This is a genomic window from Pseudoalteromonas sp. SWYJZ12, assembly GCF_015864395.1.
GTDB lineage: Bacteria > Pseudomonadota > Gammaproteobacteria > Enterobacterales > Alteromonadaceae > Pseudoalteromonas > Pseudoalteromonas arctica.
Genome location: NZ_JADYXH010000002.1, coordinates 230,686 through 288,356 on the forward strand (window position 1 = coordinate 230,686; position 57,671 = coordinate 288,356).

Sequence of the window (57,671 nt, forward strand, 5' to 3'; positions counted from 1 at the left end):
GACACCCGGCACAATAGCAAAATTAATATTATGCTTGGTAAGCGCATCGGCTTCTTCGTTAATACGTGCAAATATACTCGGATCGCCGCCTTTTAAACGCACTACGTTTAAGCCTTGTTGCGCGTATTTAACCAGTAGTTCGCAAATGTTAGCTTGGGTCATTGAGTGCTTACCCGCACGTTTACCTACAAATACTCGCTGTGCTTTTTTAGGAAGCGTTTTTAATAAATCATCGCTTACTAACCAATCGTATAAAACAACATCGGCGGTATTAATTAAACGCTGCGCTTTTACCGTAATTAGCTCAGCGTCTCCTGGGCCCGCACCAATTATATAAACGTTGCCGCTTTTAGCACTGCGATCATTTGAGCTTGTTAGCTTAGTAACAAGCTTATTTAGCCACACGTTTTCAATACCCGAAAAATAAGACAGTACACTCATAATATTCCCCTAAGCCACAGCTGTTGTAACTTTTGGTTCAGAGCTTATAAATACACTGCCGTCTTCAATTTTTGCATTAAAAACCGGTAAGTGTATTGCTTCTGCTTCTAAACATTCGCCTGTTTCTAGGCAAAAATGTTGCTTATATAAAGGCGATGCGACAACTAATTTATTGTCAATTGAGCCAATAATGCCACGCGATAATACATTGGCTTTGCCAATCGGGTCGTAGTTGCTAATGGCAAACACAGCCGTTGGATTTTGTGGAATGTAAAAAATAGCCACTTGCTGATTATTAACTAATGCGCATACGCCGCTATTAGCCACTAGGTTGTCGATTGTTCCAATATTATGCCAAGACATCAGCTTGCTCCTCTTCAACTTCCATTACTGGAATACGGTTTTGTGTATTACGTTGCTCACGTTTTTCGGCTTCTGTAGCAGGGCGAATTTGGTTACGCTCTTGCACAAACAAAATGTTGTCGTCGGTTTCGGGGCTATTAACAAACTGGCGGAATCGTTTGGCAGCATCTGGGCTTTCAATCGCTTTTTTCCACTCACACGCATAGGTTTGCGTAATTAATTCCATTTGCGCTTCTAGTTCGTCGCAAATGCCTAAGCTGTCGTCAATGACTACGCTTTTAAGGTAGTCTAAACCGCCTTCAAGGTTTTCCATCCATACCGACGTACGCTGTAATTTGTCAGCTGTTTTAATGTAAAACATAATCACGCGGTCAATGTATTTAATCAGTGTTGGCGTGTCTAAATCGGTCGCAAATAAATCAGCATGGCGAGGGCGCATACCGCCATTACCACACACGTATAAGTTCCAGCCGTTTTCGGTAGCTATAATGCCAATATCTTTACTTTGTGCTTCGGCGCATTCGCGGGTACAACCCGATACCGCCATTTTAAATTTATGCGGTGCACGTAACCCTTTGTAGCGGTTTTCTATTTCTATTGCGTGTCCAACGCTGTCTTGCACACCATAACGACACCACGTACTACCCACGCATGATTTAACGGTTCTAAGAGACTTACCATAAGCATGACCGGTCTCAAATCCAGCTTCTATAAGTCGCTCCCAAATAACAGGAAGCTCTTCTAAGCGTGCACCAAATAAATCAATACGCTGACCGCCAGTGACTTTGCAGTACAGGTTAAAGTCTTTTGCTACTTGTCCAATTACAATGAGTTTGTCGGGGGTTATTTCGCCGCCAGCAATACGCGGTACCACAGAGTACGAACCATCTTTTTGCATGTTTGCTAGGTACGTATCGTTAGTGTCTTGTAAGCCAACATGGGCGGGTTCTAAAATAAAGTCGTTCCATGTTGAGGCTAAAATAGAGCCAATGGCAGGTTTACATATTTCACAGCCATGACCGCTGCCGTGTTTAGTTAGTAAGTCATCAAAGCTTTTAATGCTTTCTACTTTTACCATGTGCAGTAGTTCTTGGCGTGAATACGCAAAGTGCTCACATACATGGTTGTTAACTTCAACTCCGCGACTTGCTAATTCGTTATCAACAACTGATTTTAGTAACGCAGCACAACCACCACAGCCGCTTGCTGCTTTAGTGCATGATTTTACCGATGCTAAATCGCATGAGCCGCCATCAATCGCGCCTACAATGTCGCCTTTACTCACATTGTGACACGAACAAATAGTGGCGGTGTCGGGTAGGGCACTGCCAGATAACGACGGCGCGCCGCTGCTGTCTGGTAAAATTAAACACTCAGGGTTTTCTGGTAAGTCCATGTCGTTAAGCATGTACTGTAATAAAGTATCGTAATCGCTGGTATCGCCAACAAGTACAGCGCCCAGTAATTTATCGCCTTTTTCACTTAGTATTATTTTTTTATAACAGCCGCGAATAGCGTCTTGATATATAAGCTCTTTACAGTCTGGCGTTTTTGCATGAGCGTCGCCAATTGAGCCTACTTCCACGCCTAATAGCTTAAGTTTGGTGCTCATATCGGCACCTAAAAACTCAAGCTCGCCACCACTTAATTGACTCGCTGCAACGCGCGCCATGTTGTAACCCGGTGCTACTAAACCAAATAGTTTTTTGTCCCACAGGGCACATTCACCAATGGCTAAAATATCAGGATCTGACGTTTGGCATTGATTATTAATAATAATACCGCCGCGTTCACCCAGTTCTAAATCAGCAATTTTACCTAGCTGATCATACGGGCGAATACCGGCAGAGAACAAAATTAGGTCTGTTTCTAAAAATGTCTCATCCGAAAAATTCAATCTAAAGCGACTGGTTTCGCCTTTTACTATTTCGCTGGTCGCTTTTGATGTATGCACCGTTACGCCGAGTTTTTCTATTTTATTTTTTAGTAGCGTACCGCCTTGTCCATCAAGTTGAACAGCCATAAGTTGTGGCGCAAATTCAACTACGTGGGTATCAAGCCCTAGTTGCTTAATGGCGTTTGCGGCTTCAAGCCCCAACAAACCACCACCAATAACAACACCGCTTTTACTTACAGCGGCACTGGCTTTTATTTCTTCTAAATCTTCTAATGTGCGATACACCAAACAATGGGGTTGGTCGTTACCTTTTATAGGTGGCACAAACGGAAATGACCCTGTCGCGAGTATCAGTTTGTCGTACGGGTATTGTTCACCGGTTAATGTGGTCACTATTTTTTCTGATCTATCAATGCCTTCAACCCACTGGCTGGTATGCACATTAATATTAAGCTGTTTATAGTTGTCGTGAGTTGTAAGTGCTAAATCGGCGGCTGTTTTGCCATCAAATACACTTGATAAGTACACGCGATCGTATGCAAGATTTGCTTCTCCGCAAAGTACAGTAATGTCTGCGTTGGCATCGCTTTGGCGCATTTGCTCAACAAAGTGGTGTCCGACCATACCATTACCAATAATGAGTATTTTTTGCGAGGTTTGCATAGGGCATTCCTTAAAGTGACGGTTTAAATACAATTAACAAAAAAGCCCGCCACATATACGCATTATGCATAACTGTGTGCGGGCTTCTTTGCCGGTGGTTGCTAATAGCTATTGTGCTCACAACCTAAATTTTTGCCGTAAGTAAAACGGGCTTGTTAATAGAATGTTTGCAAAAATACAGCCAGTTTTTTAAGTTATTGTTTAAATAGTATTTAATGTATTTTTAGAGTGAGGATAAAACCTATTTTGTTATATGTTGGTGCGCGCCTGGCACTAAGAGGGTGCAAGTATTGTCATTGTTTTGTGCATTATCAGTCAATAAAACACCCATTATCATTGAGTGTGTATTGAGTTAAATTTAACCCATAAAATATGCACACGAATTACGAGCAAAATGATAAACACAAACTCAATAGATGCTTCACCTTTTCACGAAGGCGAGCTGGCAATACAAGACAAACTCGGTAAACGAGAAATAATGGCAACATTTGGCAAACGTGCCGTGCGCTCATTTATGCCAGAGCAGCATCAAGCCTTTTTTGAGCAGTTACCATTTGTGGTTGCAGGCAGTGTTGATGAAAACGCTAATCCGTGGGTATCTATTGTTTCAGGGCAGCCAGGTTTTTTAAACTCCCCCACACCCACGTCGTTACTAATGACCCACGAGGTTGATAAAAACGATCCCTTACATGGCACGTTAAATATTGCCGGCTCGCCAATTGGTTTATTAGGCATTGAGCTAAGCACGCGTAGACGTAACCGTTTAAATGTGCGCGTAGGTGAGGCAATTGACGATAATCAGGTGAGTTTTAATGTTGATCAATCCTTTGGAAATTGCCCGCAGTATATTCAAACGCGCGACTTAACGCTTAATAGAGATCCTTTACTTAAAAGTAATGCGGTACAAAAAGTTGAATTTAATACACTTGATAACGCAGCTAGTGCGTTAATTGACACAACCGATACATTTTTTGTTTCAAGCTTTATAACCGCTAAAAACAATCCAAAAATTGAAGGTGTTGATGTTTCTCACCGTGGTGGGTTGCCGGGTTTTGTAAAGCGAGAAGGCAACACATTAACGATTCCTGATTACGCAGGTAATAATTTTTTTAATACCTTGGGTAACTTTTTATTAAACCCAAAAGCAGGTTTGTTATTTCCTGATTTTGACACGGGTAATGTATTAATGCTTACCGGCAGTGTTGAAATTTTATGGGACGGGCACCCAGAGCTTGAAGGCTTTATTGGCGCAGACCGAGGCTGGAAATTCACCCTCACTAAAGGAATGTGGCTTAAAAACTTACTCCCGTTTAGTGCTAAATTTGATGCTTATTCCCCTAATACTAAAATGACGGGCACGTGGCTTGAGGCTGATAAAAACAAACAAGCCGAAAAACTAAAACATACTTGGCAGCCTTTAAAAGTAACCAAAATAATTAAAGAAAGTAATGTAATTACCTCCTTTTATTTAGAAGGGCATAACAATACAACCTTGTTACCGTTTAAAGCTGGGCAGCATTTAACCGTACAAATACCAAGTAAAAATAGCGACAATAACAACAGTAATAGCAAACCTGTTATTAGAACCTACACCGTGTCATCGAGCCCTCATGAACTATTTTATCGGTTATCGATTAAAAAAGAGCTCAGTGGTGAGGTGTCTAACTACTTTCATAATAACGTAAAAGTAGGCGACGTTATTTTAGCTAAATACCCACAAGGGCAGTTTTTTATTGACCCAGCAAGCGCTAAACCTGCGGTATTAATTGGTGGCGGAATAGGTATTACACCTATGATCTCAATGGCTAAACACATTACCCATGAAGGGCTAAGAACACGCTATACACGCCCTTTGCATATTTTCCACAGTGCTAAAAACACCCAGCAGCGTGCTTTTTACAACGAGCTAAAAACACTTGCAGATACGAGTGGCGGGGCAATTGATTACTACTCACTTTTATCTCAGCCTGAGCTTGATGAAAAGCAAGACAATGGCTTTAATTTAAAAGACGAGGGCTTTGATTTAAAAGGGCGCATAAATGCGGATGTGTTTAGGTATTATTTACCACTTGATGATTACGAGTTCTTTTTATGCGGACCGCAAGCGTTTATGCAGCACGTATATAACGAGCTGTTATTACTCGGTGTGCAGGATAAAAATATATTTGCTGAAGCATTTGGACCCTCCGCTATTAACCGCAAAGTGCTTAACACAAGCGAAGCGCCTAATAAAAACAAAGAGATGAGCACTGAGGAAGCAGATAACACTGTAATTAAATTCAGTAAATCGGGCTTTGAGCAGCGCTGGAATAAAGGCGATAACACTATACTTAATGTAGCCGAATCCCATGGTTTAGAACCTGAATTTGGCTGTCGAAATGGCAGCTGCGGCAGTTGCGCCGTAAAAATAAACGCAGGCGCTGTAGTGTATCGCAATAACGTAAGCTACCCAGTAGAGGCAGGGCAGGCGCTAATTTGCTGCGCCGTACCGGCTAAAGGCGTTGAGGAGCTTGATTTAGAGCTATAGTTATCAATATAGAGCTTGAACTTTAAAAGCATATGGTGGGTGCTGGAGGTTAGAGACCTCCATTTTACCCTTTTATATGTATAGTTCGCGTTTAACGCAGCTACGAAATAGTTTATATTTTTCTAACAGGTCATCAGTTAAATTTATGATTTCAAGTGCATGCTTATTATACTTCCCAATATTATCCTCTTCCCCACCACGATCAGGATTAAGCTCGGGATAAAGGCAATATATTTGATTTTCCATAGCGACATGTGAGGGGTGATGGAAAAAATGGAGTGCCGTCCAGTTCATGATTTTTGATAAGGATTGACCAAATTCAGTAAATTTTACATTTAATTCTGCATTGAGAAAATCGTACTCAGTTTCTTGTGAATAATAGATAAAGTCTTGCAATCTTACTTTATCACTCCTGCTATATGAATGATCGCTCGTTAGCGAGGATATATATTCTGTTAGATAGAATTCTTCGAAGCCTTTAGTTATTTTTTGATAAAGCTTAACATCATGTTCTCGTGATAATGTTTTCTTCTCTATTTCATTATCAAATATTCCATTTACTTCTATTTTTGTTTTTTCTCTTTGTAAAAGTATATTATGAATTAATCCCAAAGTGATAAGTGCTAACCCTACTAGAGAATCATAATTTCCAATAATTCTAATATTAAATTCTTTTGTGAAAATTTCATTTAAAATATTTTGTAGAATTGAAGATGAGGTTAAACCAAGTCCTGCAATAATGACAGCCCAAGTAACCTTGTTGGAAAATTCGGGGAAAAACAACCGAAATACTTTTTCTATTTTGACCCAGTTGATAGATTGAACTCCTTGTAGATGTACGTATATTCGTATTTACTTAATCGACTAACAATTACACGATTCACTTAAAGCTGATATAAGAATTATACTTCCATTGCCTACTAAAATAATACTAAACCAAGGTTGTCCTGAAAAGTATTTCCTAAGTTTTATTAGGCTTATTTTGAATATAGCGTACCAAAATACATTTGCAGCTGGCTCTACACATTATTAATGTAAGTTATTGGCAATCATAAATATCATTAAAGAAAGAGTTAACCTATACAAAAAAAGAGGCTAAATAGCCTCTTTCCAAACAGTATTAAAAACTTAAAACTAAGCGAGTAAACCCGCTTTTGTTTCAGGCATTGCTATAAAGCCGTCAAGTTTACGAACGTTGTTTAACCATCTTAAAATATTTGGGTATTGCTCAAGCGATACGCCACCCTCCGGTGCGTGTGCTATGTACGAAAAGTTGGCAATGTCGGCAATAGTTGGTTGAGTGCCTACTAAGTACTCGCGATTTTGTAAGTATGCATCCATTGTTTTAAATAATGTGTGGGCAATGTTTATCGCGTTTTGATGATCAAGCTCTGCGCCAAATACAGTAACTAAACGCGCCGAGCACGGACCTGAAGCCACAAGCCCTGCAGCAACGCTCAACCAGCGCTGAATGTGCGCTTGAACAGTTACATCTTCAGGGTACCAGGTTCTGTTAGCATCAAATTTTTGTGCCAAATACAGCAAAATAGCGTTTGAATCATTAATAACGTCATCGTTATGTTTAAGTACGGGTACTTGCCCAAAAATATTCATTTTTAGAAAGTCAGCTTGCTTTTGTGCGCCGTTTTGCAATGCAACATCAACCATATTTACATCAAGATTTAAAAGCGATGTAAATAGCTCTGCACGATGTGAATGACCAGATAAAGTAAAACGGTATAGCGTTAGGTTGCTCATGGGTTGTCCTGTTTTTTAATTTTGAATAGTGATTTTTAATAAGGCTATTCTTTCACTATTATCAGTTTTGAAAAACCGAGCTAGTAAGGAATTAATGTCAATGCTATATTGACAATCATGGATACTATTATTGGCATTAAAACAATCATAGCGGTTGTTGAAACAGGCTCTTTTACAGCCGCAGGCGACAGGCTAGGGCTCTCAAAGGCACTGGTTAGTAAGTACGTGGGCATTGTAGAGCAAGACTTAGGGGTTAGGTTATTTAACCGCTCCACGCGCAGAATTTCGATTACCGAAGCGGGGCAAAGTTATTACGCAAGCGTAGTGCCTGTAATTGAAAGCTACAGCGAAATGCTCGATAACTTATCGGGTCAAACAGCGCTTGCTAGCGGCAAACTTCGGGTGAGTGCGCCGGTGTCGTTTGGTGAATCAAACCTTGCGCCGTTAATGCCTGAGTTACTGAGCCGCTATCCCGATTTAAGTATTGATTTAGTGCTTTCAGACAAAACAATTGATTTGCTAGAAGAGGGGGTTGATTTAGCAATAAGAATTGGCAGTGTGTCTGACTCTAATTTAATTGCGAGGCAAATTACCAGTTACCCTTTAATTTTATGTGCATCAGCAGATTATATTCAACGTTTTGGCGCACCTATAAGTGTTGGCGAGCTTGAACAACACGCTACGGTGATTGATAGCAACTTTAAAATAGGTCGCCATTGGCCTCTAGTTTCACCTAGTGGTGAGGCATTAACGGCAAGCGTAAACTCGCGTGTTTCGGTTAATAATCCACAAGCTGTAAAAGAGGTGGTTGTAGCGGGTGGCGGTATTGGCTTAATCCCTGAAATAGTGGTGAGAGACGATATTGCATCAGGTAAGCTTGTACAGGTTATGCGGGACTATAAAACCTTTGAGTTTGGCTTATTTGCTATTTATCCGCATAGAAAGTTTGTGGCTCAAAAGGTTACGTCGTTTATTCAGTTTTTATTTGAAAAGTTTGAAGCTAAGCCAAAAACAAAAAAGCCTAAAATCAGTTAAGTGATTTTAGGCTTTTTAAAGTGGGTCATTAAAATATAATTTAAAACAGTTGCTTACTTAAAAGTGGTGCTTACTTAAAACAACCACTTACTTTAATATAATAACTGGCACATCGTTGTTTTCGAGCATTTTAATGGTATTACTGCCCACAAAAAACTGCCTTAACTTAGAGTGCCCAAAAGCCCCCATAACAATCAAATCAATATTATTTTGTTCTTTGTATTGCATTAACGAGTCAAAAATATTGCCCTCTAAAAAGCTTGCAGACACTTCAAAACCCATACTACTGAGTTTAAATTGAGCGTTAAGAAACTTCTCTTCTAAGTTTTTCTCATTATTATTAATACTCACTAAATGACAATGAAGCCCATGTAATAAACCGCCATCAATGACTTGTTGCAGTGCTTTGTCGGCTGTTTCGCGACCATCGTACGCAATCATAAATGATTTAGGCTGCTTAAACTTTCCAGAAATAAGCAATATTGGTTGCGAGGCGCTACGCACGAGCGTTTCGATGTGTGAACCAAGTGCATTTAAATCAACACGATGATCAACACCATTTCGACCAATAACGATTAAGCGAGTATCATCTTTAAAATCAATAATAGCGTCGATTACATCACCGTGACGTTTAATTAATTCATAGTTTTGAATATGAGCAATTTTTGCTTGTACAGCAACCGAGTCGAGTAATTCATCTGCTAGTTTTAAAGAAACTTTACTACGGTGTTCATCGAGTTTTGTCATTTCTTCAAGCAAAGCCGATTGGGCACCTAAACCAATTGTACCGGTGTAGTTACCTACATTAGTTTGTTGTATTTTTTCAAGCATATGTATAAAGCTAATTGATTTATCTAGCTTTTTTGAAGCCCAAATAGCAGCTTCGGTTACAGCGTGTGTAATGACAGAGCCATCGATACAGGTAATTATTTTTTCCATTACATTCTCCTTAATGACCGCCAAGTAGTTTATCGACTTCTTTGGGGTCGTTATGTACGCCAAACTTATCAACAACTGTTTCGGTTGCGCTATTCATACCAACAATATTAACTGTTGCGCCTTCGCGTCTAAACTTAATAACCACCTTATCGAGTGACGATACACCGGTTATATCCCAAAAGTGGGCATGGGTTAAATCAATTACTACGTTAGAAACCGCATTTTTAAAATCGAACGACGCTATAAACTGCTCAGCTGAAGCAAAAAATACCTGGCCTACAACTTCATAAGTTACTAGGTTTTTAGTTTCATCGTGCTTAGTTGTAACAACCATAAAGCGACCAATTTTGTTTGCAAAAAACAACGTAGCTAACAACATGCCAACTAAAACGCCAATGGCTAGATTATGCGTGGCAACTACTACAATAACGGTGGAAATCATCACTACGTTTGACGAAAGCGGGTTCTTTTTTAAATCTTTAACTGATGCCCACGAAAACGTACCAATCGATACCATAATCATTACTGCAACTAATGCCGCCATAGGAATTAAACGCAGCCACTCATCTAAAAACACCACCATGATGATTAAAAATAAACCAGCAATAAAGGTTGAAAGTCGTCCACGACCGCCCGATTTAACGTTAATAATTGATTGCCCAATCATGGCGCAACCCGCCATACCACCAAATAAACCTGCGCCAATATTTGCAATACCTTGACCTTTACACTCTTTATTGCGATCGCTCGTTGTATCGGTTAAGTCATCAACAATAGTGGCGGTCATCATGGATTCAAGTAAGCCCACAACAGCAAGACCAATCGAATACGGTAATACAATTTGCAGCGTTTCGAGTGTTAGCGGTACATCAGGCCATAAAAATATAGGTAGGGTGTCTGGCAGTTCGCCCATGTCGCCAACTGTTCTTATATCAAGCCCTAAAAACAGTGCAAGTAAGGTAATAACAACAATACACACTAAAGGGGAGGGAAGGATTTTGCCAATTGTTGGAATATACGGAAATAAGTAAATAATACCCAAACCCGCTGCAGTCATCGCATAAACATGCCAAGTAACATTAGTCAGCTCAGGTAACTGCGCCATAAATATTAAAATCGCCAGTGCGTTTACAAACCCTGTTACAACAGAGCGCGATACAAACCGCATTAACTCACCGAGCTTTAAAAAGCCTGCAAATATTTGTAGTACACCAGTGAGTAAGGTAGCAACCAGTAAGTATTCCAGACCATGATCTTTAACCAGCGTCACCATTAACAGTGCCATTGCACCGGTAGCAGCCGATATCATGCCAGGGCGTCCGCCTACAAAGGCAATAATAACCGCAATACAAAATGAGGCATATAAACCTACTTTTGGATCAACACCCGCAATAATAGAAAAGGCAATAGCTTCAGGTATTAGGGCAAGCGCCACAACAATACCAGCAAGCACATCACCACGAACATTAGAGAGCCAATCTCTTTTTACGTGATCAAACATGTAATAAACCTAATTAGTTAGTTTCCCAAAGTATAGGGGAGTATTTTATTTAAATAACAATGATTCTCGCGCAGATGGCGATTAAGGTTGCACGCAACGTGCTGATGAAAAAGGGAGTGGTTGCCTAGGGCGGCGTAAGTTTCAAGTAAAAAGCTCCTTTTTGATTAGTGTGTATTGATAATGGGAATAAATTATAAGTAACGCATACACTTTAGCAATATAGAGTTAGTTCATAAAGAGTAAACCTCAATCCAATAAGGTTTTTAAGCAATTAAAACTCAAACGTAAAACCAAACTCTCTTAATTTTTCGTACACGTTTATATCAAAACGATAAAGCGTTGCGGCTCTGTGAGCTACGTTGGTTTGTTTTTCTTTGCAGTTTATTAATAAGTTCATTTTTTGAAACTTACGTCTAAAGTTAGGTTTATCGAGTGATTTATTTAAAATCGACTCGTAAATTCCTTGTAGCTCAAGCAGGGTGAATTTTTCAGGGAGTAAGCTAAAACCAATAGGCTCGTGTCTTACTTTGTAGCGTAAGTAGTCTAAGCCACTTTTTAAAATATCGGCATGGTCAAACATTAAAGCGGGTACACTATTTACATCAAACCATTCACACTCTAAAGCATTATCGCCGCTCACAAGGTTGGTTTCTTCAAAGCGAACGAGCGAATAATAAACAATAGTAATAATACGTCTAGCAGGGTAGCGGTCTACATTACCAAATGCACCTAACTGATCTAAGTACAGGTTTTCAACACCGGTCGTACTTTTAACAACACGCAGAGCTGCAAGGTCTAAGTTTTCATCTTTACGAACCCAATGACCAATTAAACCCCATTGGCTTGTTGCAAGGCCCCGATTATATTTAACCAGCAACACCTTTAACTTACCTTCATGAATAGCAAATACAATATTATCTACGGTTAGATTGCTAATGCAGTCATCAGGAATCGATTCTTCGTCAATGTTGTTAGAAATGTTTGATGTTTTATAGTGCATAAATTACTCAGAAAAAGCTATACGAAGATATTGTTATAAAGACTATTAAGGGTATATAAAAGGTGGGTAAAGCACAAATAAAAAGCTTTTATAATTCCTATTTAAAACAATCAGATAAACCTAAAAAACGTTTACACCCCATTGTTTGGATAGGAATTGGCTTAGCTACATTTCAGCAATTAGTCGGCATTAACGTTGTTTTTTACTACGGCGCGGTACTTTGGCAAGCAGCCGGTTTTACTGAATCTGACGCGTTACTCATTAATATAATAAGCGGCTTTGTAAGTATTTTAGCGGTGTTTATTACCATGTATTTTATAGACACAATTGGCAGAAAACCTTTTTTGTTAACCGGCTCAATTGGTATGACGGTGACACTTTCGGTTATTGTTTATGCCTTTTTAAACGCAGATATTGGCTCAACAGGTAATTTAGAGCTAGGAGAGCAGGGCATAGTTGCTTTAATAGCCGCTAACGCTTACGTGTTCTTTTTTAACCTATCGTGGGGCCCTGTAATGTGGGTTATGTTAGGCGAAATGTTCCCTAACCAAATTCGCGGCTCTGGCCTTGCAGTTACCGGCTTTGCCCAGTGGATAGCTAACTTTTTAATTACCTGGTCGTTCCCTGTTATGCTCACAGGCATTGGTTTAGCTGGGGCTTATGGTTTTTACGCATTTTGTGCGTTTGTTTCAGTTATATTTGTATTTAAGTTTTTACACGAAACCAAAGGCAAAGAGCTTGAACAAATGAAAGGGTAAATATTACCCCTTTAATAAGCGCCAAAACTAAAGCAATAGTTTTGGCGTTGTAAGACTACTTCACTCGTTAAGCTTTCTTTTTACTAAACCCAAACACTTTATAAACTCGCAGCAACTATCTAATTTCTCAATAGTTAAATTACTAATGCACTTAAGTAAAGTGTGAGTCGCTTGTTCAATATCACGATTTGCAATAGCGTTTAACATCATTTTTTAAACTTTTATTATTTCGATTTAAGCTGCCTCGATCGCCGTTTTCCCTTAGTTGTTAACTGGGTCATCAACCTTCGGCCATGTTCTAAAAATGAATAATATTAGACGTGACGTAGTTTTTAAAAAGACGTAGTTGCGCAGTTTGTGTAATAAGCAACTAAAAAGCAAATACAGCTGATAGTCTGCAGTGAGCGATAACCGGTCATTCAGGTCTGTCATCATTAACTTAGTAAGAATAAGTGGGCTCTTTCATCTGTTCCACATGTTTATGTAAGCTACAGTAAGCGTAATATTTATAGCTGGCAATAATTTACACTATTTTTTATTAATATAAGCCCATGAAATAAGGATATTTTTACGCTAAAATAGGAAAAGCATCCTCCGATAAAGATATTATACATAAGGGAAAGTTATGAGTTTTGACTCATGGAATAGCTATATGCTGTTTAGCTGTTCAGTTCGAAATAAATCGCGATATATTTTAGACGAAGATGCGCAAAACTTTCTTCAAGGTATTAAAGATACTTGCAAAAGTCGCGTAGAAGTGATTAAGCCAAACTCAGAGATGTGGAGAGCACAAATGGGGCATGATAGATTGAAACTTCTGCAAGATGATGTTCATGTCGATGATATATTAATTCCTTATCCTGAGAAAAGAATGAGACCTTTACCCGACAGTGCTTCTGAAGGAAGAGCAAACCCAAAGGGGATTCCTTGTTTGTATGTTGCATCTCAAAAAGAAACAGCAATGTCTGAGATCAGACCTTGGTTAGGTTCGATAATATCAGTGGCGAGATTTACCAATTCTAAAGAACTTCGAGTAATCGATTTCTCAAGACATCATACTAATAAGTTACCTATTTACCTTTCAGAACCTGATGAAGCCAAAAGGATTGAAGCAGTATGGACTAATTTAGATAAAGCTTTCTCTCAACCAGTAACAAATAGTGACCAGAAGTCAGATTATGCACCCACTCAAATTATTGCTGAGTTAGTAAAATCGTTAGGCTATGACGGCATAGCTTTTAGAAGCTCACTTGGGCAAGGGCACAACCTAGCACTTTTTGATTTAAATAGTGTTAACTTCAAAGACAGTAGCTTGTTTCGGGTTAATGATGTTCAGTTCTCGTTTGAAAGTAGTAATGACGAACGTTACATATAACAATAAATTATGTGACACAAACTGCACGTCGCATAAATACTAAAGTGTTGAGTAATTATCAGGTAATGGAGTACTAGCTTATGTTCAAGAAGAAAAGAAGTATTAAATTGGGGAAAGGGGTAAAACTCAATTTAGGAAAAAAAGGTATAACAAGTCTTTCAGTAGGCGGCAAAGGCTTAACGGCGAATTTCGGCTCAAAAGGAGTTAAAACTACTGCTAATATCAGAGGCTCTGGGGTTTCTCAGTCTGCAACATTTTTTGAAGATAAAAACCAACAAGCGCCTACGTCACAAAAAAATGACGATAACTCACAAAGAAGTGTAGGCATCTTATTGAGTATAGGAATATTAATTCTTCCTTATATTTTTGCGTGGTTATTACTCCGCTCAGGTTACAGTACTTATTCAAGGGTAATTAGCTTTGCATGGATGGCATTTTTAATTTATTCAATGTTTACAGGCACAAACACTTAACAAAGCCTTAATTTTACTGCTTTGCGCTGAGCTTCAGGTAGTAAATTGTTGCGGGGCTTAACTGTACTAGGTAAGTTGATATGATCTCAAATCAAGATTCTGAAAAAATGCTTACACCGTGGTTATCTGTGATTGGTTTGATTACGGTAATGTGGACCCCAGTAGAAAGAAAAATCGATGAGTGTGTTTTCATTCTTAGTTTACTAAATGGTTGTGGTAAGAGACCTGGAAGTCTTACTCGTAAATTGGAATACATAAAAAGCAGCCTACCAGAAACAGCTATTTATTCACCAAATTTTGATGAGATTATTGATATTACAAAGGGAACTGCTCAAGTTAGAGATGTATGTGTTCATGGTGTCATTGAAAGTTATGATGAAAATAAAATGGTGATAGGTAAAGTCCAAGCTAAAGCCTGCGACTTTAATGTTGAATATTTTACTTATGACCAAGTACGCCTTTGTTCAGCCGGTAATAACTTAACTACTTTGTTAGAAATTTGGAGTAAAATTGCTTCTGACTTAAATAATATAGCAAATGACGCCTAACAAGTGACTAAGGTTATGAGCGTCCGCTCATGGCACTCTCCAGCCACTCGACAACATAAAATGTTGATAATAATTGGCAAGGTATTTTACTGTGTCGGATGGCGCTTCGCTTATCCGACCTACACTGGCACATAGCCGGAGTTGATATAAAAGCCAAACGTTCAGCTAACCCAATACAAAGCTGATTAAATCTGCTCTACAGAGTAAATCATTAAGTTAAAACCTCAGTAATTAGCGAGTACTCCCTTTATTTCAGTTTGAGATACCCAAGTTAGTAATACTTATTTCTGATATACTCAGTCAGCACTTTTACTCAAAAGGTAATAGTCTTCAGCTTGCAACTCAATGCAAGTTAACTCACTGCTCTTCATTATTTATTGTCAAAATTACACCTTTGTAAAATAGAGTTGGTTCATCCGAGCCAAAAACGTACAGAAAAAACACCGCCTAAGTTTATTGGCGAAGTATGATGATTCGTTGATGAACTCAAGCGTACTTACTTTATAAACAGGACTTAGCATGAGTGAATTAACTATCGGCGTTATCGGAACATCCCGCAAGACAGATGAAAGACGGTATCCTATTCACCCAGAGCACTTATTACGAATTCCCGAAAGTCTTAGAAAACAAATGGTGTTTGAACAAGGCTATGGCACCGCTTTTAATGTTAGCGATGAATATATTGCAACGTTAACGGGTGGCATTGCATCTCGCAGCGAAATACTTACCCATATTGGCACGGCCATTATTGCAAAGCCTGTACTTGCTGACTTAGAAGAAATGCGCGAAGGAGGCACTATTTGGGGTTATGCCCACTGCGTTCAACAGCATGAAATAACACAAGCGGCAATTGAACGTAAACTTACCTTAATTGCTTTTGAAGATATGTATGTGTGGTCACCACAAGGAAATGTAGGGCGCCATACTTTTTATAAAAACAATGAAATGGCAGGGTATTGCGCTGTAATACATGCTTTGCAACTTAAGGGTATTGATGGTCATTATGGCGATCAACGTAAAACGATTATATTTAGTTTTGGTGCAGTGAGTAGAGGCGCTATTTACGCCCTTAAAGCGCATGGTTTTAGAGATATTACAATTTGTATTCAGCGCCCTGATCACGAAGTCCGTGAAGAAATATTAGATTGTCACTATGTTAAGGTACGAGAAGGTCTTGAAGGAGAAGCTCGCATGATGGTTGTTGAACATGATGGGACTAATCGACCACTTAGCGATCTTATTAGCGAAGCCGATATTATCGTGAACGGGACTTATCAAGAAACAGCTCATCCGGTTAACTTTGTAATTGAATCAGAAGCCGACTGCTTAAAACCTAACAGCTTAATTATTGATGTTAGCTGTGATGAGGGGATGGGATTCTTTTTTGCAAAGCCGACAACGTTTAAAAACCCTTTATTTCGATATAACAACACGGATTATTATGGCGTTGATCATACACCGAGTTATTTATGGGAAAGCGCGACGCGTTCAATCTCTGCGGCGCTCATTGTATATTTACAAACGATACTTAAAGGTGCTTTGCAGTGGCAAAAAGATGAAACCATTCGCCGTGCAATAAACATTGAGCAAGGAATAATTAAAAATACGGCTATTTTGGCATTCCAAAACCGCGAAAATATTTACCCTTATAACGTAATAACACAATGATTAAATTTATCTCTAATCTAATTTTACCTTAGATTAATTAGGGGTGTGCACTTCGTCTTAATGCTAGTAATTTTAAGGCGAAGTGTTTGTTGACTGATAGTAAAACTGGAGAACTTAAATCTTAAAAGTTTTGATAAAACGAACTCCCACAATTTATAAGGCTACCTGATATGCCTAACGATTCTAAAAATATACTAAATCGTGGCTTAGACTATATGCACGACCCATTTTCTAATTTTATGCGTGCTCAAACCACCTCTAGTCTGTTTCTTCTGGTATCTACGATCATTGCACTATGGTGGGCAAATTCAGCTTATTCAGCTACCTATCTGAACTTAGTGCATACGCCTATTGGAGTCTCATTAGGAAACTTTGAGCTACAAACCTCGCTTAAACACATTATTAATGATGGTTTGATGGTGATATTTTTCTTATTGCTTGGGCTTGAAATAAAACGAGAGGTACTTGCTGGAGATTTAGCTGAGCCCAAAAATAGACACATGCTCATTTTTTGCGCCATAGGCGGAATGGTCGTGCCGGCTGGTATTTATTCGTTGTTTAACTGGGGGCAAGATTCACTGATTGGTTGGGGTATACCCATGGCAACCGATACTGCGTTTGCATTAGGTGTGCTTACAATTGTAAGAAAACATATACCAACAAGCTTGTTGGCTTTTATTGTAGGTCTTGCGATTGTTGACGATGTGGGGGCAATACTCGTTATTGCCGTGTTTTATACCCAAGAAATATCGGTGATGTATTTGTCATGCGCCGTTGTTCTATTTACTTTTTTAGTAGCCGCCAATTATGCCGGAATAAGACAACCGCTTTTTTACATTATCATTGGTCTTGCCACTTGGTGGATGATGTTACAGTCAGGTGTGCATCCTACTGTAGCAGGTGTTGCTATTGCTTTAACGGCTCCTGCTCGCTCAATGTTGGGCTCAGGAAGGTCGCTTGAAAAGGCAAAAACAACCATTACCTCTATGCAAAAAGAAATAGAGAAAGTAGATGTTCTGGCTAGCAGGCAGGATCATAAACAGGTACTCGAAATTCGTGATTTAGCCGAAAATGCGGGTACACCTTTGCGTCGGTGGGAAGATGTGCTGCACCTGCCTGTCGCACTGTTTATTTTACCGCTATTTGCTTTAGTTAATGCGGGTGTGGTTTTTAACTTTAGTTCATTTGTTGAGAGTCTCAGTGATCCCGTTGGCTTAGGTATTATTAGTGGTCTTGTTGTTGGTAAGTTTATTGGTATTTCGGGTGCGTGTTGGCTTGCTTTACGCTACAAAATAGGTTGCTTGCCTGAGGGCATTAATCTTCAGCATGTTATTGGTGCTTCACTTATCGCCGGGATTGGATTCACCATGTCTACTTTTATTGCTACGTTGGGGTTTGATGGGCAAGCCGAGCACCTTCATAACGCAAAAACATCGGTTTTAGTGGCTTCGGTTCTTTCTGCAATACTTGGGGTTTTATATATTCGAGTGGTTGCCTCAAAAAAGAGCAATAAATCAATTAATTCAACGCCATAATAGGGCGTGAAGGAGCTAATGGGTATTCAATAATGTGTACTCATTAGTTGTACTTAACCCTTTATTTATTAATTAAACATATTGTTTAAAACACGCTATGTGGCGTACCGAACAGACCAATTAAAATAAATACGCTAATGTCTTATTAAGGTTTTTTGGCTTTAAATTAATCTATAAGTGCATGAATTTAAATCTTAAAACTATTCCTTAAATCATTACCCCTAAATTATTACCCTTAAATTATACAGAGGAAGTTATCACCTAGATTGCGAAGCACGTTGGCGCTTTAGGCTAGGGCTTATGACAATCTAAAGTAGTAATAAGGCTCCATATTTTTGGTTTCTTAAAAAGGAGAATATTATTTCTACACAAAACGAAAATAATCCAAATTCTAAAAGTAAAAGCGGTCCGCCAGATATCGATAAAGTGATGAGCGGTGCGTTTAAAAAGTATAAGAAGTTGCTGAGTGGAAAATTTAGCACAAGTTTAACCATAGTACTGTTTTTGGGATTGATTGCTACAGGCTATAGCGCAGTATATACCGTTCCCAGTGATTCAGTTGCTTTAGTATTAAGGTTTGGTAAGTTTCAAGAAATTCTGCCTGCGGGCTTACATGTAAAAATCCCATTAGGTGTTGATCACGTCACAATAGTGCCTACTAAGCGACAATTAAAGCAGGAGTTTGGTTTTTCTACTCCTGGAGCCTCAGACCCTGATCAAAATATTAATCCTGAAAATAATATTCGCTCATTTGCGCCAAAAATTTCACCTGCAACAAATCAACGCGAAGAAACCCAAATGGTAACTGGCGATTTAAACACTGCGCTGATTGAATGGGTAATTCAATATCGGATAGCCGATCCCCAAAAGTACTTATTTGAGGTGCGCGACCCGGCAGGCACTTTACGATACGTGTCTGAATCAGTTATGCGTGAAGTTGTAGGCGATAGAACTGTAGATGAAGTAATTACCATTGGCAGGCAAGGGATTGAAATTGAGGCATTACAAAAAATGCAGGCATTGGCAACCAAATATGTAATGGGGATTAGTATTGATCAGGTTCAACTAAAAAACATTAATCCACCCGTACCAGTACAAGGGTCGTTCAATGAAGTTAATCAGGCTCAACAAGAAAAAGAAAAGTTGATTAACGAAGCGCGTCGCGAATATAACCGCGTTATTCCGCTTGCTGAGGGGGAGCGCGACCAACGAATAAGAGAGGCTGACGGTTATCGCCTTAAGCGAGTTAATGAAGCTGAAGGCGACGCTCTGCGTTTTAATGCGCTGTTTGCACAGTACCAACTGGCACCTGAGGTAACACGCAGACGAATATATATAGAAACAATGACTGATGTTATGCCAACGATAAAAAATAAAATTATTATCGATAGCGAAACACGCGGTGTATTACCTTTACTCAATTTAACTTCACTAAAAGGACAGCAGCCATGAAATCTTATTTAATCGTTGGCAGCAGTATTTTAGCTGCACTTGTAGGGGTTACTTTGTATAGCGCTTTATATACGGTTAACGAAGTAGAGCAGGTCGTTATTACTCAGTTTGGTAAACCGGTTGGAGAGCCAATTAGAGAGCCAATTAGAGAGGCGGGTATTCAACTCAAAATGCCTTTTGTTCAGCAAGTTAATTTTATTGATAAGCGCGTGCTGGAATGGGAAGGAACACCTTCTGATATGCCGACCAAAGATAAGCTTTATATTTCTGTAAGTCTTTATGCGCGGTGGCAGGTTACCGATCCGTTGCAGTATTTTTTACGTTTAGGTGATGAGCGAAGCGCACAGTCTAGGCTCGATGATATTTTTGGTAGTGAAACGCGTAATGCAGTAGCCACACACGAATTAATCGAAATTATTCGTACAACGAAAGATCGCCAACCTTTGCGTGACTCGTCACTCACCGAGGCTGAAAAAGAGCAGAATATTGGTAGTTTAGTGCCTATAAGCATGGGACGTTTAGTTGTCGAGCAAGATATATTTAATGCCGCAGCCAAAAAAGTAAAAGTATTTGGTATTGAGCTTATGGATATTCGTTTTAAACGTATTAATTATAATGAAAGTGTACGCCCTAAAATCTATGAACGTATGATCAGCGAACGTCGTCAAATAGCAGAACGCTTTTTGTCAGAAGGAAAAGGCGAAGCTGCCCGTATACAAGGTAACAGAGAGCGAGACTTAGATAAAATTCAATCTGAAGCCTACCGAGCAGTAACAGAAATTAGAGGTAAAGCTGATGCTAAAGCAGCCGCTATTTACGCCTCAGCCTATAACAAAAATGATCAAGCAGTCGCATTTTATGCATTTACCCGTTCGTTGCAGGCGCTTGAACTCGCCCTTAGCCAAAACACAACATTGATTTTATCGACCGACAGTGAGCTATTTCAGTATTTACAACACACTCAGGCGAGTGAGCCTAATCCTAAAAATTAGCATGCTTCATATTTAAATATTGTATAGATATCATCAAACTTAGGAGCAATAAATGCAAATTGAAACAATTAGAGATGTACTCAATTGGACCGTTTTATTTCACAAAAACTTAAAAGATAGCCTAAACCAGAGCTCTGAACAAAATAAGGATGAGGGAGCACGAATGATGCTTCGCTACCTATCTGAGCATGAGGAGAGTTTAGAGAATATTGTACAAGGATTTGAAAATACGGCAGACGAAAAAGCGCTAAACACCTGGTGCTTTGATTACATCGAAAAGCACTCAATTATTGAGCGCGTTGATTGCAACTCACTCTTTGAAGAACTAAGTATCTCAGACATTATGGATAAAATAGTAAACCATCATGAACAAGTTATTGAGTTATACATTCATATATATTCTCGTGTAGATATCGAAAGCGCAAAAACGTTGCTTGATACAATAAAAGATATTGAAGAAAATGAGATAAAAAGAATTGTGCAATCGGCTAACCGATTTTCAGATATGTAATCGACTGATTGAACTGGCAATATTAGTGTATTACTAAGGTGTCAGTTCAATCAAATGTATGTGATATCCATTTATATCAAGGATCTTTTCTTTTAATCGAGTTAAGTAAAATGATTCGGTGTGCTCAACATATCCGGACAGTCAATCCTAGTTTATTCAGTTATACCAATCTGCTTATATACGGGGTCTATTTAGCAACGTTATAGAGTGATTTAATTTGTTTTAATTGCTCAAATATTTATGCAGGTTGGTACTAAAATGAGAAGCAGATGATATGACATGATTATGAATCTACTTATTTTTCATTAGATTATTCCCTCAATTTAATATATAGCTATAAAGGCTGTATCTTTTTATTTAATATAATACAAAATAATTAAATTTGACTGTACTAATACGGCAGTTGCTTTACAGTTTAAGATCTTGGCGACTCAAATTAGAAGGTTACAACAGACTCATGCGGTTATCTCTAACTCAATCAGCAGCAAGTATTTTATATTTAGGCTTTATTCAGTTTTTTGTTGTTGTAGTAATTTTGGGTGGGTTGGAGAGTATTTTACTTGAAGCACCTCTGATGCCTATAATTTCTATTAGTACCGCTTTAATATCGCTAGTTTTAGGCTCAATCTTAACTTTATTATTTAATTTTAAATTTACAAATAAAGTTAAATATGTGACTCCTGTATTAGGCATTCTAGGGTGTGCTTTTTTCTTAAATTTTCAATTGAGCTTATGGGGAGTCGTTGACGAAAAGTTTTTTTTAATTAGTGATAATCCATTTATTACTGCTTTAAATGCCGTTATGGTTTTTTCTTTTTTCTCAGCGCTCATTATTAAAATTTTATGTTCTGCAACGATAACTAAAGGGGCTAAGTTTACCAAAGCAGTCATGTTTTTAGTTATCTTTACGGGTGTGTCTTTATGGTACGCTAGTGCAGTAAAAACAGTGAGTAGTGAAGAAGAAAAAGCACGAGAAAAAATAAGCTTAGTGGGGACAATGCTTAATAAAAACCTTGATGAGCATAAAAAGTCATTATCTCGGATTAAGTCGAGATTAGAAAAAGTGAGTCATGATAATTTTTTAAAGCTTGCCGCTGTTGATATGAAAAATTATGCGAGGGATTATAAAATCATCAAAGGGATGCTTATTCTTGATGAAAATCTTACGTTAGTTGAAGGTGACATATTTTCTAAGCAATTTATTTCCAGTGGATTTCTATCAAGTGATTCTGTAGTGAACTGGTTAAATACAACTACGGATGAAGTTAGATTTGCAGCTAATTCATTAACGTTGAAAACGAGTACGCCGACTATTATGTTTTCGATACCTATAAATTCAGTTACTGGCAGTAAGTATCAAGTTTTAGCTTTACTAGACATGAATTTATTAATTGAGAACAGATACATAGATTATCTAAATACGTTTGATGTATTTATTGAATTGACGCCTCAAGTTTACTTTTCTGTTAATGCTAAAAAGCAAAACGTATACGATTTAAATATACTATTGAGTTTATACAGTGACTATATTGTAGAAAAAGTCGATGTAATGGGCATTTTAAAGCACAATATATATAGTTTTATTAATAACTACTCTGCATTAAAAGAAAGGGCAAAAGTCGAACAAATTATAATTTGGCTTACTTTCATCTTTATTTATATTTTTATACTCGCTTCAGACTCTTCATACCTACTAAAACAACAATCAAAAAAGCTGTTTAAAATGGCTAAATATGATGAGTTAACAGGGCTAATTCGCCGAGATGCGCTAGATGATGAAATAAACGCTAAACAGTCTAAGCAGGTTAAAGCGTTAAACTCACCGTGTGCAATGGTTTTTATAAACCTAGATGGCTTTAGTTCTATAAATAATAGTTTAGGGCATGCCATAGGCGATAAAGTTCTTAAGTTAGTTGCAAGAAGACTTAAAAATAACGCGCTGACAGCCGACTCAATAGCACGCTTTGGTAATGATGAGTTTATTCTTTATTACAGTAATATAAGTAAAGATAAACTAAGAGAAGAAATATCAGTATTAATAAGCTCTTTAGCAAACGTTTATTATTTAGAGGACGTTGATATTTATCTTACAGCTAGCGCTGGTATATCGATGTCTAAAGAAAGAGTAGGAAATTCAAAAGTACTATTACAGCATGCAGATATTGCTATGGACAGTGCGAAAACCCTTGGAGGGAATCAGCTTTGTTTTTATCATAAGCTAATGGATGATAAGCATAAAGAAATAGTCCACATTAGAGGAGAGCTTCAAAAAGCGCTTAAAGATGGTGACTTAGAAGTGTATTACCAACCAATCCATAGTTTATCTGATAACAAAGTGATTAGTGTTGAGAGTTTGGTGCGATGGAAAAGTAATGGTGCGTATATTTCCCCGGCTATTTTTATACCTATAGCAGAGCAAACGGGGCAAATATTAGAAGTTGGCAAACAAGTACTAGCACAGGTACTTAAAGATATGAGTAATACTGCGCAGTTAAAAAATATTACTGTGGCTGTTAATTTTTCACCCCAGCAATTACAGCTGCAAGGGTTTGTTGCAAATATTTGCCAATTAGTCTCTGATAAATGTATAGAGCCACATCGGCTCACCGTTGAAGTGACTGAAACAGTCATGTCAGAAAAAGGGGTTATCGAAGGCGTTCTTAGAAAGCTGATGGCTAAGGGCTTTAACGTTGCGATTGATGACTTTGGCGCTGGATATTCTAGCCTTTCTTACTTGTCGAGGCAGCCTGCTAATATTATAAAAATAGATCGGGAGTTCACGATTGGTGCTGAGCATGAGGGCCAAGAACGCGCTTTATTAGAAGGTATCATCAAGATTTGTACAGAGCTTAAAAAAATAGTGGTCATTGAAGGTGTTGAAAATGCTGAGCTGATCGCCTATTTATCTCAATTCGGCAGTATAAGGGTTCAAGGCTATTATTTTTCCAAACCAATACCTTTAAATAATCTTATTGATTATATTAATAGCCTAAATAAAACAAGTCATCATAAGTAAAACGAGAACAATCAATTATTACCTTACAACATGGATTAACTCGCCAGCTATGGAGTAATAACATAGCCACGAGCGTCTATTTTTTTACGGGGATATCATTTAATAGCTTTATGATAGCGCTGTTATTACCGAGTTTAGCTAAGTCTAACAGGTAGCTTTTTTCTAGCTCTTGCATTGACTGATCTGCTAATAATTCTTTTACCGATTGTTCTTCCCCATTTGCTATTGAAGTTTCTAAGGCTGCAAAGTTTGCAATTGAGTGTTTAATTTCATTAGTCATAATAAGTCCCGTTTGCTGTGTTTTGTTAAAGCTTCGTTTTAAAAAATATTTATATAAAACAATTGTATATTATAAGCTCGCTTTGTTAGTGAGCTATTTTATTACCTAAAAATAGCTCACTTAATTAAGCGAATTGGTATTACAGTATCACCGTACATACTGCAATTTAACTTATTGAATAACAAATAAGTCCATAAAGCTGTTTACTGGCGTATTTTCAAGCTTGGCTTGATCTTTACAAAGGGTAAATATGGTTTGGCATTGTTGGGTTGCAAGGCGTGTTGCTAAATTAGATTTGAATTTAAGCTCTAATAATGGAATGCCTTCCTCACGACGACGGCGATGACCCAAAGGGTACTGAACAACCACTTCTTCTGTTTTACTACCATCGTTAAAGAAAACTTGAATTGCATTGGCAATAGAGCGTTTGTCCGCCTCTAAGTATTCAGCTGTAAAGCGTTTATCTTCTAACACCTCCATTTTGTCGCGTAGTTTATCGATGATAGGGTGCGTGTTGTGAAAGTCGTCCTCATAATGTTCGCTAGTTAAGTTCCCAAATGCCAAGGGAACGGCAATCATATATTGTAAGCAATGGTCGCGGTCAGCTGCGTTGGCAAGCGGTCCTGTTTTAGAAATAATGCGTATGGCTGACTCGTGGGTGCGGATCATTATTTTCTCAATATCGTCTAAACGCGACTTTACTTGAGGGTGCAAAATAACGGAGGCTTCTGCTGCTGTTTGCGCATGAAACTCTGCTGGAAAAGAAATTTTAAACAAAATGTTTTCCATTACATATGAACCGTAACCTTGGGAGAACGAAAACGTGCGCTGCGCTTCAGGCTTTAGTGCTTGGTCTTTATTAGTTTTGGAGAAAGAGACATCATAAAACCCCCATTGCGCAGCTGTTAATGCACTGGGTATACCCATTTCACCGCGCATTGCCATATCAGCTAAATAAACTGCTCTGGAAGTTGCATCGCCCGCAGCCCAAGATTTACGAGACCCAGTGTTTGGCGCATGACGATAAGTACGCAGTGCAGAACCATCAACCCATGCTTGAGATATGGCTGCCATTATTTGCTCTCTACTGCCCCCCATCATTTTTGTGACAACAGCCGTTGAGGCTACACGCACCAATAATACATGGCATAAGCCAACACGATTAAAAGAATTTTCTAATGCGATAACGCCTTGAATTTCATGCGCCATAATCATGGCTTCAAGTACGTCTCGCATAGTCAGGGGAGGCTGTGAATTTGCGATTCTGACTTGAGACAAGTGATCGGCTACAGCTAAAATAGCACCTAAGTTATCAGAAGGGTGCCCCCATTCAGCAGCTAACCACGTATCGTTGTAATCGAGCCAGCGGATGGTACAACCAATGTCCCACGCTGCTTTAACAGGGTCGAGTATGAGCGAGGTCCCAGGTACTCGTGCGCCATTAGGAACAATGGTCCCTTTGACAATTGGACCAAGAAGTTTGGTACATTGTGAAAACTTTAAAGCGAGCAGTCCACAGCCTAAGGTATCCATTAAACAATTACGTGCAGTGTTTAGTGCTTCTGCGCTTGATACTTCAAACGTTAATACATAATCAGCGATATCCTGGATAACACTGTCGTAATCTGGGCGAGTGTTATTATCTGTATTACTACTCATTTTGTATCCTTAATTCGTTTGTTTATATTTTACTTGGTTTCAATTTATTAGAAGTCACCGAGTAAACGCTTAGGTGAACTTCATGCTTTTGCTTATCGTTTTCAAGTGGAATATAAGTTGATTCAAGCGCTATACCGTCAAGTATTAGCTCACTTTTATTATGTTTTTTATCCCCTATAATTTGCTCAATTGTAATATGGTAATAGGTGCTCTCGAAGCGATAGTCGATTGAGTAGGTGCTCCAATCCTCTGGAATACACGGTGAAATGGTTAGCTTATTTCCTGTTCGTGTTACACCTAATAAAGATTCTATTATTAGTCGGTATAACCAACCCGCAGATCCGGTATACCACGTCCAACCGCCTCGTCCAATATGCGGAGCAACGGCATAAACATCGGCGGCTACGACATAAGGTTCGCCTTTATAGGTTTCAACTTGTTCGGCGTTTTTAGCATGATTTAATGGATTGATTATATTCATCAATTCCCAGGCTCTTTTTTTGTCGCCTTGTTGAGCAAATGCCATGCTTGCCCAAATAGCGGCATGCGTATACTGCCCGCCATTTTCGCGCACGCCCGGGACGTAACCTTTTATATAACCAGGGTTCATTTTTGATTTATCAAAAGGCGGATTGAGTAATTGGATTAATTTATCATCGCTATTGACCAAATGCTGATACAAAGACGACATTGCTTGCGTAGAGCGCTCATTATTAGCTGCACCAGAGAGCACTGACCAACTTTGCGCTATTGAGTCAATAGTGCACTCTGGGCTTTGTGATGAGCCCAGCGCGGTTCCGTCGTCAAACCATGCGCGACGATACCAAGCTCCGTCCCATGCGTGTTTAGCTAGGTTACCTTGTAGTTTTTGTGCTTCATTGTCACAACGAGTAGCAAACTCTATATCGCCATGTAATGCAGCAATAGGTGAAAATTCTTGTAGTATTTTATATAAAAAGAACCCCAGCCAAACGCTTTCGCCTTTGCCGTGTATTCCAACAAGGCTCATACCGTCATTCCAATCTCCTGAGCCCATTAACGGTAAACCTTTTTCTCCAAAGTGTAAACCATGCTCAATTGCCAACACGCAATGCTGATAAAGGCTCGACCTTGCTGCGCTCACAGAAGGTAAGTCGTAATAGGATTCTTCGTCGTCTTTAAGGGGGCGACCTTCAATAAAGGGCATTAGCTCATCTAAAATAGTTATGTCATCAGTGCCTTTTATGTAACGACACGTAGCTAATGGTAGCCATAAATAATCGTCTGAACAGCGTGTTCTTACACCGCGCCCTGATGGTGGATGCCACCAATGTTGCACATCACCTTCGCTATACTGACGTGTGGCGCAGTACAGTATGTGATCCCTTAGTAATGCAGGCGAAGCATGTATTAATGCCATGGCATCTTGTAACTGATCGCGAAAGCCAAACGCGCCACCACTTTGATAAAACCCACTGCGAGCCCAAAATCGACATGCTAAAGTTTGGTACACAAGCCAGCCATTTGCTAATACATTCAATGCAGGGTCGGGGGTATTAACCTGCACACTGCCGAGTGTTTGCTGCCAAAAATCAGTAACTTTTTCGAGTGCAATGCGTGCTGTACCGGGTTTTCTGAGTTTTAAAGCAAGCGTACTTGCTTGCTCTTTATTTTGCGCAGCACCGAGCCTAAAAATAATTGTGCGCTCTTGTTCACTTTGCAGTTCAAAAGGGACTTGAATTGCACCGCACGGATCGAGTGCCGCTCCTAAGTTGCCAGATAAATGAGTACGAGTCATTGCCTGGGGGTCGTGTAATGTTTTATTGCGACCAATAAACTCGCTACGGTCTCCTGTTAGTGTTCGTGACATATCATCAACGTCAAAAAAAGCAACTCTGCCACCAAACTCTGAGTTATAGGCATTAGAGGCAACCAATGCACCGCTCTTAGCATCAATTTCTGTAACAAGGTGTAGCGCTGTTTTAGAACGAAGATCGCCAAGTACCCATTCAACATAACCTGTTGCACTTAGGCGCCTGGTAGTTAATGAGTTGTTTTTAATTTTTAATACCGAGTATTTTACGGCGTCGAGTGTATCTACATACACACAAAGAGAGGATTCGATGCCGGTTTCACTGTGCTCAAATGTACTATAACCAAAGCCATGGCGGGTTATATAGGGATTAGCCCCACGTTTTGGCATCGCGCAAGGTGACCAAAATTTACCTGTATCTTCATCACGTAAATAAAATGCTTCGCCACCAGATGAGCCTGTAGTGTCTGCACTCCACGGCGTTAAACGAAACTCATGGGCGTTTTCGCTCCACGTATAAGCAAAACCATTTTCGTCAATAACGCTGCCAAAATGTGCGTTTGCTAGCACATTAACCCAAGGCAGAGGGGTTTTATTCGCTTCGGTGGTGGTAATAATATATTCGCGACCATCTTCACTAAACCCACCCAGTCCATTATTTAAAAGTAAGTTTTCTTGAGTATTGCCAAGCGCTTGATTGATTTTGGGATGTAATGCTTGAGTTGGGATTAGTCCCTTTACGTTTTTCTCTACAAGCGTTCGACGGTTTACTTGCTCTGCCAATGTGCCACTTTGATCAATAATAATCCGCGAAACTGCTTGTAACAGTATGCGGTCTTCATTCGAGATTTGTTCTGCTGAGCGAACGAATATCCCGCCAGGGCGATCAATATAATGAGACTCAGTACCCGTTGCGATTAGCCCCATAATTTGGTCTTGCAAACCTTGTCGGTAACCAACTTGCTCTTCATTCCAAATGACTAAATCAGCGACAAGCCCTTTTAAGCGCCAATATGCATGGCATTGAATAAGTTGGCGGGCAATTTCAATATTATTACCGCTGGCTACTTTTAATAATATGATAGGTAAGTCGCCAGAAATTGAGTAGCCCCATAGTCCAGATTGTCCTCGACGATTTTGTATTAATACAGATGCGTTAGCCCGAAGAGTTGCATTGGCATACAAAATATACCCAGCCAACTGCCGGTATAGTTGAGCATCTGCTTCATTGGCGTTAATTTGGCGTAAGGTCACATCGCTATGAGTCCATGCTAAATCAAGTGCTCGATCGGTAATGTGATGATCTTGATATTTAGCAATTAACGCAAGGCAAGCCTGTCTACTTTGTGCCATACCCGTTATTACATCGAGTGTTACTACACTGCCAGCAAGTAAAGCCACAGGAGCACGAATAGCAACAATAGGATCAAGCACTGACCCTTGTTTAGCGTCAAGTTCGCCCATTTCTAGCATTGCTTGTGGTGAAACCAAAGAGCGACCTCTACCAATAAATTGCATGCGATCAGTTGTACAAGACAGGGTTCCGACTTTTGTTGTACTGCTATTGACGCGTGTTGAAAGTAAATGAAACATCCAAGGTGTTTTTTCATCAGCAGAGCGTGCACGACGAGTGCATAAAATGGCATTGCCACTTGGAAGTATTTCAGTTTGTACAAACAAATTACTAAATGACGGTTGCATAAGGTCGGCTGCAGGGTTTGCCATTACAACTTCTGCATAAGTGGTTATATCAATTGTACGGGTATCGGGTGAGTGATTACTTAAGCGTATACGACGAAGTTCAATATCGTCCTCCGGAGAGACAACGATTTCAGTGTAAGTTTCTATATGCTGATCGCTTCGGCGAAACTCAGCGCGACCTTCAGAAAATGATGCGCTATACGACTGGGCTGGTTTTAGCGTTGGCTGGTGGGCTGCCGACCAAAAGTCGCCTGTGGCTGTGTCTCTAACGTAGACAAATGTTCCCCAATTGTCGCAAGTAGGATCCTCACGCCACCGTGTAACGGCTAAGTCGGTCCAGCGGCTGTAGCCACCTCCTGCATTTGTAAGCATTACATGGTAACGACCATTTGAAAGTAGCTGTACTTGGGGTGTTGGGGTAATGGCTGGAATAGGTGGATTAACCTTTATTTTTGCATGTTCAAATAACGCTCCGCTCTCTGCGTATTGGTCTATATGAGGTTGGAATATAGATGTTTTAGGCACGCGCTCTTGTAGTAATAGCAAAGCTGATTGCAGTAAAGGGTCTGATTCAAAGCGTTTTTGCATAGGCTGGTCAAGTAAATGATATGCCAATGCAAGTAAGCTCATACCTTGATGGTGAGCCATAAAGGAGCGAATGACTGCGCTTTTTTGATCTCTGGATAAACGGGCAGGGGTGTAATCTATTGCCTCATACAATCCGTAATGTCCCTCAAGTCCACTATCAGCTAACAGTTGAAGATTTTCGCACGCTGCTTGTGGGTTAACCATTAATGCCAATGCAGACGCGTAGGGAGCGATGACGAGGTCTTCTGATAAGCCTCGTTTTAGCCCTAAACCCGGTACGCCAAAGGCATGATATTGAAAATTAAGAGAAGCATCTACCGTATTGTATGCCGACTCAGATATGCCCCACGGTACGTTTTGTCTTTTTCCATAATCAATTTGTCGGGTAACCGCTGCACGGCAAGTTTGTTCGAGCAATGTACCGTCGTAGCTAGGCATAACTAACATGGGCATAAGATACTCAAACATAGAGCCACTCCACGACACCAGCACCGGCTCGGCGCCAGCGCTGGTTAGTAGGCGACTTAGAGCGAACCAGGTTTGCTGTGGCAATTTACCTTGTGCTATAGCAATAAAACTGGCTAAACGAGCTTCAGATGCCAGTAAATCGTAAAAACTGGTGTCACGTCGATGCTCATCTACGTTATAACCAATAGCCAATAAATGGCGAGACTCATCATATAAAAATGCATATTCCATTTGTGCAAATTCAATCGCTCTGTTGGCTAATTTGTCACATTGCGAAATGCAATCTTTGGCAAGCTGTGTACTGGCTAAAGTATGAATACGTAATGAAGAAAGCCACTGAGTTTCGTCGGATGGTAATACCGATGATAAAAGCGCATCAATTGCGTTAATAGTGTCGGGGCAACGTTTAACTAATTGCTGCATTGTCAAAATATTAGAATCAAGAAATTGCAGTTTTAAGCTAACTGGCGGATTAGTTAGTTTGAGCCATGGCGAAAATAAATAGAGTTCGTTTAGGGTACGCTGGCATTGCCTGTGTAAGTCTTGAGTCCATACTTTATGCTCTTTCGACTTTGTATCTAAATCATTAGCAGCGTCTTGCTTTATATTCTCTAACAATATTCGCGCATTATTATTGAGTGTAATTAAGTGCTGTTCAACGTCATATAGATTTGTAGGCGCAGTGATACGAACAGCGTTAAGTATTGAGTTCATGGCATTAATAGCGGTATCGATAATATTGTTTTTATTTTGCTCTGAGTCTAATTGCAATGTTTTAAACAAGTTTGCCACAATGGCCAAAGTGATACTTATGCCTTCAAACATTTGTGGGTGAACAATAGGTTTAGAAGGGAGTTCTTTTAATGCTATTTGTAAAGTTAAAAGGTGACCGGCTAAGTTACCGCTATCTACTGATGAAATATAGCGCGGTGGCAAAGGTTGCAATGTTTGTGTGTCGTACCAGTTATAAAAATGCCCTTCGTGACGCTCGAGTTTATCGAGGGTATTAAAGCAATCTTGCGTGCGTTGAATTAAATCACTTTGTACAATAAAACCAAAATCATAGGCACTAACGTTAGCCAGTAAAGACAGACCAATATTAGTAGGCGATGTACGGTGCGCAATAACAGGACCGGCTTCCTCTTGATAGTTATCGGGAATTAACCAATGATCGTCTGCAGTGTTAAAGTGGTCGAAAAAAGCCCATGTTTTACGGGCAATAGTTTGTAAAAATAATTGTTGCTTGTCGCTCAGTGGCGCTAAATTATCGAGTTTAGGCTCACTAAACCACCATGTTATAACCGGTGATAAAAGCCATAATAAAAGTAGAGGAAATACAGCTAATATATTTGTAAAAGTTAAGTGTAAAGGGGCAAAGTAAAGTAGCGAAGCGATTAAAGTAATCGCAATAAATGGCGCAGTCCACATAGTGTAATAACTATTTATTAAGGCATTTACTACATAATTAGATTTATGATCTGTGACATGCCACTCTAATAAACGACGTTGAGTAAACAGCATTCGACCCGCACTACGTAATATTGCGGTTAAGTTAAACACAGCCTCAAAAGGTAAACATGCTAAACGAAAACCGATTTGAATAAGCTGACGAACAAAGCACTGTAAAACATCATGCAAATGGTGGGACATCAGCATTTCTGCGGGTTTGCGCATCGACGAAATTAGCGCGCTCAGCAATGGCGGTAATAAATAAATAGCACTTATGGCAAGGGTCCATTTCAATGGATTAGCTGCTGTAAACCAACCTACCGTAAGTAATAAAAAGATTGCGAGTGGTTCGACACTTCGACGTAAATTATCAAGAATTTTCCAACGTGATAAAGGTGACAAAGGATTTTGACATTTATCGCTTCGAGTGTTTAAAACACGAGGAAGTAACCAGCGCACAATTTGCCAATCTCCTCTGATCCAGCGCTCACGCCGACACATATCAGTGTTGTAACGTGTAGGGTATTCTTCGTACAAGTGCACATCACTAATCAACCCCGAGCGAGCATAGCAACCTTCGAGTAAATCATGGCTGAGTATTTGGTTTTGTGGTAAACGGTTACCAAGTGTTTGTTCAAATGCATCTATATCGTATATACCTTTACCGATAAATGAGCCTTGTGAAAAGAGGTCTTGGTATACATCGGATATTGAACGCGTATATGGGTCGATACCCGGTTCTTCACCAAATAATTGCGAGTAACGAGAAGGGTTATGTCCCGATAGACTTGCTGCCATACGTGGTTGTAAAATGCCGTAGCCGCCTACAATACATTGTCTTTTTTCATCAAATCTTGGTTGATTTAAAGGGTGCGCCATGGTCGCAACTAACTGACGGGCACAATCTCGTGGAAGTTGTGTATCGGTATCTAAAGTAATGACATATTTAACTTTTTGTATAGCGTTAATATCACCGACGATAAGTTCAAATGCATGTTCTATTGGGTTTCGAAGTAGTGCGTTTAGATCTGATAATTTTCCGCGTTTACGTTCAAACCCCATCCAAATTTGCTCTTTTGGATTCCAGGTTCGTGGGCGATGCAGTAAAAAAAAGCGACTTTCTTGCTGTAAAAGAGAAGGCTCTGCATATTTGGCATTAAGGTTTTCTATACCAAGGCGTACTTGCGATAGCAACGCTTCGTCTGTGGGGAGTGTTTGTTGCTCTGCATCAGTAAAGTCGGTCAGTAGAGCAAAGTGTATATGTTGATCGCGATTACCTAAAAATCTAACTTCGAGTACTTCTAATAACTGCTCAATACCTATAGAGCTGGTAAGCATTGTAGGGATTACTACGAATGTTTTATTTTGCGCTGGCAACCCTTTTGAATAGTCCATTCTGGGTAATCGTTGTGGGTCGACTAGCAAGGTAACTATCCAGTTTACGAGTGCTGAGGCTAATTGACTTGCTCCGAATAAAGTTAAAATTATTAAAAGAATAAACTGCCAGTGAGGTATGTTATCAGGAACGACCATAGCCATAAAAGAGGCACTAATTAGGGTTGTTAAGGATATAATTGCTCCTAAATAAAGTATTAATGTTATACGCTTGGCTTGCGAAAATAACGTTTTCAAAATAGACGTTTTTACTGTTATGAGCTGCTTTAATTGCGTAATACCTTTATCAATTAAATAGTAGCCTACATGGTTAGGCGCAAGCGTTGTGGTTGATACTGTTTGGGCTTGAGCAGCCTGCTGGGCTAATTTTATTGCTTTTTTAGCTATATCGACTTCTGACAATGAGCTTCGCTTAGCGAGTTGATCTATGATTTTTCTGTAACTATCTCGCGTGATAAAGTCCATATAACCATACACACCCTCTATATCTTGGCGCAAAATGTGTTCTACAGCGCTATGATCTTCTACAAAATCCGCCCAGTTCATCGCGGTCAACCAGCGTAAGCTACTAATGTTATTGCTAATTGAGACTTGATCAGCGGCTTGTTGCTGATTCTCTTTTTGTACTAGTTGCTCTATGGTTAAACTCGAATCAGCTAGTTGTTGTTCAATCCAAGTAAGGGGAAGTGCTAATGCCGAACCATGCCCTTGTAATAAACGAGTTAGCTCTGCTACAAAAGCGCTTTCCATAGGAGGCTTTGAGCGTGCCATGTCGGCAATAACTAAAATTAAACTATTAGGGTCTTGCTCAGCAATTTCTAACATTTGATTAGCCCACTGTTGGGCTAGATTTAGGTGCTGGCGTGCGATTATGATACGTGTACTTACGCGTTGTAGGTTTTCAATTAAGGCTAACCTTAGCATAATTGGAATGGCCCAGAGTTCACCAAGGTTAAGCGTTGTTACTGTTTGATACGCGGCTAAAAATTGCGCTAGAATTTCGCTATCTACACGCCCGTCGCCATGGGAAATTACATTTAACGCAATATCATAAACTCGGGGCATACCTAAAGAGGCACCTTGCTCTAAACGTGGCAGTTCCTGACTATAGTGCTTAGGTAAATGAAGCCGAGCGGTACGAATTTGCTCTTCAATAAGATAAAAATTATCGAGTAACCACTCACCAGAGGGCACTATAGGCTGCTTTGCTTTAACGGCAATGGTTAATAAACTATTGGCTTTAATCAGTACTTTTTCGTTTTCGTCTAGGCGCTCAAGTAGCTGATCTTGAGTGTTTTTAGCATCTAAAATATGACTTTTTGCTAGTGATTTTGCATGTTTTTCCATTTGTTCAGCACTTAAGAGCTCTGATCGAATGGGGATTTGTTCTTTTTGGGGAGCTGATTTAAGCCAAGGGAAAAATGGCGAAAGGATGTTGATAAGCTTATTTTTATTCATCGTGGTAAATACTTGAGACTAAACGTCGTAGTGAAGATATTGACGGTTAAATTTATCACTGGATTTAAAAAAAGATGTTTTAAATTATTTTGGTTATTAGAGGTGAGCAAGTAATCATTAAAAATATTCATAAAGTTTATCTTATTGTTGAATACATACATCAACATATAACAAGCTTCGTTAAGGGTCGGTTCGTCAACACACATAGTCTAATAGTAGAGTTCTATTTTGTGTTTTATAACAGTGAGTTGTCGCCATTTTATGGTGTGGATTATCTTTAAATTTCATCAACCATTATGCATATATATCAACTAAAGGCAGATAAATTTAGACTATGTGTGTTAGCGTACATATTCGCCTTGTTATATTGAGTATCTTATTATTTCAGTGAAGTACAGCTGGGAGTGTCGGCTTATATTTAAAGTGAATAAACGTATATAAAATAATTAAAGGCACCTTAAAATTCTTTAATAAAAATAGAACAATTTTTATTATCAAAAAGCAACGACCTTTCATTTCTAGCGCCTAATAACTGTATAAACAAATCCGAGTTTATTATTAAAATATCCTGACTTACATACTTTCAAAGCCATTACTTTTAGGTTTTATTAGTTATAAGTTGGGCATATAAAAAGGAAATTCACATTAGATGGGTCAATTGAAGAACAAACTGCTTAATGCTTTATCTACTGACGCACAACACCGCATGTTTCCGCTTTTAAAGCGAGTCAATTTATCCCTTGGAGAAGTTATTTATGAAACAAGTGAAAAGCTCGATTACGTTTATTTTCCAATAGATAGTATTGTTTCATTATTGTATGTGATGATTGATGGCTCATCTGCTGAAATATCAGTTATCGGTAATGAAGGGGTGGTAGGTATAGCTGTATTTATGGGGGGAGAAAGCACTCCTAACCGGGCTATTGTGCAAAGTGCTGGTACTGCTTATCGCTTACCCGCTTGTGAATTACGCAGGCAATTTAATAGCGAGCCTGATATGCGTATGCTCATGTTACGTTACACGCAATCATTAATTACCCAAACAGCGCAAACCGCAGTTTGTAATCGTCATCATAGTATAGTGCAACAACTAAGCCGCTGGCTTTTACTATCGATTGACCGTTTACCGAGTAACAATTTAATAATGACTCAAGAGCTAATAGCAAATATGTTAGGCGTAAGACGTGAGGGAGTAACTGAGGCCGCTGGTAAACTACAAAAGCTGGGTATTATCACTTATAAACGTGGTCATATTAGTGTGATAGACCGACCTCAATTAGAGTCTCAGTCTTGCGAGTGCTATGAGGTTGTAAAAAGAGAAACAGACAGGTTGGAGTCTTATATGGAAAAAAAACCTAACGTTAGAAAACTATCCATTATCAGTTAATATATTTTGGTATCTAATAAGTTTATTTACATAAAAATGAAATCCGGTAATAGCTTCAAAACAGCCCAGCAAGTTGCTCATTGAGCCTGGGCTTTAAAATTTGTGTATGTTCTGCTGTTAGTGGGCTTTTTACATTTAACCTACTTTGGTAGTTGTCCGTCTACTTCCTTTTCAGCCTCAAGCCAATCATTTAAGTGATTGTCACCGGTAAAGTCACGATCACTCGCTAATGAGTAAGCTTTAGCTTCAATCATGTCATGTCGGCTGAGACCTTCTTTATTCAAATTAGGTTTAGTTTTTGATACTGAATTACTTGAGATGTTATTACTCATGTGATTATTCCTAAAATATTACTCGATAAAATAAAAAACTTAATACCAAATTAAAACATTGAGTGTAGTTACATTATTCTCAATCTTAAGTGGAATGTAAGCTCGATTTATCATAGTAATACCAATGTGCAATAATACTTGATCAATTTGAGGGCATAAACCTGACGCTAACTGTGTTAAAAATTTCTGATAAAGAACAACTAAATAACGAAATTTTTGCCTTGTTATCGACACGGTTTTCTTACCTCAAAATAGCTTACTTAATTAAGCAAATTGGTATAAAAGCAGTACTACGTATAGCTTAAAAGACTATTCTACAATTTGTATGACCGCTTTATCCTAATGGCTTTGCAATTTTGAGTCTGTGCCACAGCGAACATAAATCACCCATTATCTGTATTTATAGTAATTTTGAGAAGGTAACGAGCGTTGAATATATGAGCTTTAATAATCATTGTTTGGCGCGATACCGTACAGAGTCAATATTAATAAACTCATATAATAAAATATAAAGTACTTAAATTATTTTAAGGACAGCGCGTGCAAACAGTTCCCGATATCGTATTTTTACTAGATGTTGATAATACATTGCTCGATAGCGATACTATTTTAAGCCATTTGAAAGATTTTTTAGAAGGTGAATTTGGTTGTGAAAATAGTGACCATTACTGGTCTATTTTTGAAAAACTTCGTAAAGAACTCGGTTATGCCGACTATTTGGGCGCACTACAGTGTTATCGAATGGAACATTCTGATGATCCGAGACTGCATCTGATTTCTTCTTTTTTAATTAATTATCCATATAAAGAAAGGCTTTACCCTAACGCACTTGCTGTGATTGAACATTTACAACAATTTGGCCCCACCGTTATTTTGTCTGATGGCGATATTGTATTACAACCACTTAAAATTTTACGCTCCGGTTTATGGGATGCAGTGGAGGGAAGGGTGTTGATATATGTTCACAAAGAGCAAATGCTTGCAGCAATAAAAGAGCAGTACCCCGCTAAACATTATGTAATGGTAGATGATAAGTTACGTATTTTAGCTGCTATGAAAGCGCAGTGGAAAAATGATTTAACAACTATATTTCCACGTCAAGGACATTATGCCCACGATATTAAGCAGCTACTTACCTATCGAAAGGCGGATACGAGTATTGATAGTATAAGTGATTTACTCAACTACGGTTTTTCTTATAAAGTGGATTTAATTGAATACAATTTAAATTCAAATAAAAAATTGTTTTATATTGATGTGTATTGATGTGTATTGCTCTTATCTTATTTGAATTTTACCTGGGTTTTACAAATAGCATTTTGAGGAAACGTTTTTAAGTATAAAAGCAAATATCGTCCTTGAATATTTGCTTGGTAAGAGTGTTATAAAAGGCAGATTAAGACACGCTTGTTTTGGAATTTGTGCCTGTTTTAACTTTGTTTATTTTACTGTTTTAGCAATTTTCTCCCAGTATGCAGCAAGTTCATAGTGATGAAAAACAGCTGCTTCAAAGTCCTGAGTTATCTCTTTATTTGACTCATATACCGGCGCATCTTTTATCGCTTTACGAACTAAATCAGTTGAAATTGAGTTGTCGAGCCATTGCACTTCGTAAATCCATGCTGACGGGATAAGTGCTTGATGTCCTCCCCACCAATTGCTCGTCTCAACAATTAGGTAACGAACCGCCCATGTATTTTCTTCAACTAAAAATCCTGATACATGGCCAATGTCTCCGTCTTTAGCGTGTATGTTATAGCCAATAATAGCTTTGCAACTACGAAGATTAGGATCCCCTTTTTGATCATGCTGACTTTTTATACTTTTATGAATTAGATTTGCGCTGCGGGCACCTTCGACACTATGTTCAAAAATGTCATTGCCAGGATATAAGGAGTAGGGATATATCCCGCTTCCCCAAAAATTAGTACCGATCCAGTAATACGGGTATCCATAGTAGTTTAGGTAATCCATTTCATGTTGTCGTGAAACGGGTTTATTAGTATCAATACCAGGACTATTTTTAACTTGGTCTTTACTGATTAAAACAGGGAAAATCTTTTCATCCCAATTTGGGTTTTGCACCGCAATAGGGGAAATTAAAACTTTGCGACTCGATAGCCACGTGCCTGTTTCTACAACAAAATAACGTATCACCCATGCTAGGTCATCAAACAAAAAATCTTTTTCTTTGCCTACAATACCGTCACTAGCAGCGATTGCACAACCTTCTAAGTCTTTCATACTACGTAACATAATAACGATCCTTTTTAGTGGGTTATTTGCATTTGTAATGCATTATTTTTGCAGTTTTTAACGCGCTTTTGCTTATCAAGTGCTTTCTTCTTATTTAGGGCACGTTTATCTTTTGAGGTTAAACATGCGCAGCCCTTTGGGTTAATTCTAGAGCGTGAGCTGGATGCGGAAGCTTTGCTCGGTTTTTACCGAGCCCGCTAGGTTGCAAACCTTGCGCCGCGATTAAATAGCCCCTAGATAGAACAAATTTCTATCTTAAAAGGTCAACAGACCCTAATGCTTATCTATAAAAAACCATGCTTTTATAAGCTGTAAAGTACAAACGATAAGTAGATTAATATTTCCAGTTTCGGCTTTTGAAAAACAAAGGTCTGTGCGCTGACGAACAAGCAATGTTATTTTTCATTGATTTTTAGGTAACGCTATAACAAGAATAATTAGAACGTGCGAAGTGTATTTTTAAAACTGACATTATATTTGAGTGTTAGCGCACGGACTCTATGCTTATTTTTGAGTAGCGTGGCTTTGTGACTGACTTTTATTCGCGCTGTAAGTGTTGATAATACTCACTTTATTCAGCTAACTTTAAATAAAGTAATCGAGCATATAATGTTAATACATAATAAAAAGAGAAAGTTGGGTGCTCCAGCATTGGGGCTATATAATGTGCGCAAGTCGAGAAAACATAAATATAACACTATTTCTGGGCCGTCACCCAAAGTTGAATACGTTGCTGGTGTTTTAGCGCCAACAAGATCAAACAATGCTGTTATACGTTATATAGATTATTCAGCTAGCCGTATAGAAGCCAAAGAGGTTAGTGATATTGATGAGTTTTTAAAAACTCCTCAACCCGAGTGGGCAACAGTGAGGTGGATCCACGTGAGTAATACAGACTCTTATATTGTTGGTTTACTTCAACATCATTTCGCATTTCATACGCTCACCGCAGAAGATATTTTACATGTACCTCAGCGACCTCGTATCGAATTTTTTGACGATCATTTATTTGTTGTATTAAGCATGTTGAAGCTAGAGACGCATGAGCCCAATAATACAATCCTTGATATTGAGCAAGTTAGCTTACTTTTATATGACAATGTTTTACTGAGTTTTCAAGAAAAACCAGGAGACGTGTGGCAATCCGTTCGCGGTCGTTTGCATACAGAAAATCGTCGTATTCGCAAAAATGGTACTGGTTATTTACTTTATGCATTACTTGATGAACTGGTTGATAAATGTTTTCCGGTACTTGAACAATATGGCGATATCCTTGAGGAACTTGAAGTAACAACACTTGAAAATCCAACTCCCCACGTACTGCATCATATCCATAGTATTAAACGAGAATTGGCATTATTAAGAAGAATTGTTTGGCCTATGCGAGAGGTTATCGACCATTTGTATCGCGAGGAAGGAGGCAGAATAGATGACTCTACGCGCCCTTACCTTAGAGATGTGTATGAGCATAATATTCAAATTGTTGAAATTATTGAGTCATACCGTGAAATGGTAAGCGGTTTAAGTGAGCTATACATGTCAGCTATTTCAAATCGTATGAATGAAATTATGAAAGTGCTTACTATTATATCTTCTGTTTTTATACCGTTAACATTTATAGCTGGAATTTATGGAATGAACTTTAAATACATGCCAGAGCTAAACTGGACTTGGGCATATCCCGTTTTGTGGTGTGTTTTTATTTTGATAACGGCAGCAATGATATTTATTTTTTGGCGTAAAGGTTGGCTTAATAGAAATTAACTTTAATAGAAACAAAATTTAATAGAAACAGCAAGTAAATGCTCAATAAAACAACTACTTATGATTAACAATAATAAATGCGTACGCTAGCGAACAGAACCAATAATATCACTCACTTACACTCATTGTATTAATTGGGGTGTAAGTGTTTTGCGCTCCATATTTTAAGTGGAGATTAAAATGGGTCATGAATTTTGGAGTGAGTGGTACTCAGGTTGGGGTTGGTTTTTATGGTTTGGTATGTGGTTATTGCTCATATCGAGTTTAAGCCATTGGGGTTATAGCTACCGAACCCATAGACGCTATGGGTTAGAGTCTAATAAAACAGCAATTGATATTCTTAATGAAAGATACGCCAGCGGCGATATTGACAAAAAAGAATTCGAGCAAAAAAAACAGGACATAACTACCACTGCGTAGTTAGTGCGCTGGCTAATCCTCGCCATGCTCTTATATAGAGCATGGCTTAAGCATTTTTGGATGCGACAAGATGGAAACCCTGCATATGATTCTTCCTTCATTAACATCAAAAGAATTAGAGTTAATTGACGCATATTGGCGTGCCACGAATTACCTGTCGGTAGGTCAAATTTATTTATGCGATAACCCACTTTTAGAGCGCCCACTGATACTAAGTGATATTAAAAATATGTTGCTTGGGCACTGGGGAACAACACCCGGGCAAAATTTTATTTATGCGCATTTAAATCGCGTTATTAAAATACACGATCTAAATATGATTTATGTATCTGGCCCAGGGCATGGCGGGCAAGCTATGGTTGCTAATACTTATCTTGAGGGGACCTACAGTGAAATTTACCCTGATATAAGCCAAGATAAAGCAGGTATGCAAAAACTGTTTTTGCAGTTTTCGTTTCCCGGTGGCATTCCTAGTCATGTGTCGCCCGAGTGTCCGGGCTCGATTCATGAAGGTGGCGAGCTGGGCTATTCTTTGAGTCATTCGTTTGGAGCTGTATTTGATAATCCAGACTTAATAGTTGCTTGTGTGGTGGGTGATGGTGAGGCAGAAACAGGGCCTATTGCAACTGCATGGCATTCTAATAAGTTTCTTAATCCTATCAGTGACGGTGCTGTTCTCCCTATATTGCATTTGAATGGGTATAAAATTGCCAATCCTACCGTTTTAGCGCGTATTACCCGTGAAGAATTAGAGCAATTAATGTTCGGTTATGGCTGGAGCCCTATTTTTGTTGAAGGACATGAGCCTGAGCTAATGCATCAGGCTATGGCTAAAGCACTTGATGTCGCAATACATCAAATAAAAAAAATAAAAAAAGATGCTCTCGATAATAACGATCCAACTCGTCCACGTTGGCCAATGATTATCCTCATTTCACCTAAAGGGTGGACGGGTCCAAAGCTCGTAGATGGTTTTCAGATAGAGGGAACATCGCGTGCGCATCAGGTTCCTATTTCTAGCCCATCAGCTCATCCAGATCATTTGCAATTATTAGAAAGCTGGCTGCGTAGCTATCATCCAGAAACACTTTTCGATTCACAAGGGCGTTTATTACCAGAGCTTGCTGAATTGGCCCCAACGGGGAATCGCCGTATGGGAGCAAATCCTCATGCGAATGGTGGGTTGCTGCTAGAAGATTTGCATATGCCTGATTTTCGCGATTATGCATGCGAAGTAATCTCTCCTGGTATACGAGGAATTGGTGATACCAGAGTTTTAGGTCCATTTTTGAGAGATATAGTTGAGCTTAATGACGAGCAACGTAATTTTAGAGTATTTGGACCTGACGAAACAGTATCCAATGGTTTAGGTGCACTGTTAGAGGTAACCGATAGACAGTGGAATGCAGCAACCCATAGCAACGATGAGCAGCTTTCGCCTAGTGGCAGAGTAATGGAAATGCTGAGTGAACATCAATGCGAAGGTTGGCTTGAAGGATATTTATTAACCGGCCGCCATGGTTTGTTTAATAGTTATGAAGCGTTTATTCATATTATTGACTCGATGTTTAATCAACATGCTAAATGGTTAAAAGTGGCGGCAGGTTTACCATGGCGTAAAAAAATCGCTTCACTTAATTATTTACTGGCATCGCATGTATGGCGACAAGATCACAACGGTTTTACCCATCAAGATCCGGGTTTTATCGATCATGTTATTAATAAAAAAGCTGAAATTGTGCGCGTTTATTTACCGCCTGATGCTAACTGCTTGCTGTCGGTAATGGATCATTGTTTGCGAAGTCGTCATTACGTTAATGTAGTTATTGCAGGCAAGCATCCTGCGCCGCAATGGTTAGATATGGTGGCAGCTGTTAAACATTGCGAGGCAGGGATTGGCATTTGGCAATGGGCGGGTAATAGCGTAGATGCAACACCTGATGTGGTGATGGCTTGTTGTGGTGATGTGCCTACATTGGAAACGATGGCAGCCGTTATGATTTTACGCGAGCATTTTAGTAATCTTAGAATCCGGGTCGTTAACGTGGTTGATTTGATGCGTTTACAGCCTAATACCGAACATCCTCACGGGTTAATCGCAGAGGATTTTGACACTCTGTTTACTATTAATAAGCCGGTTATTTTTGCATTTCATGGCTACCCAACGCTTATTCATAGGCTTACGTACAAGCGTAATAATCATCATAATATTCATGTTCGCGGGTATAAAGAAGAAGGCACTATTACAACTGCTTTTGATATGACGGTATTAAACGAGATTGATCGTTTTCATTTAGTGTTAGACACACTGCAACGCCTGCCAAACTTGGGTACAAAAAGAGACGCACTAAAAAAACAGCTTGAAGAAAAGCTTGTTGAGCATAAAAAATATATTAATAAGCATGGGCAAGATCTCCCTGAAATTCGTAATTGGCAGTGGCAGGCGCATCAATGAATTTTGTAGCTCAATCCACGATTAGTAAATTTGAAAATCTCGGTACAATTACCGCTATACGCGGTAGCGTAATTGACGTGCGTTTTGACACAAAGCTACCTGCGATTAATTCAATGCTTAGTGCTGGCGAAAATAAACAGTGTATTTTTGAAGTGCTAGAGCAGCGCAATGAGCATCATGTAAGAGCAATTGCGCTCACGCCTACACAAGGACTTGCGCGTGGCATGGAAGTTGTTGACAGTGGTGGACCGTTACTTACCCCTGTTGGTAAAGGAACCTTATCGAGAATGTTTGATGTGTTTGGTAACACGCTTGATGGCGGTGGTGAGCTTAAAGATGTTCAGTGGCGCTCTGTACATAATAAGCCAGTGCCATTAACCGAACGGTCAACTCAATCAGAGATTTTTGAAACCGGTATAAAAGTAATTGATGTGCTGGTGCCGTTAGAACGTGGTGGCAAAGCGGGATTGTTTGGCGGTGCAGGTGTTGGAAAAACAGTGTTATTGACTGAAATGATTCACAATATGGTGGGCAAGCACAAAGGTGTTAGCCTATTTTGTGGCATAGGTGAGCGCTGCCGTGAAGGCGAAGAGCTTTATCGCGAAATGAAAGACGCGGGCGTTTTGCCAAACATGGCGATGATTTTTGGGCAAATGAACGAGCCACCTGGGAGTCGTTTTAGGGTGGGGCATGCAGCTTTAACTATGGCTGAGTATTTTCGTGATGATGAGCAGCGAGATGTGCTGTTGCTAATCGACAATATATTTCGTTTTATTCAGGCAGGCTCTGAGGTATCGGGCTTAATGGGGCAAATGCCTTCAAGGCTTGGTTATCAGCCTACTATGGGCACAGAGCTTGCTGGGTTAGAAGAGCGAATTGCCAATACACAAAATGGTGCTATTACTTCTATTCAAGCGGTGTATGTACCTGCCGATGATTTTACCGATCCGGCCGCAGTTCATACATTTTCGCATTTATCGGCTTCTATTGTGCTCTCTCGTAAACGCGCAAGCGAAGGATTATTTCCGGCTATAGATCCCCTGCAATCTAATTCAAAAATGGCGAGCCCCGGGGTTGTGGGAGAGCGCCACTACTTACTTGCACAAAAGGTACGTAGCACCTTAGCGCAATACAATGAACTCAAAGATATTATTGCTATGTTAGGGCTTGAACAGTTATCAGTTGAGGACCGCAACATTGTTGGACGCGCAAGGCGTTTAGAGCGTTTTCTTACTCAGCCATTTTTTACAACAGAGCAATTTACTAGTTATAAAGGCAAACTTGTTAGCCTTGATGATGCGCTAGATGGGTGTGAACGCATTTTAAATGATGAATTTAAAAACGTGCCAGAGAGTGCACTTTATATGATAGGTGCCATAAGTGAGGTCAAAATAAAATCCACAGTAAATAATAATGAGGATACAAGCGGTGACGCAAACTCAGATACACCTTAAATTATTGCTGCCGTATGAGATATTTTTCGACAGGCATGATGTGACTCATGTTGTTGCCGAAACAAGCGAAGGATCGTACGGATTTTTACCCAATCGCCTTGACTGTATTGCGCCTCTAACCCCAGGTATTTTGACATTTAATTGCGAAAAAGACGGTGAGATATTTGTAGCCGTAGATGAGGGCGTATTAATTAAAACAGGAAACACTGTGCTGGTATCGGTGCGAAGTGCCATATTAGGTACTGATCTGGCAACACTTCGCAGCGCTGTAGATAAAGAGTTTTTGGCACTCAATGAACAAGCACAACAAGTAAGAACAGTGATGGCTAAATTAGAAAGTAGCTTTTTAAATCGTTTTCGACTTTAACCACTAAAAGCTATTTATTTATGACAAACAAAAAAGACGACCTAGGTTCAAAAGACTCACAAAGCAGTTCATCAACACTTGCAGAACAAGTAGAAATAAAAGCCCAGCGTAAGCTAAAAGCAAGGCTTAACTCTCATCAAAAAATATGGTTTGGTTTAGGAATGATGGGCCTCATTGGTTGGTCGGTTGCAGTGCCTACCATACTTGGTGCAAGTTTAGGTGTGTATATAGATTCGCATTATGAAAGCGATCATTCATGGACATTGGCTTTATTGGTTGCGGGTTTAGCACTTGGGTGCTTTAACGCGTGGCACTGGATGAGCAAAGAAGACAGCGCGATACATCAAGATCAACACGGTGATAATCAGCAAAAGGATGACGAAGATGCATGAGCTAGTCGGCGTATTAATTATTGTTAGTGTAGGTCTAATGCTTGGTGCCTTATTTTTTGGTGGCCTATGGTGGACGGTGCAAAAAAGTATGGTATCGACTCACCCAGCGCTATGGGTTGTGCTGAGTTTATTTATACGCATGGGAATTACTTTAAGTGGCTTTTATAGTGTGATGACGAGTGACTTATTATCAAGATCTTGGTTGCAATTACCACTGTGTTTATTTAGCTTTTTGATAGCCCGTTTTATTACCACTTATGTTACCCGTACTGCATCAACCTCTCATTTAGCAAAGGTGACACATCATGCACCTGAGTCCTGATACGGTTATTTATTGGCAAAATGGTTTTTTAAAACTCAATGCAACCATCGTTTTCACTTGGGTTTTAATGTTGGTTTTGGTGATTAGTTCGATATTGATAACCCGTAAGCTTTCAACCACGTTAAAGCGTTCTCGTTGGCAAAATTTTTTAGAAATTATAGTAACGGGGATCACACAACAAATTGAAGACGTAGGCTTGAATGACGCTAAAAAATACCTTGGCTTTTTAGGCACACTGTTTTTATTTTTAGTAACCGCGGGCATGTTTACCATTGTTCCGGGTTATGAGCCACCCACGGCATCGTTATCGACTACAGCAGCACTGGCGCTCACCGTATTTATTGCAGTGCCTTTATTTGGTATCAGTGAACAAGGGCTTGGCAATTACTTAAAATCTTATATGGCTCCTACTTTTATTATGTTGCCATTTAATATTATTAGCGAATTATCACGGACACTTGCTCTGGCTGTGCGGTTATTTGGCAACATGATGAGCGGGGCAATGATCATTGGCATTTTGTTAACCATTACACCCTTTATATTCCCAATCGTAATGACGGCACTGGGTTTGCTTACAGGCTTAGTACAGGCTTATATTTTTACTATTTTAGCCGCCGTTTATATTGCTGCGGCTACGCGCTCAGTAAAACCAGCCAAACAACGAGTTAATTAATCACGTATTTCTACACATCATACTTGGAGAGAACATGGATAGCATGACAATGATCGCAATGGCATCAATCGTTATTTCAGGAATTACAATTAGTTTTGGTTGTTTAGGTCCATCGCTTGGCGAAGGTAAAGCAGTAGCAACGGCATTGAGTGCATTAGCACAGCAACCTGATGCATCAGCAACTATTACGCGCACGCTCTTTGTAGGGCTTGCGATGATTGAATCGACCGCAATATACTGTTTTGTCGTGTCGATGATTCTTATTTTTGCCAATCCGTTTTGGAACTACGCTATCGCACAAGCTGCAGGAAGTTAAACCATGCTAATTGATTGGTTTACAGTTGCAGCCCAAGTGGTTAATTTTTTAATTTTGGTGTGGTTACTAAAACGCTATTTATATAAACCAATTTTGCACGCTATTGATAAGCGAGAAGAGCGTATAGCCGCTGAGTTAGACGATGCTGAAACAAACCAAAATGAAGCACTGGCGGAGCGTGAAAAGTTTTTTCTGAAAAATGAAGAGTTTGAACAACAACGTACACAAAAGATGCAACAAGTAAGCGTGAGTGCTAAGCAAGCAGAGCAAACACTTATGTTAGAGGCGCAAAAAAGAGTCCAAAGCTGGGGCACTAAATATCAACAAAATATAGTAAAAGAGACTGATAATTTAAAGGAGTCTTTAAGTCGAAAAGTTAAGCAAGAGGTATTTGCTATTAGTCGCAAAACCTTAACTGAACTGGCATCAACAACTTTAGAACAACAAATATGTGAGGTGTTTACAGCGCGCTTATATAAGCTTGATGACGACAAAAAAACCACTTTAGCGCAGGCGCTAAGTACAAATAGTGAATTTGTACCTGCCTTAATTCAAAGTGCGTTTGAGCTAACTGAATCTCAGCGTTTAGCACTTAAGAATGCTATTAATACTGTGTTTTCAAAAGATATTACCATTAAATTCACCACCGATGAGAGCCTTATCAGCGGGATTGAGTTATGTGTCAATGGACAAAAGCTGGTGTGGAGTATTGACGATTACTTACAATCAATCGAGCAGGAAGTTGATATGCTACTAAAACAAAAAACAGCTCAGCCTACAACTTCTCAACCTGTTGATAAGTGATGAGTAACCTTAGCGAAAACACTCAAAATAAAAACACAAAAATACACAGTTTAAGAAACGCGTTTGGTGATGTATTTAAGCACATTCAGCAAGGGCTAAAAACAGTTAACTCAAAATTGAACTTACATGAAGTTGGTATTATTACCAGTGTATCAACGGGTATTGCGAAGGTGTCGGGATTACCTGGCGTTGGCTTTGAGGAACTAATTATATTTCCCGGTAATGTGCTTGGAATTGCGTTTAATATTGATGAAAAAGAAGTCGGTGTTGTGCTTTTAGGTGAATACGCCCACTTACAAGCTGGGGATGAAGTGCGCCGCAGTGGTCGTGTAATGGATGTAGCGGTTGGCAATGCGCTATTAGGGCGAGTGATAAACCCACTTGGCGAGGCACTAGACGGTGGAAGCGTTATACAAACCGAGCAGCGTTTACCAATAGAGCGTCCAGCTGCACCAATTATGGACCGCTCTCCTGTTACTACGCCTTTGCAAACCGGACTTATTGTAATTGATGCGATGATCCCAATAGGGCGAGGACAACGAGAGCTTATTTTAGGTGACAGGCAAACAGGTAAAACAGCTATAGCCATAGACACGATTTTAAATCAGCGAGAACAAAATGTAATTTGTATTTATTGCGCTATTGGTCAGCGGGCATCAACGGTCGCTAAATCAATAGCAATATTACGCGCGCAAAATGCAATGGCTTATACGGTTGTTGTTGCAACAGAGGGTAATGAGCCACCGGGCTTACAGTATATAGCGCCTTACGCTGCAACCAGTATTGCAGAATATTTTATGGAGCAAGGACGTGATGTACTTATTGTATATGACGATTTAACTAAGCACGCAAGAGCTTACCGCGAGTTGTCTTTGTTGTTACGACGACCGCCCGGACGAGAAGCATTTCCTGGGGATATTTTTTATATTCATTCACGATTACTAGAGCGTGCGACCCATTTAAATAAAGAACGTGGCGGTGGTTCCTTGACCGCACTCCCCATTATAGAGACCGAAGCTCAAAATATTTCAGCCTATATTCCAACTAATTTAATTTCGATTACCGACGGACAAATTTATTTATCACCCTCATTATTTGCTCTAGGTGTATTACCAGCCGTTGACGTTGGTAAGTCGGTTTCTCGTGTGGGCGGTAAAGCACAGCGTGCTGCATTTCGTGCAGTTGCTGGCGATCTAAAGCTTGCATATGCTCAATTTGAAGAGCTAGAAACCTTTGCTCGTTTTGGTGCCCGACTTGATGATGATACACGGCGTATAATTGAACATGGACGGCGAATTCGAGCGAGCTTACATCAATCTGAATCATCACCTATGCCAGTGCCTGAGCAAATTATGCTATTACTCGCACTCAGTAATGGCTTTTTAGATTCGATTGAACTGCTAAAAATAAACGACGCAAAAAATATTCTTAAAAAAGCAGTTGCGCAGTTAGACGATACTTTGTGTGATAGATTTGATACCGCTAAAAGCTTAAGTGATGACGATCGACAAACAATTGTTGAGTTGGCTAAGCGCGCACTTGTTGATTTTGAGTCTGAAAACAAGGCAATAACAACATGAGCAATAGTGCCGCTAATTTACGCCATAAAATAGCCAGTGCAAGTGATTTACAAGGCGTTGTAAAAACGATGAAGGCACTTGCTGCCTCGAGTATTGGGCAATATGAAAAATCGATTAGCTCATTGACCGATTACTACCGGGCAGTTGAGTTAGGATTAAGTGCGAGTTTGCGTGATGACATGTCATCTCAATTTTCACCACAACCCAAAAATTTAAATGAAAGCAGAGTGGGTGTGATCATATTCGGCTCAGATCAAGGGTTGGTAGGGCAATTTAATGAAAGTATCACCGACTTTACAATTAAAGCGCTAAGTAACGAGACCCAGCCACCTCTAATTTGGGTAGTAGGCGCACGTGCTGCATCTCGACTTACCGATGCCGGCTTTAATTTAGTAAAAGTATACACAGTGCCAGTGAGTGTTCACGATATAGATACCTTAGTTAGGCAAATTCAAATAGACAGTGAATCAAGCTTGGTTCTTAATCCTGGTTGCCGTGTATTGGTGTTTTATAATCAACCTAAACAAGGCGCGCTTTATGAATGTGTGTCTCAGCGATTACTCCCACTTGACGAGCAATGGCGAGATAATTTTAAAAATATTTTATGGCCAACTAAAGCTTTGCCAGAAGTACTCTGTAAGCACTCTACAACAATAAGGGCATTGATCCGCGAGTATATTTTTATTTCTCTTTATCGTGCATGTGCCGAGTCGTTGGTCAGCGAAAATAGCAGCCGTCTTGGCGCAATGCAACGCGCTGAAAAAAATATTGAAGAGCTACTTGATAAGCTTTCGAGTGAGTTTAATACTCTGCGTCAAAGTACCATTGACGAGGAGTTGAGTGATGTACTTGCAGGTTATGAATTACTAAATAAAATAGACTAGAGGCTGTTGATCTTAGAGGTTGAATTTGCAGCTGTATGTGTTGTTTTTTAATCAAAACATCGCCTATACAGTGCGGTTATTGACTCTTTGTTACTCGATTTTTACTTATTCTTACAAGAATGTAAGCCATCAGAGTAACGCAGAAGCCGTTACCGAGCCCAATAGGTTACAAATCGCGCACGATTACCCCCCCGTAAATTGAATGAATTTTAATCATGAAATGTCAACAAAACTCACAAGGATAATTTACAAGAAATAAAGCTATAACCTGGTTGTAAGCGATCGTTAATTAATGATTAACTGTTGAAGTTGAGTGTTCAATAGTGGGTAGTGCTTTTTCTTTGAGGTATTTTATTATTGTTGTGAACTGGTATGACTGAGTGGATTCGAACTGCTGACCCTTGGACCGGGTGATCAAGAGTGGGTAGTGCTTTTTCTTTGGTTTTTTATTACTTTGAATTGGTACGACTGAGTGGATTCGAACCACCGACCCCTACCATGTCAAGGTAGTGCTCTAACCAACTGAGCTACAGTCGTACAATTTTTGAGGTTTTACTTAAATTTTGATACGACTGAGTGGATTCGAACTACTGACCTTTGGACCGGGTGGTCAAGAGTAGGTAGTGCTCTTTCCTTCAATTATACGTTTCATTAATGTTGGTACGACTGAGTGGATTCGAACCACCGACCCCTACCATGTCAAGGTAGTGCTCTAACCAACTGAGCTACAGTCGTATTACTTTATTTAAGTAGGTGTTAATTGCTTAACAACGGCGGCTAATATATAGCGTGGCGGTTAGTGAATCAAGCAAGTTTGTTGTTTTTGAGTTTATTTGCCGTTTTTTTATTCATATTGGGCTTATTTCACACGTTTTATAAAATACTTGCCACCAAACCACATGTTTTTTAGCTGAGCTTTTTAGTAAGTTCAGTAAGTTACTTGTCGAGTCCGTTTTGACTAAGTTATTAATTTGAGGGCTTGAGATACTTTCGTTAAACCAAAGCTCATTATAAAGCGGTTGTAGTGCCTCTAGATAACCAGTTAACTGCGCTTGATAGGGCTGAATTTCTTTTAGGTAAAACTTTTGAAATACGTTGCTTATGATTTTTGCGTTTTTATTATTTTTATCCTGAGGGCACAGCGTATTAAAGTTTAATGTTTTTACAAACTGCGTGGCGTTGTTATTTAACACTACCTGTTTGCGGACCGATTGAATGAGTGCTTGGTTAAATTGAAATTTATTAAGCTGCTCGAGTGCACTAAAAATAGAATCGCTATTAATTTCACTAAATTCTTTAGCCTTAATTTGTTGCTTAATGAGTACAAGTTGCTTTAGCGCAATTACGGTATTACTAAAACCAGCGGGTTCAGTAGTAAGCTCGTTTGAGGTAAGTTGCCAGGTACGGTTTAGCTCAGGCTCTTTAAATAACATGGTGTTAAAAAAGTGCATTAGGTGTGTTTCTTTGTAGTTTTTGGCTGCGAGTATTTTTGTGTAACTAGGACTATTTTTATCAAGCGTGTTTAAGCAAACCTGCGCACTTTTAATAAAGTTTATTTGATATTTTAATTGCCCAGCAGCGCTGGCGGTTTTTCCTAATTGGTTATTGTGCTCACTTATAAGCACGTTAAGCTTACATTGGCTAATGCCTGCAAGCTCAACAATGCTCAGTGTTAAGTCACTTTGTGCTATTGGGGTAGGCTGCAGTAAGGGGAGTTGCTTGAGTGGCGCAGGCTGTGTTGGGCTTGTATCAACTGTACTACTTAAGCGTTCAATATAAGTAACGTTTATACTACTTTGTGATTTGTTGCAGCCAGTAAGTGTTAAAAAACACATTACCAGCAAAGCAGCTGGTAATGTTTTAAGGCTGAGTTTATTAGTTTTGATTGAGTGCATCAATTTTAAGAAATTCATATTTTAGACGTTTTTTTACCGTTAGCATTAATAAAATAGCAGCGACACTAAGACCTACTATTATCCCAGTCCAGAAACCGTGTGGCCCCATAGCTGGCACAATTATGTCTGTTCTTGCCAATACGTAACCTAAACAAAAGCCGATTAACCAATACGATATAAACGTAATATACGATATAGGCGTGGTGTATTTTAACCCACGAAGTATGCCATTTGCTGCAACTTGCAGTGCATCAGGTAATTGGTAAATACACGCTAAAATCATAATTGATGAAGCCAATGCCATAACAGCGGGGCTGTCGGTATACAGTTGGCTAATTAAATCACGACCGGCAAACGTAATAAGCGCTAAAAATAACGCCACAGCAATGGCTAAAATATAGCTGGTAGAAACCGCAACTTTTAATTGAGTCATGTTCTTTTGGCCGTATAAGTTACCTATACGAATGCTGATAGCGATTGATAGGCTCAGCGGCATCATAAACAGCAATGTAGTTACACTGGCTGCTATTTGATGCCCTGATATAGCTACTGCACCTAAATGCGCTATAAATAGCGGTATACAGGCAAATAAAGTGACTTCAAAAAAGGTGGCGAGTGAAATTGGTATACCTAACTTAGTAATAATACCAATGGTAGTGAAATTAGGTTTTTCGAATGATGAAAGCAGGCCTTTAGCATCTACTTTTTTACTCATTTGGCAGTAAGTGACTTGCGCTATTGCCATAACAGTTAAAACAATTGCAGTGGCAATGCCACAGCCTGCGCCGCCATAAGCAGGAAAACCAAATAAGCCATTTATGAAAATATAATTTACCGGAATATTAACAGCTAAACCTAATAGGCTTATATAAAATGCAGGCTTGGTCATCCCCATGCCTTCGGTAACGTTTCTGTATACCGTAAAAATTAAAAATCCAAATACACCCCATTTCACAAAGTGAATGTAGTCAATGGCAAGGTTTGCAATTGCAGGCGTTGTATCGAGCTTAAAAATAATAGCATCTGCTAAATGGGCAATTCCAAAGCCTGTAAAGCTCAAAATAGCGGTTAAATAAAGCGCCTGTTGAAAATAGTGGCTAATGCCTTTGCGGTCATCACTACCCGAAAACTGCGCAATAATACCGGTAAGCGCTAATAAAATGCCTTGAAGGCCAAGTAATAATGGGTTCCATATTCCTGTTGCAATAGACAGTGCAGCTAAGTCAGTAGGGCTAACTTGACCTGCCATAATTGTGTCGACGACCGACATTAAAATAAGTGTAACTTGCGCTAAAAAAACAGGTAAAGCGAGGGAAAGTAAACGCTTGGCTTCCCAATTGCAAAAGGTCATAAAAACAGCTAGTTGATAAAATAGGGCGTAATTGTAATCTATTGGGGTTTAAATAAAAATCACAGTAGTGAATGATTTTATGAGTTGATACGTTAAACTAGCACTTTGTAATAATTTAAAGTGATTTTATGTTTACAGGAATAGTGCAAACGCAAGCTACGGTGGTCTCTAAGACTCAAACAGACGGTGTTTTACGCTTAGTTGTATCGGTGAGCGATGAGTACGTTAAGCATTTAGATTTAGGCGCAAGTATTGCTATTAATGGCTGTTGTTTAACAGTTGTGCAAGTTGAGCTAAGTAATCACGATGTGGTAGCGCAAGTGCATTTTGATGTGATTGACGAAACCCTAAAGTTAACTAATTTAGGACTGCTTGAGTTAGGTAGTTTAGTTAATTACGAACGCTCTGTTACGTTTGGTACTGAGCTAGGTGGGCATATAGTGTCTGGGCATATTCATTGTACGTCACAAATTTCTCAAATAGTGAAGCTTGAGAATAACTGCAAAATACAACTCAGCTTGCCAAAAGAGTGGCAAAAGTATGTGTTATATAAAGGGTTTGTTGCGATAAATGGCGCAAGCTTAACCGTGGGCGAAGTTGATGAACAAGGTTTTTGGTTACACCTAATTCCGGAAACGCTCGCCATTACAAACATTGGTGCAGCGCAAGTGGGTGACAAGTTTAATATTGAAGTTGATCAGCAAACTTACACTATTGTAAATACGGTAGAAAACTACTTACGCCATCAGGCTTAAGTTAAAATATTTGTTCGTCGTCGCTGTCTACGTGTAGCTCTAATTTATTGTTAGCATGATCTATATGCATATTTAAATGAATTGGGTTACAGCAGGCAGTGCAATCTTCTATGTAGTCTTGATCGCCCATGCTTGCGTCTAAGTCTAAATGTATGTGGTGTCCGCAGTGTGGGCACGTTATTCGTTGTGATAAAAAATCTTTCATAATCACTCCAGTTATAAATAATTAAGTTAGATTCAACTTAATCGCTTACAGATGAACGCCTACTTACTCATTAAATATAGTGCTGAAATGCAGCTTATGACACTTATTTTATACCTTCAAACACCAGTTTTTCTATATGTTGTTTAGCTTCAGTAAGATAGTGACCGGCAAAGATGTTAGCGTGATTTAAAATAGGGTATAGCTGGTATATTAACTTACGTTTTTCGTAATTTTGAGAAAGCGGGTAGTGCTGGTTATAGGCGCTATAAAAATCTTTTGGCAGTGGCGCAAATAGTTCGCTCATTGCAATATCCACTTCCCGATCACCATAATAACAAGCGGGGTTAAATACCGTTGGCTCTGCTTTTAAAAAGCCCATATTTCCTCGCCAAAAATCGCCATGCAGTAATGAGGGCTCAACTTGATGACTATGCAGCTGTTCTTTAACGGCATTAATTAAGCGCTCGGGTTCAATAAAGTTAATGCCTTTTTCAGCGAGTAACTGTAATTGCCACCCTATACGTTCTTCGGCGTAAAATACATCCCATTTTTTATGCCAGCGATTAGGTTGTATGGTAGTGGCTATATAGTTGTCTACATCAAAACCAAACATGGCTTGGTCGTGTTTTTGATGCATTTTAGCGAGGCTGCTTCCCATAGTTGCCCACGTGTTGTGGGGTTGTTTATCTAAAACAAGCCACTGTAAAACAATAAACGAAAACTCTATATTTGCACCGGTTGTAATACATTCAGGGACTTTAAAATTACTATTTTGCGCTAAAAGCTTTAAGCCAATAAATTCACTTTCTAAACGCTCGAGTTCGCTTTTTAATGCTATTTTAACGAAGAAGTTATGCGTACCATTGGTAATATGAAATAGTTTGTCGGTATTTGTACTTTGTAATTGGCGTTTATAGGTGTGTTTAAAGTCAAAATTAATGGCTTGGCTGATGTGCTCATTTACTGTTTTCCACATAACAATTGCTCGCCTTTTAAGCAGATACTTAAACTATGGCAAAAAGGTATTAATTTAACAATCTAAACGTTGTAAAATTAACGACTATATTGCATAAAAATTACACTTACTGTAATGGAGTAAAAATGAACAAAAGTTTAATAACCAATTTGCTAGCGGGTTTATGTGTTGTTGTAGGTTTTATATTTAACCAAGCAATTGTGTTATCAGTTGGTTTATTTGCACTTTCTGGCGCGGTAACTAATTTATTAGCGATTCATATGTTGTTCGAAAAGGTCCCGTTTTTATATGGCTCAGGCGTTATAGCGCTTAAGTTTGAAAGCTTTAAAGTCGCCATTAGAAACCTAATATTAACGGAGTTTTTTTCAGAGCAAAAAATTAATAATTTACTCAATAAAGCGCAGCCCAATATCGATTTTGAGCCAATAATTAGCAATGTTGATTTAAACCCTGCATTCGACAATTTACTTGTCGTTATTGAAGAGTCACAGTTTGGTAGCATGTTAGGGATGTTTGGTGGCACAGCGGCAATAGAGCCAATGCGTGAAAAGTTTATTGAAAAAATGCAATTGTCGCTTAGTGAGATTTCCCAAACTGACGATTTTAAAGCATTAGTAAGCCAAACACTCTCACAAGGTAATAGCGCAGAGAGTCTACATAAAACGGTGCTTAAATTAGTTGATGAGCGCTTAGATGAGCTTACCCCAAAAATGGTCAAAGAGATTATTCAAACCATGATCCGCGAGCACTTAGGGTGGCTTGTAGTGTGGGGTGGTGTGTTTGGTGGTTTATTCGGTTTAATTGCAGCGCTTATTTAAGCGCTGTTTTGTGTTAAGTGATATCTGTAAAATAATTAAATTAAATGCTTTTTTGCGGCTGACTTATTTTTTCAGGCTGTTATTATCGCCCCCATAATTTAGTCGTGTTTTTTAGGAGCAACGGTGAGCAAAACGTTAGCCAGTTATTATCAGCAAGCATACGCTTGCGATCAGCAGCATTTTAACCAGTGTTTTTATTGTGGCTGTGAAGCGACAGAGCGCGACCATTGTCCGCCGCTGCATATGCTACAAAGCATTGTTGATTTAGGTGAAGAAGCTGATTTTATATCCATTCCTGCGTGTTATGAGTGTCATGCACTTTTACATAACGAAAGGCTGATGACGATTGATGAGCGTTTCACTAAAATGAAGAAAAAGCTTGCCACTAAATACGCAAAACCTCTGCGTGTTTATAACATGTGGGAAGAAAACGAACTTGGCGATATGAGCGATGAGTTTGCGCATAGTATTCAAGCGGGTATGAAATTAGGTAAAGAAGCCGCTGAGCGTTTAGCGTTTACTGGTTTTAGCTATGCCACTGAAGATGCCAAAGTAGCAGTACGTGAAAAAACAAAAGAGTTTGATGTAGAAGGCATGATATTTACCGACTTTAAAGAGGCTTTAAATTACTGCATTAATGATTTAAACGTACAAAAAAGTGACTTTTATAAAATTTTGGTTGAAGACTACCAAGGTGATTTTAATAAAGCATTGAGCCAGTATCGTCACCGTCATGACAAAGTGACAGCGGCTAAAGACGGTAATACAATTATTAAAGATTTTTCTAAGTTACATAAGCAAAACTCTGATTTTGTAACGCGTACGGTTAAGCACTTTATTAGTAAAGATCCATCGCTTACAACCGAAGGTGCGCTTGAAAAGTTGTATAACAATTATATAAAGAAATAATTACAGATATTCATCTTAATTAACTGCGTTTTCACCTGTTTTTTTGGCTTTATTCCTTAGCTTTCGCTAAAGTAGCAAAAAAACAGGAGATCCAAACAACATGCAAAAATTTGC

At 39.2% G+C, this 57,671-nt stretch carries 46 protein-coding genes, 2 tRNA genes and 1 pseudogene (2 of these 49 only partly in view); 30 read left to right on the plus strand and 19 right to left on the minus strand.

What is annotated here, in order from left to right; translation table 11 throughout:
• The 3 genes in view from cobA to nirB are tightly spaced (at most 9 nt apart) and all read right to left on the minus strand, a layout consistent with a single transcriptional unit that may run on beyond the window.
• On the minus strand, positions 1-441 hold the 5' portion of the coding sequence (cobA, locus tag I6F42_RS03255; RefSeq protein WP_197150881.1) for a uroporphyrinogen-III C-methyltransferase. Its footprint begins 423 nt before the window's first position; 441 of the gene's 864 nt are visible here — the first part of the coding sequence; its start codon is at positions 439-441; its stop codon lies beyond the left edge, outside the window.
• A 9-nt stretch (positions 442-450) separates the two neighbouring features.
• Complete coding sequence (gene nirD, locus I6F42_RS03260) at positions 451-804, minus strand: nitrite reductase small subunit NirD (RefSeq protein WP_002959861.1); 354 nt, start codon at positions 802-804, stop codon at positions 451-453.
• A complete protein-coding gene (gene nirB, locus I6F42_RS03265) occupies positions 791-3,364 on the minus strand; it encodes a nitrite reductase large subunit NirB (RefSeq protein WP_197150882.1) in 2,574 nt (857 codons plus the stop codon). Before nirB ends, nirD begins: the two co-directional genes overlap by 14 nt.
• A gap of 394 nt (positions 3,365-3,758) precedes the next feature.
• Here nirB and I6F42_RS03270 point away from each other — a divergent pair, with 394 nt between their 5' ends.
• Positions 3,759-5,891 carry a pyridoxamine 5'-phosphate oxidase family protein gene (locus tag I6F42_RS03270; RefSeq protein WP_197150883.1) on the plus strand — a complete coding sequence of 711 codons (2,133 nt, stop codon included), beginning with the start codon at positions 3,759-3,761 and terminating at the stop codon, positions 5,889-5,891.
• 72 nt (positions 5,892-5,963) lie between these two features.
• Here the strand turns inward: I6F42_RS03270 and I6F42_RS03275 are convergent, their stop codons facing one another.
• Together I6F42_RS03275 and I6F42_RS03280 are read right to left on the minus strand one after the other, a co-directional pair.
• Complete coding sequence (locus I6F42_RS03275) at positions 5,964-6,674, minus strand: hypothetical protein (RefSeq protein ID WP_197150884.1); 711 nt, start codon at positions 6,672-6,674, stop codon at positions 5,964-5,966.
• A 351-nt stretch (positions 6,675-7,025) separates the two neighbouring features.
• Entirely contained in the window at positions 7,026-7,649 is a 624-nt protein-coding gene (locus I6F42_RS03280) for a glutathione S-transferase (protein WP_197150885.1), read from the minus strand.
• 117 nt (positions 7,650-7,766) lie between these two features.
• Between I6F42_RS03280 and I6F42_RS03285 the strand changes: the two genes are divergently transcribed.
• Positions 7,767-8,684, plus strand: a complete 918-nt coding sequence (locus tag I6F42_RS03285) for a LysR family transcriptional regulator (RefSeq protein WP_197150888.1) — start codon at positions 7,767-7,769, stop codon at positions 8,682-8,684.
• Positions 8,685-8,771: 87 nt separating this feature from the next.
• Here I6F42_RS03285 and I6F42_RS03290 read toward each other — a convergent pair whose 3' ends face one another.
• The 3 genes from I6F42_RS03290 to I6F42_RS03300 all read right to left on the minus strand — a co-directional run bounded on the left by I6F42_RS03290 (position 8,772) and on the right by I6F42_RS03300 (position 12,124).
• Entirely contained in the window at positions 8,772-9,623 is an 852-nt protein-coding gene (locus I6F42_RS03290) for a universal stress protein (protein ID WP_197150890.1), read from the minus strand.
• A 10-nt stretch (positions 9,624-9,633) separates the two neighbouring features.
• Complete coding sequence (locus I6F42_RS03295) at positions 9,634-11,124, minus strand: SulP family inorganic anion transporter (RefSeq protein ID WP_197150892.1); 1,491 nt, start codon at positions 11,122-11,124, stop codon at positions 9,634-9,636.
• A 271-nt stretch (positions 11,125-11,395) separates the two neighbouring features.
• A complete protein-coding gene (locus I6F42_RS03300) occupies positions 11,396-12,124 on the minus strand; it encodes an NUDIX domain-containing protein (protein ID WP_007585186.1) in 729 nt (242 codons plus the stop codon).
• 128 nt (positions 12,125-12,252) lie between these two features.
• On the opposite strand from I6F42_RS03300, the pseudogene I6F42_RS03305 reads away from it, so the two are divergent.
• From I6F42_RS03305 to I6F42_RS03350, 10 genes and pseudogenes are all read left to right on the plus strand, one after another.
• Positions 12,253-12,882: pseudogene (locus tag I6F42_RS03305) on the plus strand (MFS transporter); the annotation flags it as partial.
• A gap of 625 nt (positions 12,883-13,507) precedes the next feature.
• A complete protein-coding gene (locus tag I6F42_RS03310; protein ID WP_197150893.1) occupies positions 13,508-14,257 on the plus strand; it encodes an RES family NAD+ phosphorylase in 750 nt (249 codons plus the stop codon).
• 80 nt (positions 14,258-14,337) lie between these two features.
• Positions 14,338-14,730: a DUF4236 domain-containing protein gene (locus tag I6F42_RS03315; RefSeq protein WP_197150894.1), complete on the plus strand. Its 393-nt coding sequence runs from the start codon at positions 14,338-14,340 to the stop codon at positions 14,728-14,730.
• A gap of 80 nt (positions 14,731-14,810) precedes the next feature.
• Positions 14,811-15,278 carry a hypothetical protein gene (locus I6F42_RS03320; protein ID WP_197150895.1) on the plus strand — a complete coding sequence of 156 codons (468 nt, stop codon included), beginning with the start codon at positions 14,811-14,813 and terminating at the stop codon, positions 15,276-15,278.
• A gap of 519 nt (positions 15,279-15,797) precedes the next feature.
• Complete coding sequence (locus I6F42_RS03325; RefSeq protein ID WP_197150896.1) at positions 15,798-16,946, plus strand: N(5)-(carboxyethyl)ornithine synthase; 1,149 nt, start codon at positions 15,798-15,800, stop codon at positions 16,944-16,946.
• 170 nt (positions 16,947-17,116) lie between these two features.
• The gene (gene nhaA / locus I6F42_RS03330) at positions 17,117-18,481 is read left to right on the plus strand and encodes a Na+/H+ antiporter NhaA (protein WP_197150897.1); all 1,365 of its coding nucleotides are present in this window, start codon (positions 17,117-17,119) and stop codon (positions 18,479-18,481) included.
• A gap of 510 nt (positions 18,482-18,991) precedes the next feature.
• Complete coding sequence (gene hflK / locus I6F42_RS03335) at positions 18,992-19,933, plus strand: FtsH protease activity modulator HflK (RefSeq protein WP_197151121.1); 942 nt, start codon at positions 18,992-18,994, stop codon at positions 19,931-19,933.
• Positions 19,930-20,925 carry a protease modulator HflC gene (gene hflC / locus I6F42_RS03340; protein WP_197150899.1) on the plus strand — a complete coding sequence of 332 codons (996 nt, stop codon included), beginning with the start codon at positions 19,930-19,932 and terminating at the stop codon, positions 20,923-20,925. Before hflK ends, hflC begins: the two co-directional genes overlap by 4 nt.
• A gap of 52 nt (positions 20,926-20,977) precedes the next feature.
• On the plus strand, positions 20,978-21,436 hold the full coding sequence (locus I6F42_RS03345) for an ATPase (protein ID WP_197150900.1): 459 nt from the start codon (positions 20,978-20,980) through the stop codon (positions 21,434-21,436).
• A gap of 457 nt (positions 21,437-21,893) precedes the next feature.
• The gene (locus tag I6F42_RS03350; RefSeq protein ID WP_197150901.1) at positions 21,894-24,452 is read left to right on the plus strand and encodes a bifunctional diguanylate cyclase/phosphodiesterase; all 2,559 of its coding nucleotides are present in this window, start codon (positions 21,894-21,896) and stop codon (positions 24,450-24,452) included.
• Between the two features lie 76 nt (positions 24,453-24,528).
• On the opposite strand, the gene I6F42_RS03355 is transcribed toward I6F42_RS03350, so the two are convergent.
• The 3 genes from I6F42_RS03355 to I6F42_RS03365 all read right to left on the minus strand — a co-directional run bounded on the left by I6F42_RS03355 (position 24,529) and on the right by I6F42_RS03365 (position 35,242).
• Complete coding sequence (locus tag I6F42_RS03355) at positions 24,529-24,732, minus strand: hypothetical protein (protein ID WP_024590352.1); 204 nt, start codon at positions 24,730-24,732, stop codon at positions 24,529-24,531.
• 171 nt (positions 24,733-24,903) lie between these two features.
• Complete coding sequence (locus tag I6F42_RS03360) at positions 24,904-26,391, minus strand: bifunctional 2-methylcitrate dehydratase/aconitate hydratase (RefSeq protein ID WP_197150910.1); 1,488 nt, start codon at positions 26,389-26,391, stop codon at positions 24,904-24,906.
• Between the two features lie 22 nt (positions 26,392-26,413).
• Positions 26,414-35,242 (minus strand): GH36-type glycosyl hydrolase domain-containing protein, encoded by an 8,829-nt coding sequence (locus tag I6F42_RS03365; RefSeq protein ID WP_197150913.1) that lies wholly within the window; start codon positions 35,240-35,242, stop codon positions 26,414-26,416.
• Between the two features lie 649 nt (positions 35,243-35,891).
• On the opposite strand from I6F42_RS03365, the gene I6F42_RS03370 reads away from it, so the two are divergent.
• Positions 35,892-36,629 (plus strand): Crp/Fnr family transcriptional regulator, encoded by a 738-nt coding sequence (locus I6F42_RS03370; protein ID WP_024590349.1) that lies wholly within the window; start codon positions 35,892-35,894, stop codon positions 36,627-36,629.
• A gap of 140 nt (positions 36,630-36,769) precedes the next feature.
• On the opposite strand, the gene I6F42_RS03375 is transcribed toward I6F42_RS03370, so the two are convergent.
• A complete protein-coding gene (locus I6F42_RS03375) occupies positions 36,770-36,961 on the minus strand; it encodes a DUF2934 domain-containing protein (RefSeq protein WP_024590348.1) in 192 nt (63 codons plus the stop codon).
• Positions 36,962-37,501: 540 nt separating this feature from the next.
• Here I6F42_RS03375 and I6F42_RS03380 point away from each other — a divergent pair.
• Positions 37,502-38,227 (plus strand): HAD family hydrolase, encoded by a 726-nt coding sequence (locus I6F42_RS03380; RefSeq protein WP_024590347.1) that lies wholly within the window; start codon positions 37,502-37,504, stop codon positions 38,225-38,227.
• A 174-nt stretch (positions 38,228-38,401) separates the two neighbouring features.
• Here the strand turns inward: I6F42_RS03380 and I6F42_RS03385 are convergent, their stop codons facing one another.
• Entirely contained in the window at positions 38,402-39,217 is an 816-nt protein-coding gene (locus I6F42_RS03385; protein WP_101163438.1) for a PRC-barrel domain-containing protein, read from the minus strand.
• A gap of 666 nt (positions 39,218-39,883) precedes the next feature.
• Here I6F42_RS03385 and corA point away from each other — a divergent pair.
• The 12 genes from corA (at position 39,884) to I6F42_RS03445 (ending at position 50,648) form a co-directional block, all read left to right on the plus strand.
• Positions 39,884-40,981 carry a magnesium/cobalt transporter CorA gene (gene corA, locus I6F42_RS03390; protein WP_225305725.1) on the plus strand — a complete coding sequence of 366 codons (1,098 nt, stop codon included), beginning with the start codon at positions 39,884-39,886 and terminating at the stop codon, positions 40,979-40,981.
• Between the two features lie 180 nt (positions 40,982-41,161).
• Positions 41,162-41,401: an SHOCT domain-containing protein gene (locus I6F42_RS03395; RefSeq protein ID WP_008168384.1), complete on the plus strand. Its 240-nt coding sequence runs from the start codon at positions 41,162-41,164 to the stop codon at positions 41,399-41,401.
• A 70-nt stretch (positions 41,402-41,471) separates the two neighbouring features.
• Positions 41,472-43,856 carry a phosphoketolase gene (locus tag I6F42_RS03400; protein WP_197150916.1) on the plus strand — a complete coding sequence of 795 codons (2,385 nt, stop codon included), beginning with the start codon at positions 41,472-41,474 and terminating at the stop codon, positions 43,854-43,856.
• Positions 43,853-45,310, plus strand: a complete 1,458-nt coding sequence (gene atpD / locus I6F42_RS03405) for a F0F1 ATP synthase subunit beta (protein WP_101163439.1) — start codon at positions 43,853-43,855, stop codon at positions 45,308-45,310. The genes I6F42_RS03400 and atpD overlap by 4 nt, the downstream gene beginning before the upstream one ends.
• Entirely contained in the window at positions 45,285-45,677 is a 393-nt protein-coding gene (locus I6F42_RS03410) for a F0F1 ATP synthase subunit epsilon (RefSeq protein WP_024609583.1), read from the plus strand. The genes atpD and I6F42_RS03410 overlap by 26 nt, the downstream gene beginning before the upstream one ends.
• Positions 45,678-45,697: 20 nt before the next feature.
• A complete protein-coding gene (locus I6F42_RS03415) occupies positions 45,698-46,069 on the plus strand; it encodes an AtpZ/AtpI family protein (RefSeq protein ID WP_024609582.1) in 372 nt (123 codons plus the stop codon).
• On the plus strand, positions 46,062-46,391 hold the full coding sequence (locus I6F42_RS03420; RefSeq protein WP_010552604.1) for an ATP synthase subunit I: 330 nt from the start codon (positions 46,062-46,064) through the stop codon (positions 46,389-46,391). Before I6F42_RS03415 ends, I6F42_RS03420 begins: the two co-directional genes overlap by 8 nt.
• Complete coding sequence (locus I6F42_RS03425; RefSeq protein WP_197150918.1) at positions 46,375-47,064, plus strand: F0F1 ATP synthase subunit A; 690 nt, start codon at positions 46,375-46,377, stop codon at positions 47,062-47,064. Before I6F42_RS03420 ends, I6F42_RS03425 begins: the two co-directional genes overlap by 17 nt.
• 34 nt (positions 47,065-47,098) lie before the next feature.
• Positions 47,099-47,380, plus strand: coding sequence for a F0F1 ATP synthase subunit C (locus I6F42_RS03430; RefSeq protein ID WP_010552606.1), 282 nt, complete (start codon positions 47,099-47,101; stop codon positions 47,378-47,380).
• A 3-nt stretch (positions 47,381-47,383) separates the two neighbouring features.
• Positions 47,384-48,184 (plus strand): F0F1 ATP synthase subunit delta, encoded by an 801-nt coding sequence (locus I6F42_RS03435; protein ID WP_010552607.1) that lies wholly within the window; start codon positions 47,384-47,386, stop codon positions 48,182-48,184.
• The gene (locus I6F42_RS03440) at positions 48,184-49,764 is read left to right on the plus strand and encodes an alternate F1F0 ATPase, F1 subunit alpha (RefSeq protein ID WP_024607606.1); all 1,581 of its coding nucleotides are present in this window, start codon (positions 48,184-48,186) and stop codon (positions 49,762-49,764) included. Before I6F42_RS03435 ends, I6F42_RS03440 begins: the two co-directional genes overlap by 1 nt.
• The gene (locus tag I6F42_RS03445; protein WP_024607607.1) at positions 49,761-50,648 is read left to right on the plus strand and encodes a F0F1 ATP synthase subunit gamma; all 888 of its coding nucleotides are present in this window, start codon (positions 49,761-49,763) and stop codon (positions 50,646-50,648) included. Before I6F42_RS03440 ends, I6F42_RS03445 begins: the two co-directional genes overlap by 4 nt.
• A gap of 460 nt (positions 50,649-51,108) precedes the next feature.
• Here I6F42_RS03445 and I6F42_RS03450 read toward each other — a convergent pair.
• The 4 genes from I6F42_RS03450 to I6F42_RS03465 form a co-directional block, all read right to left on the minus strand.
• Positions 51,109-51,185 (minus strand) — tRNA-Val (locus I6F42_RS03450).
• 121 nt (positions 51,186-51,306) lie between these two features.
• Positions 51,307-51,383: transfer RNA gene (locus I6F42_RS03455), tRNA-Val, on the minus strand.
• Between the two features lie 113 nt (positions 51,384-51,496).
• Positions 51,497-52,543, minus strand: coding sequence for a DUF3080 family protein (locus I6F42_RS03460; RefSeq protein ID WP_231616294.1), 1,047 nt, complete (start codon positions 52,541-52,543; stop codon positions 51,497-51,499).
• Positions 52,524-53,894, minus strand: a complete 1,371-nt coding sequence (locus I6F42_RS03465) for an MATE family efflux transporter (RefSeq protein WP_007585131.1) — start codon at positions 53,892-53,894, stop codon at positions 52,524-52,526. Before I6F42_RS03465 ends, I6F42_RS03460 begins: the two co-directional genes overlap by 20 nt.
• Positions 53,895-54,022: 128 nt before the next feature.
• On the opposite strand from I6F42_RS03465, the gene I6F42_RS03470 reads away from it, so the two are divergent.
• A complete protein-coding gene (locus I6F42_RS03470; protein WP_007585130.1) occupies positions 54,023-54,649 on the plus strand; it encodes a riboflavin synthase in 627 nt (208 codons plus the stop codon).
• Position 54,650: 1 nt separating this feature from the next.
• Here the strand turns inward: I6F42_RS03470 and I6F42_RS03475 are convergent, their stop codons facing one another.
• Positions 54,651-54,854, minus strand: a complete 204-nt coding sequence (locus I6F42_RS03475; RefSeq protein WP_008166246.1) for a CPXCG motif-containing cysteine-rich protein — start codon at positions 54,852-54,854, stop codon at positions 54,651-54,653.
• A gap of 103 nt (positions 54,855-54,957) precedes the next feature.
• Positions 54,958-55,830, minus strand: a complete 873-nt coding sequence (locus I6F42_RS03480) for a fructosamine kinase family protein (protein WP_101163040.1) — start codon at positions 55,828-55,830, stop codon at positions 54,958-54,960.
• A gap of 125 nt (positions 55,831-55,955) precedes the next feature.
• Here I6F42_RS03480 and I6F42_RS03485 point away from each other — a divergent pair, with 125 nt between their 5' ends.
• The 3 genes from I6F42_RS03485 to I6F42_RS03495 all read left to right on the plus strand — a co-directional run.
• The gene (locus I6F42_RS03485) at positions 55,956-56,648 is read left to right on the plus strand and encodes a DUF445 domain-containing protein (protein WP_197150921.1); all 693 of its coding nucleotides are present in this window, start codon (positions 55,956-55,958) and stop codon (positions 56,646-56,648) included.
• Between the two features lie 123 nt (positions 56,649-56,771).
• Complete coding sequence (locus I6F42_RS03490) at positions 56,772-57,557, plus strand: hypothetical protein (protein ID WP_007585117.1); 786 nt, start codon at positions 56,772-56,774, stop codon at positions 57,555-57,557.
• A gap of 100 nt (positions 57,558-57,657) precedes the next feature.
• Positions 57,658-57,671, plus strand: the beginning of a protein-coding gene (locus I6F42_RS03495) for an amidohydrolase (protein WP_197150922.1). Its footprint extends 1,369 nt past the window's final position; the window shows 14 of its 1,383 coding nt (coding positions 1-14); it begins with the start codon at positions 57,658-57,660; its stop codon lies beyond the right edge, outside the window.

What these genes read in the sequence shown, in the direction of transcription:
- I6F42_RS03280 (WP_197150885.1), bottom strand. Translation starts at nt 7,649, where the DNA reads ATGAGCAACCTAACGCTATACCGTTTTACTTTATCTGGTCATTCACAT.
- I6F42_RS03430 (WP_010552606.1), top strand. Translation starts at nt 47,099, where the DNA reads ATGGATAGCATGACAATGATCGCAATGGCATCAATCGTTATTTCAGGA.
- I6F42_RS03445 (WP_024607607.1), top strand. Translation starts at nt 49,761, where the DNA reads ATGAGCAATAGTGCCGCTAATTTACGCCATAAAATAGCCAGTGCAAGT.
- I6F42_RS03285 (WP_197150888.1), top strand. Translation starts at nt 7,767, where the DNA reads ATGGATACTATTATTGGCATTAAAACAATCATAGCGGTTGTTGAAACA.
- I6F42_RS03375 (WP_024590348.1), bottom strand. Translation starts at nt 36,961, where the DNA reads ATGAGTAATAACATCTCAAGTAATTCAGTATCAAAAACTAAACCTAAT.
- I6F42_RS03355 (WP_024590352.1), bottom strand. Translation starts at nt 24,732, where the DNA reads ATGACTAATGAAATTAAACACTCAATTGCAAACTTTGCAGCCTTAGAA.
- I6F42_RS03400 (WP_197150916.1), top strand. Translation starts at nt 41,472, where the DNA reads ATGGAAACCCTGCATATGATTCTTCCTTCATTAACATCAAAAGAATTA.
- I6F42_RS03320 (WP_197150895.1), top strand. Translation starts at nt 14,811, where the DNA reads ATGATCTCAAATCAAGATTCTGAAAAAATGCTTACACCGTGGTTATCT.
- I6F42_RS03460 (WP_231616294.1), bottom strand. Translation starts at nt 52,543, where the DNA reads ATGCACTCAATCAAAACTAATAAACTCAGCCTTAAAACATTACCAGCT.
- I6F42_RS03315 (WP_197150894.1), top strand. Translation starts at nt 14,338, where the DNA reads ATGTTCAAGAAGAAAAGAAGTATTAAATTGGGGAAAGGGGTAAAACTC.
- I6F42_RS03325 (WP_197150896.1), top strand. Translation starts at nt 15,798, where the DNA reads ATGAGTGAATTAACTATCGGCGTTATCGGAACATCCCGCAAGACAGAT.
- I6F42_RS03480 (WP_101163040.1), bottom strand. Translation starts at nt 55,830, where the DNA reads ATGTGGAAAACAGTAAATGAGCACATCAGCCAAGCCATTAATTTTGAC.
- I6F42_RS03395 (WP_008168384.1), top strand. Translation starts at nt 41,162, where the DNA reads ATGGGTCATGAATTTTGGAGTGAGTGGTACTCAGGTTGGGGTTGGTTT.
- nirB (WP_197150882.1), bottom strand. Translation starts at nt 3,364, where the DNA reads ATGCAAACCTCGCAAAAAATACTCATTATTGGTAATGGTATGGTCGGA.
- I6F42_RS03365 (WP_197150913.1), bottom strand. Translation starts at nt 35,242, where the DNA reads ATGAATAAAAATAAGCTTATCAACATCCTTTCGCCATTTTTCCCTTGG.
- I6F42_RS03425 (WP_197150918.1), top strand. Translation starts at nt 46,375, where the DNA reads ATGCACCTGAGTCCTGATACGGTTATTTATTGGCAAAATGGTTTTTTA.
- I6F42_RS03295 (WP_197150892.1), bottom strand. Translation starts at nt 11,124, where the DNA reads ATGTTTGATCACGTAAAAAGAGATTGGCTCTCTAATGTTCGTGGTGAT.
- I6F42_RS03465 (WP_007585131.1), bottom strand. Translation starts at nt 53,894, where the DNA reads ATGACCTTTTGCAATTGGGAAGCCAAGCGTTTACTTTCCCTCGCTTTA.
- I6F42_RS03415 (WP_024609582.1), top strand. Translation starts at nt 45,698, where the DNA reads ATGACAAACAAAAAAGACGACCTAGGTTCAAAAGACTCACAAAGCAGT.
- I6F42_RS03270 (WP_197150883.1), top strand. Translation starts at nt 3,759, where the DNA reads ATGATAAACACAAACTCAATAGATGCTTCACCTTTTCACGAAGGCGAG.
- I6F42_RS03385 (WP_101163438.1), bottom strand. Translation starts at nt 39,217, where the DNA reads ATGTTACGTAGTATGAAAGACTTAGAAGGTTGTGCAATCGCTGCTAGT.
- hflC (WP_197150899.1), top strand. Translation starts at nt 19,930, where the DNA reads ATGAAATCTTATTTAATCGTTGGCAGCAGTATTTTAGCTGCACTTGTA.
- I6F42_RS03310 (WP_197150893.1), top strand. Translation starts at nt 13,508, where the DNA reads ATGAGTTTTGACTCATGGAATAGCTATATGCTGTTTAGCTGTTCAGTT.
- I6F42_RS03360 (WP_197150910.1), bottom strand. Translation starts at nt 26,391, where the DNA reads ATGAGTAGTAATACAGATAATAACACTCGCCCAGATTACGACAGTGTT.
- I6F42_RS03350 (WP_197150901.1), top strand. Translation starts at nt 21,894, where the DNA reads ATGCGGTTATCTCTAACTCAATCAGCAGCAAGTATTTTATATTTAGGC.
- atpD (WP_101163439.1), top strand. Translation starts at nt 43,853, where the DNA reads ATGAATTTTGTAGCTCAATCCACGATTAGTAAATTTGAAAATCTCGGT.
- I6F42_RS03420 (WP_010552604.1), top strand. Translation starts at nt 46,062, where the DNA reads ATGCATGAGCTAGTCGGCGTATTAATTATTGTTAGTGTAGGTCTAATG.
- I6F42_RS03440 (WP_024607606.1), top strand. Translation starts at nt 48,184, where the DNA reads ATGAGTAACCTTAGCGAAAACACTCAAAATAAAAACACAAAAATACAC.
- I6F42_RS03370 (WP_024590349.1), top strand. Translation starts at nt 35,892, where the DNA reads ATGGGTCAATTGAAGAACAAACTGCTTAATGCTTTATCTACTGACGCA.
- I6F42_RS03290 (WP_197150890.1), bottom strand. Translation starts at nt 9,623, where the DNA reads ATGGAAAAAATAATTACCTGTATCGATGGCTCTGTCATTACACACGCT.
- I6F42_RS03300 (WP_007585186.1), bottom strand. Translation starts at nt 12,124, where the DNA reads ATGCACTATAAAACATCAAACATTTCTAACAACATTGACGAAGAATCG.
- I6F42_RS03475 (WP_008166246.1), bottom strand. Translation starts at nt 54,854, where the DNA reads ATGAAAGATTTTTTATCACAACGAATAACGTGCCCACACTGCGGACAC.
- I6F42_RS03435 (WP_010552607.1), top strand. Translation starts at nt 47,384, where the DNA reads ATGCTAATTGATTGGTTTACAGTTGCAGCCCAAGTGGTTAATTTTTTA.
- I6F42_RS03345 (WP_197150900.1), top strand. Translation starts at nt 20,978, where the DNA reads ATGCAAATTGAAACAATTAGAGATGTACTCAATTGGACCGTTTTATTT.
- I6F42_RS03485 (WP_197150921.1), top strand. Translation starts at nt 55,956, where the DNA reads ATGAACAAAAGTTTAATAACCAATTTGCTAGCGGGTTTATGTGTTGTT.
- nhaA (WP_197150897.1), top strand. Translation starts at nt 17,117, where the DNA reads ATGCCTAACGATTCTAAAAATATACTAAATCGTGGCTTAGACTATATG.
- nirD (WP_002959861.1), bottom strand. Translation starts at nt 804, where the DNA reads ATGTCTTGGCATAATATTGGAACAATCGACAACCTAGTGGCTAATAGC.
- I6F42_RS03470 (WP_007585130.1), top strand. Translation starts at nt 54,023, where the DNA reads ATGTTTACAGGAATAGTGCAAACGCAAGCTACGGTGGTCTCTAAGACT.